Source organism: Pelomonas sp. Root1444 (assembly GCF_001426885.1).
In the GTDB taxonomy this organism is placed as follows: Bacteria; Pseudomonadota; Gammaproteobacteria; order Burkholderiales; family Burkholderiaceae_C; genus Pelomonas.
The window spans coordinates 217,445-272,483 of the sequence record NZ_LMFP01000001.1 but is presented as its reverse complement, the minus strand read 5'-3'; the positions used below and the strand labels follow the sequence as shown (position 1 = coordinate 272,483).

The window sequence follows — 55,039 nt, the reverse complement described above, 5'->3', positions numbered from 1 at the left end:
CGCCGGCACTTCCAGCGCCAGCGCGATGAACTCGGCGACCGGCACCTCCTCGGCGCGGCGCTGCAGGTCGAAGTCGCCTTGGTAGCCGCGCTCGGCCAGCCAGCGGCCCAGGCTGTGGCGCAGCAGCTTGCGGCGCTGCGAGAAGGCGCTGGTGACGAGCGCGCCCAGCAGCGCCGGGTCCAGCCCAGGCGGAGCTTGCAGCGGCTGCATGCGCACGATGGCCGAGTCCACGCGGGGCGGCGGATCGAACGCCTCGGGCGGCACGTCCAGCACCGACTCGATGTCGTAGCGCCACTGCAGCATCACCGACAGTCGCCCGTAGTCCTTGCCGCCGGGTGCGGCGGCCATGCGGTCGACGACTTCCTTTTGCAGCATGAAGTGCTGGTCGACGACGTCGTCCACCGCATCCAGCAGGTGGAAGAGGATAGGCGTCGAGATGTTGTAGGGCAGGTTGCCGACGACACGCAGCTTCGCGCCCTTGGCCGCGGCCAGTTCGCGGAAGTCGACCTTGAGCACATCCGACTCGATCACCTCGACGTCGTCCCGCTTGCGCAGCCGCGCCGCCAGGTCGCGGTCCAGCTCGATCACGGTCAGCGGCTTGTGCCTGGCCAGCAGCGGCAGCGTCATCGCGCCCAGGCCGGGGCCGATCTCGACCAGCGTCTGGCCAGGCTGCGGGTCGATCAGGTCGACGATGGCCTCGATCAGCGCCTTGTCGGTCAGGAAATGCTGCCCAAACCGCTTTCTGGGAATGTGCGACTTCACGCAGCGTGGTCCAAGCCAGGCGGCCGCAGCTTCGCCGCCCCTCCAGCGGCTGCCGTGGAACCGGCTTGGCCGGGCCACTCGCAGCGCCCCCGTGGGGGGGCGGCCGAAGGCCGTAGGGGAGGAGTCAATCCAGCCATTCGCGGACTTCGACGAAGGCCTTGGTCCGCAGATCCTTAACCCACTCCTGGTAGGCCTCGTCGTACTTCTGCTCGCGCAGCGCCGCACGGGCCTGGTCGCGCAGCTGCTTCATCTCGACCTCGACGGTGCGGCGCTCCAGCACCTGGATGAGGTGGACGCCGAAGCGCGACATGACGGGCGCGGAGATGCCGTTCAGCGGCAAGGCGTTCATGGCCTCCTCGAACTCCGGCACGAAGCCGCCGGCGCCCATCCAGCCGAGATCGCCGCCGGCTTCGGCGCTGCCGTCCTCGGAATTGGCCTTGGCGATCTGCTCGAACTTGGCCTGGCCGGTCTCGATCTGGCGCTTGTACTCGGCCAGGCGGCGCGCGGCGACCTCGGCGGTGAGCTGGGCCGACGGACGCAGCAGGATGTGGCGGGCATGCGTCTGCATGCTCTGCGTCAGGGATGCGGCGCCCTGGCGCTCGACGACCTTGAGGATGTGGAAGCCCGCGCCGCTGCGCAGCAGCTGCGGTACGACCTGGCCGCTCTTCAGGTCCTTGACGGCCGCGACGAAGATGTCAGGCAGGCGGTCGGCCGGGCGCATGCCGATCTCGCCGCCGCGCGCCTTGTTGCTGTCCTCCGAGACCTCGCGCGCCACCTTGCCGAAGTCCTCGCCGCCCTTGATGCGGGCCAGCGCAGCTTCGGCACGCGCGCGGCGCTCCTCGACGACGCTCGCCGGCGCGCCGTCGGGCACGGGCACCAGCACCTGGGCCAGGTTGATCTGGCCGCCCTGCTCCAGCGCGGCGCGCTTCTTGTCGAGGTAGGCGTCGATCTCGGCATCGGTGATCTTGATGCGGCCCTGCACTTCGCGCTCGCGCACGCGCTCGGTCATCATCTGGTCGCGCAGGTTCTCGCGGAAGCTCTTGTAGTCGGTGCCGTCGGCGCGCAGGCGCTCGCGCAGCTGCGCCATGGTCAGCTTGTTCTGCGCGGCGACGTTGGCGACCACGCGGTCCAGCTCGGCCTCGTCGATCTTGCTGCCGTTCTCGCGCGCATAGGTCACCAGCACACGGTCTTCGATCAGCGCCTCCAGCGCCTGCTTGCGCAGGCCGGCCGTCTCGGGCATGACCTCGCCGCGCTGGCGGGCCTCCTGGCGCAGTTTTTCGGTGCGCTGGACGACCTCGCTGGCAGCGACCACGTCCTGGTTGACGACGGCGGCGATGTAGTCCCCCGGCTGCAGCGTGGGCGTCTGGGCCGAGACGTGAAGGGCGGCAAGGGCCAGAACAAGGGGAACGAAGCGATGCATCATGGTAGGAAGTCTGAACTCGGTGAGCGGTCGGAGCTCAGCCTGCGGTAACCGGGCACATTGTCCTTCAAGACCTTCAGGGCATTGGAGCCCAGCTGTGACAGGCCCACGAGCTCCAGTTGCAGCATGAAACGGGTGTTCGTCTCGGCGCGGCCGGTGGACAGGCGCTCCAGGCCGAAACGCAGCACCCAGCAGCCGGCGTCGTATTCGAACCCGGCGACCGAGTCGGTCAGGCGCTTGTCGCGCAGCGAGTACTGCACGCGGCCGGCGCTGTACCAGGCGCCGCTGCAGGTCGCCCGGCTGTCGGCACCGCGCGAGGTGACCGGCTGGCCGTAGATGGGCCATTGCCAGGCGAGTTCGACCTGCTCGCTCTGCGCCCGCGCGAGCCGGTAGGCGACGCTGACCGTCCGGTAAGGCCCGGGCGAATAGCGCGCCCGCACGACCGAGCGCACCGAGCGACCGGTCTCGGGGTTGAACTCCAGCGTGCTGTCGGCCCACCAGCGCTCGTCCAGGTGGGCGGCCGCAGCCAGCAGGAGGTCGGAGAAGCGCTGCGTGACCGGCTGGCCATCGGGCGTGATGCGCTGGTCGCGGAACAGAAAGCGCTGCACCGCACCGACGCGCAGCATCTCCTCGCCGTTGGCCGCGCTGACCCAGCGGCTGGTCGCGCCGGCGCTGACCGCATGCAGGTCCGACACCCGGTCCACGCCCGAGAAGGGGTTGTCGGTGTAGATGGAGTCGAAGTTGAAATCCTTGCCCGCGGCGTCGAAGTTGGGCAGGTTGGTCTGGTCACGGAACGGCGTGTTGACGTACAGCACGCGCGGCTCCAGGCTCTGGCGCATGGCGCGGCCGAAAAGCTTGGTGTCGCGCTCGAAGACCCAGCCGTGGTCGATGCTGAACGTCGGGATGACGCGGCTCATGCGGCGGCGGCCATCGTCCTGCGGGCGCTCCAGGTCGTAAGCGGCCGCGTTGACCGACAGGCGCGGGATCAGCCACCAGGCCTCGCCGCCCACCGGCGCGGACACATGGCCCAGCGCATGCACGCGTTGGCCGCCGAGCGGCTGGCCGGGCCGGGCCGAACCCGGCAGGTCGAAACGGTTGTATTCCAGCTCCAGCCCGCCCTCCAGCCGCGCCTTGCGGCCCCAGGGGCGGAAGCTGTCCAGCACGGCCTCGTCGGCCGCCGTCGTCACGCGGATGCCGATCTGCGGGCTGCGCTGGTAGGGTGAGTCGAACTGCGCGAGCGGGTCGGTGCCTTGCAGCGTCTGCCAGTGCTGCAACCGGGCATAGGTGTCGATGACGCCCCAGGACAGCTCGCGCTGGCGGTTCAGCGTGAAGTCGCTGGCCAGCAGGCGCGGCGTCTGGCTCTCGACGCGGCGCGACAAGTCCTTCCAGTAGTCGTCGTCGGAGACGCGCTCGCTTTTCAGCCGGTAGCGCCAGTCGCCGAGGTGGCCGTCGTTGTTGAGCTTGAGCGCCCAGCGCGACTGGCCGAAGACGCGGTCGCTGGGCAGCAGGTCGACATTGATGCGGCCGGCGTGGCCGGGCTCCAGGTAGCGGAACTCGCCGTCCACGCCGACGCCGCGCTTGGTCATCACGAACGGCGTCAGCGTCGCATCGCGCTGCGGCGCGATGTTCCAGTAGTAGGGCACGCCGAACTCGAAGCCGCTGCGGTTGTCCAGCGAGATGTTCGGCGGCAGCCAGCCGGATTTGCGCGCCGAGCTCAACGGGAAGCTCAAAGACGGCGCAGCCAGGATGGGCACGCCCAGGAAGCGCAGCACCGCGCCCTCGGCCTCGCCCTCGTTGGCGGCCAGGTCCAGGCGCAGTTCCCTGGCCGTGATCTGCCAGGCCGGCTCGCGGTTGTCGACGACCGGGCAGCTGCTGTAGCTGCCGTCGGTGGCGCTCAGGTGCTCGCTGTCCTGGAACTTGATGACCTGGGCCTTGCCGGCGCCGCCGGTCGCGGCGAGGAAGAAGCTGGGCGTCAGGAACTCACCCTCGAAGCGGCTCACATAGAGCTGCAGCAGCGGACCGGTGAAGACGTTGCCGTTGTGGTTGATGCGCACCTGGCCCTCGGCCCGGGCGAAGTCTTCCGCGATGCGGTAGTTGAGCTTGTCGGCATTCAGCAGCACCTCGCCGTAGCGCAGCTCGACGCCGTCGGTGGCCTCGGCCTGCTGGTCGGCCTGCACCGTCACCTTGGCGCCGCTGATGACCAGGGCCGGCTTGGCGTTCGACTTGGCCGTCGGCCCCAGCACGCGGCTGCTGCGCAGCGGCAGCGTGTCCTCCGGCGCAGCCGGCTGTGCGCAGGCCTGGCCCCAGGCGCACAGGGCCAGGGCGATCAAGGTGGACAGCGGGGCGGGGTGGGGCGGGTGGAGCGAGCGCGGCACGGGCGGCGGGACAAGCGGCGAAGTCAGGGGGATTGCCGGGGCCGGCTTCTTAGAATTTGATTATCCACGAGGGCTTTTTCCCATGACATCCCCCACCGCCGACCTGATCGCCACGCTGCAGGCGGCAACGCCCGCCGAGGCCGACGCGCTGATGCGCAGCGCCTGCGCGGCACTGCGCATGCGCCCCGTCACGCCCGCGCCGCCGGACGCCAGTGCGCTGCGCGCCGGCCTGGCCCGCATCGCCGAGACCGGGCTGGACGGCGTGCTGCAGCGCCTGCTACACGATGCGCCGCAGGGCTCGGCCACCGACGCCCTCGCCGCGCTGCTGCGCCCGGCCGAGCTGGCCTGGGACGAGCCCCAGGAGATCGACTGGGCCGTGCGCCACTGGGAGGCCTGCCGCGCCGAGGGTCAGCTCGACGAGGAACTGGCGGCCGATTTCGGCGAGTACTGGCGCCAACTGGAATGGAGCGCACTGCGCCAGCACCTGGCGCAGCTCGGCGCCGGTCACGCGCAGGAGCGCCGGCTGCTGGCCTATATCGCCAAGACGGCGAGCCGCTATGTCGCGTTCGGGCCGCTGAAGCGGGCCATGGAAGCGCGCTTCCCCGAGCTGTTTGACCTGGGATTCAGTCTCAGGTGATCAGGGGCAGGTGGCGCAGCCCGCAGCCACCAGCCAGGGGTCCTTGTCCTCGCCGCCGAAGATCTCCACCAGGAAGTCGAGGAAGGCCCGCGTGCGCGCCGGCACGTACTTGCGCGTCGGCATGCCGGCCCACAGCGTCGTGCTGAACAGCCGCCACTGCGGCATCACGCGCTCCAGCGCCTGCTCCAGCAGTGCGTCCTCCACCATGAAGCTCGGCAGGCCGGCGATGCCCAGCCCGTGCAGCGCCGCGGCGTAGTTGGTGTCCATGTGGGTCGTCGACAGCGCGGCGCGCGAGGGCACGATGGGCAGCGTGATCTCTTCGCTGCCATCGCCGTGCTGCAGCGTCAGCCCGCGCATCAGCGTCTGCGTCGGCGGCAGCAGCGCATCGTGCTGCTTGAGCTCCTGCGGGTGCTGGGGCCGGCCGCGCTGGTCGAGGTAGTCCGGCGCGGCGCACATGATGAATTCACTGCGCGCCAGGCGCCGGGCGATGAAATCGCCGTCCAGCGCCTCGCGGGCCAGCCAGATCGTCAGGTCGTAGCTGTCGTCCACCGTGTCGACCGGGCCGGGCGACGTGATCTCCAGCGTGACGAGCGGGTACTCGCGGTGGAACTTGGGCAGGTGCTTGGCGAGCTGGTGCACGGCGATGGCCGGCGGGCACAGCACGCGCAGCAGGCCGCGCACCTCCTGCGTGGCCGACGCGGCCAGCGCCGCCGCCTCGTCGACATCGGCCAGGATGCGCCGCGCCCGCTCCAGGTAGGCGTCGCCGATCTCGGTCAGCGCCAGGCGGCGCGTCGTGCGGTTGAGCAGCCGCGTGCCGAGGTGGTCCTCCAGCTCGGCGATCAGCCGGGTGACGACGGCGGGCGCCAGGTCCAGCGCGCGCGCCGCGGCGGCGAAGCTGCCCTCGTCGATGACGCGGACGAAGACCTTGATGGCGCGGAGCTGGTCCATCAGAAGCTGTGAATGGACCCCGCGCGGCCGAGCAGACCGTCACGGCGTCGCCAATCAAGGCGCAAAGCGGAGCAGTAGTGCGGGCTACTGCGAGCATTTGCAACGCCGAGTGGCGGCGTTGTGGCGGGATGAGCGGGCGTGTGGGGTTCGTTCACAGCTTCTCTAGGGGTGAGCCGCCATGACTTGCGCGACCGCGGCCGTCAGCCGCTTGCCGTACGGCACATGCAGGAACTCGTTCGGCCCGTGCGCGTTGCTCTTCGGCCCCAGCACGCCGCAGACCATCATCTGCGCCTTGGGGAAGCCCTTCTGCAGCATGCTCATCAGCGGGATGGTGCCGCCCTGGCCGATGTAGCCCACCGGCGCGCCGAAGTGGGCCTGGCTGGCTTCGTTGAGCGCCTGGCTGAGCCAGGGCGACAGCTCCGGCGTGTTCCAGCCGGTGGCGCCATAGGCGCCGGCACGACCGTCGGGCACGAAAGTGACCTTGGCGTTGTAGGGCGCGTTGTCCTCCAGCAGCGCCTTCAACTCCAGCGCGGCGGCGTTGCCGTCCACCAGCGGCGGCAGGCGCAGGCTGAGCTTGAAGGCCGTGTAGGGGCGCAGCACGTTGCCGGCGTTCTTCAGCTCAGGGAAGCCCTCGGCGCCGACCACCGACAGCGTCGGCCGCCAGGTGCGGTTGAGCAGCACCTCGACCGGGTCGGTCGTCACCGGCAGCACCGGGCCGCCGTCCGCGCCGCAGGCCCAGGGCATGCGCTTGTAGACCTCGTCCTTCAGGATGGCCGCCGTCGCGCGGGCCTGGTCCAGCCGCGCCGCCGGCACTTCGCAGTGGAAGCTCTGCGGCAGCAGGCGGCCGGTGGCGCTGTCTTCCAGCCGGTCCAGCACGTGGCGCAGGACGCGGAAGCTCGACGGCACGCAGCCCGACGCGTCGCCGCTGTGGATGCCTTCGGTCAGCACCTCCACCTTGAGCACACCCGAGACCATGCCGCGCAGCGAGGTCGTCAGCCACAGCTGGTCGTAGTTGCCAGCGCCGGAGTCCAGGCAGACGACCAGCGACACGTTGCCCAGGCGCGGGTTCAGCACGTCCAGATAGGCCGGCAGGTCGAAGCTGCCCGACTCCTCGCAGGTCTCGATCAGCCCGACGCAGCGCGGCCGCGGGATGCCCTGCTTGTCCAGCGCCATGATGGCCGTCAGCGACGCGTAGATCGCATAGCCGTCGTCGGCGCCGCCGCGGCCGTAGAGCAGGCCGTTCTCGTACTTGGGCGTCCAGGGGCCCAGGTCGCTGCGCCAGCCGCTGAACTCCGGCTGCTTGTCCAGGTGGCCGTACAGCACCACGGTGTCGTCGCTGCCGGCCTTGGTGGCCGGCACCTCGAAGAAGATCACCGGCGTGCGGCCGGGGATGCGCACCACCTCCAGCTTCAGGCCGGCCACCTTCTTGCTCTCGACCCAGGCCGCGGCCTGCGTCAGCACCTTCTCGATGTGGCCGTTCTTCGCCCAGTCGGCGTCGAACATGGGGCTCTTGGCGGGGATGGCGATGTAGTCGGTCAGCGCGGGGACGATCTCCTCGTCCCAGACGCGTTCCGCGTAGGTGCTCAGCGCGGCGGCCTCGTCGGCTTGCAGGGGCAGGTTGGGATCACGTGCGTTCATGGCGGACTCCTTCGGCGCGGGTTCGGCGCTTGTGGCGCAGCCAATCAGTTTAGGCCTGCGCGTCAGGCTTCACGCCGCTCCGGAAAACTACGGGCGTCACTTGGATGCGGAGCGCTTAGGCTCCGCGCCACCATGACCCGCCTGCTGCTGACGCTCCTGCTCGCCCTGCTGACCGGCTGCGCTTCCGGGCCGAAGTTCACGGTGGACGACGGGCGCAAGGTCGACGAGACCCTGCTGGCCGGCATGCGCGCCTATGGCGCCGGCGAGCGGCTGATCCGCCCGGCCATCGCCCGCAGCGCCGCGCTGCAGGACCCGGCATGCGACAAGCAATGGGAGCTGCCCTTCGCGGTGGCCACCAGCGCCGGCTGGAGCGCGGACGACCGCGTCGCCTGGGCGCGGGCGCTGCAGGTGGACGAGCGCCTGACCGTCATCGCGGTCACGCAGGACTCGCCGCTGCCCATGGGCACGCGGCTCAACCATGTCGCCGGCCAGGCCAGCGACGACGGCGAGAAGCTGCTCGAGTGGCTGGCCGAGGCGCGCGATGCCGGCAAGCCCTTCCAGGTCGGCACGGCGGCGGGCCAGGCGGTGCAGGTCAAGCCCTTCGAGGTCTGCCGCGGCTACACGCGCTTCGCGCCGCCCAACACGCCGCAGCTGCAGGACTACCACTGGCTGCTCAGCCTGCACCCGCTGGAGGTGACGCAGGCCGAGCCCACGCCGGACGAGGCACTCTGGGCGGTGCTGTGGACGCAGGGCCTGTCCGAGGAAGGCGGCGCCCGCATGAAGACCTATCACTACGCGGTCAAGATCGCCGGCACGCTCTACAACCTCGCCACGCTGGCCTCCGGCGTCAAGGCCGCCGCGCTGGCGGCCGATGCGGCGCTCAGCGCCGCCAAGAGCGCCGCGGCCAACGTGGCCAGCGACTTCCTGAAGCAGCAGCTCATCGAACAGGGCCGCGCGCTGGCTGCGCAGAAGCTGCGCGAGGGCCTGGTGGACGCCGCCCAGCAGCTGACCCGCCAACAGGTCGTCAACGTCATGCAGGCCGCCGCCGCCAACCGCGGCTCGCTGTCCGGCATCTCGCGCATCGGCGCCACCGCCTTCGAGCGCGCCGATGCCTGGGCCTTCACGCGCATGGCGGCCCTGGGCGCGCCGCCGCTGGCCGGCTTCACGCTGCACCAGAAGCTCGTCCAACGCGGCCTGGCGTCGAACGCCTTCCTGTTCGACGCCGACCGCCTCGCCGCACTGAACAAGGTGGCCGCCGCGCGCGGCTTCGAGGCCGAGGTGACGGCGCTGCTCGGCGGCTTCCGTGCCGAGGCGCTGGTGGCCAGCATCGGCGCGATGCCGCTGGCGTCCGCCCAGGGCAGCTTCTCGTTCGACAGCCCCGACGACCCCGGTGCCGGCCGCTTCTCGCGCGGCCTGGTTGACGCGCTGCTGGACATGCCCGCGGAGTCCGGCACCCGGAAGAAATGATGAAGATCGCCACCGCCCTGCTGCTGCTCGCCGCCGCTGCTGCCCAGGCTCAGACCCCGCCCGAACCTGCGGCCTCCGCCCCCGAGCCGCAGCCCGCGCCGGCGCCGCCCCCGCCGAGCTGCGCGCAGCTGACCAGCCGCGCGCTGTCCGCCGACCTCAAGGCCGCCACGGCGCAGTCGCAGAACCAGCCGCTGCAGGCCCAGGTCACGCTCTACGACGAGGCCGTCGCCCAATGGGGGGCGGCCATCGCCGCCTGCGACGGCCGCGCCCGCGAGCGCGCGCAGCGCAACCTGGCCGACAGCCAGAAAGCGCATGACTCGCTGGCCGAGAAGCTGCAGTCCGGCAGCCAGTGCGAGAGCGCCCACCGCGATGCCGGGGCGCTCCAGGAGCTGGCGCGCGGCGCCTTCGGCGAGCGGCGCTTCGCCGAGGCGGCGAGCCTGTACCGCAAGGCCGAGGGCATGTGGGAGCTGGCCGCCGAACAGTGCAACGGCAGCCAGCAGCAGACCGCTCACGCCAAGCGCGAGCAAAGCGAGATCGACGGCCACAACGCCGAGTTCTGCGCCCCGCCCTTCGAGCGGGCGCGCGAGTTCTCCACCAAGCTGCGCAACAGCGCCGCGGCGCTGCCGCTGGCCGATCGCCAGACGCAAAGCCAGATCGGCGAGACGCTGTGGCGCGACACCGCCGGCCTGTGCAAGGGCAGCGCGCAGGAGCTGGCGATGAACAACGCCCAGGCGCTGGCCCGCGAGCGCGGCACGCCGTGGGTGGCCACGCCGCTGCCGGGCGCGCCGCCCACGCCCAAGCCCCCTGCAACGGCTGTCGTCGCCGCGCCGCCCGCGGGCAAGCCAGCCGCGACGCCCACGCCGCCCGCCGCCGCGCCCGCAGCGGCCGCACCGGCCGCCACCACGCCATTGCGGCAGGCGGCTGCCGTGCCGATCACGCCCCTCGCCGCACCGGCCGCCGAAGCCAAGCTCTTCGACCGCAGCGCGGGCGACACGCGCTACGTCGGCCAGTTCGTGCGCAACGAAGACGACACCGTCACCGGCACCGGCCGCGTCGAGTGGAAGAACGGCGATGTCTACGAAGGCCCGCTGGTGCGCAGCCAGCGCCACGGCGTGGGCGAGATCCGCTGGGCCAGCGGGCAGCGCTACAAGGGCGACTGGGTCACCGATCGCGCCAGCGGCCGCGGCCTGATGGTGTTTGCCAACGGCAACCAGTTCGACGGCGCTGTGGTGGACGGCCAGCCCGAGGGCGAGGGCAAGCTCACCTACGCATCGGGCGACGTCTACACCGGCCAGATCCGCAACGGCCTGCCGCATGGCAAGGGCAGCTACGTGTGGATGAGCGGCCAGCGCTACGAGGGCGAATGGGTCCACGACAAGCCGCAGGGCCAGGGCCGGATGCGTTTTGCCAACGGCAACCAATACGAGGGGCAGCTCGCCGCCGGCCTGCCGCAGGGCCGCGGCCGCATGGTGTTCCCAAGCGGCGACATCTACGAAGGCCAATTCGAGGCCGGCAACGCACATGGGGACGGCAAGTACGCCTGGAAGAGCGGCGAGCGCTACGAGGGCGCCTGGTCGCGCGGCTTGAAACATGGCCAGGGCATCTTCCACTGGCCCACCGGCGACCGCTGGGAGGGCGTGTTCAAGGACGACGAGCGCACGGACGGCGGCGTCATGGTCCGCAAAGGCAGCTAACTGCAAGCTCGGTCCGCTACGCTGGCCGCATCCATGTCCCGGAGTCCACGATGAAGACCTTGCTCACCGCCGCCGCCCTCGCCATCGCCTTCGCCGCCCCGGTGGCCGAGGCCCGCACGGCCCAGCATCGCCAAACCAGCCACGTCAGCAGCGGTGTCCAGGCCAAGGCCGGGGCCAAGAAGAAGGCCGGCAAGGCCAAGCACAAGAAGGTCGCGAAGAAGGCGCACGGCAAGAGGGCCTGAGTTCGCAGGCGGAGCCGGTCGAGCTGGTCGAGCGACTGGGGCCTTTCGGGCCGCTCCCAAGCCGGCCCGTCGGGCGATGTGCGAGCGGCTCAACGCCGCGAGCATCGCCGTCCCCTCGGGGGACCGGCCGGTCTCGCCCGCGTCCAGCGCGGCGAGACCGGACGAGGGGCCTCAACTCACTCCCGCTCGAACTTGAACACCGCCACGCTGGCCATCAGGTTGGGCGCGTTGCGCACCACGCCGCCGTTCTGCAGACCGAAGCTGTCGAGGATCTTGAGCCGGTTCTTGCGCGCCAGCACGCCGAAGTCGGCGAAGGTGCCGACGCGGATGTTGGGCGTGTCGTACCACTCGTAGGGCAGCGCGCGCGTCACGGGCATGCGGCCGAACAGCACCTGCAGCCGGTTGGGCCAGTGGGCGAAGTTGGGGAAGCTGACGATGCCCATCTTGCCCACGCGCGCCGTCTCCTTGAGCATCTGCTCGGCATTGCGCAGGTGCTGCAGCGTCTCCAGCTGCAGCACGACGTCGAAGCTCTGGTCCTCGAAGATGGCCAGGCCCTCCTCCAGGTTGCGCTGGATGACGTTGACACCGCGCTTCACGCAGGCCAGCAGGTTGGCGTCGTCCAGCTCCACGCCGTAGCCGGTGCAGCCCTTGTGCTTGATGAGGTGCTCCAGCAGCTCGCCGGTGCCGCAGCCCAGGTCGAGCACGCGCGAGCCCGGCGGCACCAATGCCGCGATGTTGGGATCGAAGCTCATATGGCGACCCCCTTGAACTGCAGGACCGCCGGCCGCTCCTGCTCCGCCGCGACGCGCTCGAAGTACGCCCGCAGCACGCCGTGGTAGCGCGGGTCGTCGAGCAGGAAGGCGTCGTGGCCATGCGGCGCGTCGATCTCGGCGTAGCTGACGTCCAGCCGGTTGTCGAGCAGCGCCTTGACGATCTCGCGCGAGCGCGCCGGCGAGAAGCGCCAGTCGGTCGTGAAGCTGGCGATGAGGAACCTGGCCTTGGCCGACGCGAAGGCGCGGGTCAGGTCGCCGCCATGCTCGGCCGCGGGGTCGAAGTAGTCCAGCGCGCGGGTGATCAGCAGGTAGGTGTTGGCGTCGAAATAGTCGCTGAACTTGTCACCTTGATAGCGCAGGTAGCTCTCGATCTGGAACTCGATCTCCTGCGTGCTGTAGCCCAGCGCCCCGCCCTTGAGCTCGCGGCCGAACTTCTCGGCCATCACGTCGTCGGACAGGTAGGTGATGTGGCCGATCATGCGCGCCACGCGCAGGCCGCGCTTGGGCACCACGCCATGGGCGTAGAAGTGGCCGCCGTGGAAGTCCGGGTCGGTCACGATGGCGCGGCGCGCCACCTCGTTGAAGGCGATGTTCTGCGCCGACAGGTTGGGCGCCGTCGCGATGGCGATGCAGTGCGACAGCCGCTCGGGGTAGCGCAGCGCCCAGTCCAGCGCCTGCATGCCGCCGAGCGACCCGCCCAGCACGGCGGCCAGCTTGGCGATGCCCAGGCGCTCGACCAGGCGGGCCTGCGCGTCCACCCAGTCCTGCACGGTGAAGACGGGGAAGTCCGCGCCCCAGGCTCGGCCGGTCGCCGGGTTGACGTGCATGGGCCCGGTCGAGCCGAAGCAGGAGCCGAGGTTGTTGACGCCGATGACGAAGAACTTCTCGGTGTCCAGTGGCTTGCCCGGGCCGATGAGGTTGTCCCACCAGCCCTCGCTCTTGGGCTGGCCGGCATAGGTGCCGGCCACGTGGTGGCTGGCATTCAGCGCATGGCAGACCAGCACCGCATTGCTGCGCTCGGCGTTGAGCTGGCCGTAGGTCTCGACCGTCAGGTCGTAGGGCCCGAAGCTGGCGCCGCTGCGCAGCCGCAGCGGCTCGTCAAAATGAAAACTCTGCGGCGACACCTCGCCCACACTGCGGCCCGTCATGGCCTTACTCCAGAAACGAAAAAACCGGCGCCACTGTTGCGGGACGCCGGTTGCTCGGAGCCCTGTTTAGCGGCATTTGTAGAGCGCCCGCAATCCGGAACAAATCGGCGCTGAGGGATTGTAGGCCCCTCGTCCAGACTCGCCTGCTGAACGCGGCGAGGCTGGCCGGTCCCCCGAGGGGAGGGCGATGCCCGCGGCGTTGAGCCGCGAGCACCGCCAGACGGGCCGGCTTGGGGCGGCCCGGCGCTCGGCCCCAATGCACGGCGGCCAGGCCGGGTCAGGTCCTGAACTGCGCCACCGCGCCGGTCAGCAGCTGCAGCTGCTGGCGCAGGCTGTCGGCAGCCGCAGCGGATTCCTCCACGAGGGCGGCATTCTGCTGCGTCATGTGGTCGAGCTGGCTGACGGCGCCGTTGATCTGGCCGATGCGCGCGCTCTGGTCGGCCGCGCCGGTCGCGACCTCGCCGATCATGTCGCTGACCTTCTGCACGTTCTCGACGATCTCGTGCATCGTCGTGCCCGCATGCTGCACGAGGCGCGCGCCGGCCTCGGTGCGCTCCACGCTGGCGGCGATCAGCGACTTGATCTCGCGCGCCGCGTCTGCCGAACGCTGGGCCAGCGCCCGCACCTCGCTGGCCACGACCGCGAACCCGCGGCCCTGCTCGCCGGCGCGTGCCGCCTCGACGGCCGCATTCAGCGCCAGGATGTTGGTCTGGAAGGCGATGCTGTCGATGAGGCCCAGGATGTCGCCGATGCGCCGCGAGCTGGCATTGATCTCGTCCATCGTCGTGACGACCTCGGCCACCTCGCGGCCGCCGCGGCGTGCCACATCGGCGGCGCCTTCGGCGAGCTGGCGCGCCTTGCCGGCGGCATCGGCACCATGGCGCACGCCGCTGGTCAGGTCTTCCATCGAACTGGTCGTCTGCTGCAGGCTGGACGCCGCCTGCTCGGTGCGCTGGCTGAGGTCCTGGTTGCCCGAGGCCACCTCGCTGCTGGCCGTCTCGATGCTTTGTGCTGACTCCTTGACCTGGCTGACCAGGCCGCGCAGGCTGGTCTGCATCGAGTCCAGCGCGCGCAGCAGTTCGGCGGCCTCGTCGCGGCCGACGATGCGGATGTCGCAGTTCAGGTTGCCGCCGGCAATCGCCTGGGCCACCGTGCCGGCATAGCGCATGGGGCTGGTGATGGTGGCCGAGTTGATGAGCGTCAGCGGCACGACGAGCACCATGACGATGAGCAGCACGGCCGCCGAGCGCCAGGCGATGCGGCGCATTTCGTTGGCGAACTCGGCCTCGCTGGCCTTGGCCTGCTCACCGATGAGGGCGCCAATGCGCTCGACACGCTGCTCGATCTCGCGCATGGCCGCCTTGGGGCGGTTGAGCATGCGGTCGGCCACCTTGGCGGTGTCGAAGCCGCCCGCCTCGATCTGGCTCAGCACCGGCTGGGCGGCAGCGCGGTAGTCCTGCAGGAACTTCAGCGCCTCCGCGCCGACGGCCTTGTTGGCTTCCTGCCGGCCCTGCTGCAAGTCCTGCAGCGCCACCAGGAGCCGCTGCGCCGCCGCTTCCCAGCGCTGGCGGAACTGCTTGACCTGCTCCGGATCCTCGTAGGCGATCACCATCTGCTTTTCCTCCAGCCGCACCTCGGCCAGGGCCTGGCGGATGGTGCCGAGCTGCTGCACGTCGTGCATGGCATGCGTCGTGACGTCGACATTGAGCGCCATCAGCGCGCGGCCGCCGAGCAGGCCCGTCAGGCCGAGCGCGGCGAACATCAACAGCACCAGTGCGATGGCGCCCTGCATGCGGGTGCGGATGGTGAAGCTACGCATCCAGGTAGCGAGGTTCATGGGATCTCCTTGGCGGCCGCCGAGCGGCCGGGTCACGGTCTTGCATGCTAGTGAAGCAGTCATCGATGGCAAGAGACGTTTTGCCGCAACTTGTAGTTACTGAACACTTGACCAATAATTATCGACATGCCCCGCCCCAGCCAGGACCAGGATCAGGCCTTGCTCGCCGCCGGCGCCGCGCTCTACCCGGCGTTGGGCTGCGCGGGCCTGTCGGTGCGCCGCGTGGCCGACGCGGCGGGTGTGAATCCGGGCATGGTCCATTACCACTTCGGCAGCAAGGACGGCTTCCTGCGCGCGCTGCTGCAGCGCCACTACGAGGAGATGTTCAGCGCGCTGTCGCTGAACATCCAGGGCGATGCCGACGTGATGCAGCGCCTGGCCGCCGCCCTGCTGACCGTCGCGCGCTTCGTGCGCGAGCACCGGCCGCTGATCTCGCGCGTCTGGGCCGACGCCCAGGGCGGCCAGACGGTGGCGCAGCAGTTCCTGCGCGCCAACGCGCCGCGGCACCTGGGTGTGCTGCTGGCGCTGATGCAGGAGGCTGAGAACACCGGCCGCCTGCCGCCCCAGCCGCTGCTGACGCGCTTCACGTTCCTGATGGGTGCGGTCGTCGCGCCCATCCTGCTGGTGGGCGGCATGCAGTCCATCGACGCCGTGCCGCCGGCGCTGCTGGCCGGGGTGGGCGAGGAGGTGCTGTCCGATGCCGCGCTGCAGCAGCGCATCGAATGGGCCCTGCTGGGCCTGGCAAGCGGTGTGTGATGAAGCCCCTCGTCCAAGGAGTACCTTGGCCGCTCCCCCGGGGGGGACGGTGATGCTTGCGGCATTGAGCCCCAAGCACATCGCCAGTGCGGGCCGGCGCTCGGCCCGCAAGCGGCGATGAGAAACGGATAACCGGTATGAAAGCCATGAAGACTGTGGTGCTGCTGATCGCCGTGCTTGCCGGCTGCAGCGACAAACCCAACGCCGGCTGGACGGGCTATGCCGAGGCCGAGCTGGTCTACATCGCGCCGCCGGTGGCCGGGCGGCTGACGACGCTGGCGGTGCGCTCCGGCGAGGCGGTGACCGCGGGCCAGGCGCTGTTCGAGCTGGACGCCACGCCCGAACTGGCGGCCGACGCCGAGGCGCAGGCCCGCGCCCGGAGCGCCCGCGCCCAGGCGCAGGACGCCGACAAGGGCCGGCGCGCGCCCGAGCTGGCCGTCACACGCGCGCAGCTGGACCAGGCACGTGCCGCCGAACGCCTGGCCAGCATCGACCACACCCGCCAGCAGGAGCTGCTGGCGCAAGGCTTCGTGGCCAAGGCCCGCGTGGACGACGCCGCGACGGCGCTGGCCCAGGCGCGGGCCCGCGTCGTCGAGCTGGATGCCGCCATGCAGGTGGGCCGGCTGCCGGCGCGTGATGACGAGCGCAGCGCCGCCCGCGCGCTGGCCGATGCCGCGCAGAGCGGCCGCGCGCAAACGGCCTGGCGCGTGGAGCAAAAGCGCCAGAGCGCGCCCATGCCGGCACGCGTGCAGGACGTCTTCATGCGCCCCGGCGAATGGGTGGGCGCCGGCCAGCCGGTGCTGGCGCTGCTGCCACCGGCCAACCGCAAAGCCCGGTTCTACGTGCCGCAGTCGGCGGTGGGCGGCCTGAAGCTGGACGCGCCGGTGCAACTGCGCTGCGACGGCTGCGGCACCGCCATCCCGGCGCGCATCAGCTTCATCGCCGCTGGCCCCGAGTACACACCGCCGGTCATCTACGCCAATGGGCAGCGCGACAAGCTGGTCTTCCTCGTCGAGGCGCGACCTGTCAACGCAGCCGACGCCGAACGCCTGCATCCAGGGCAGCCGCTGGACGTCACGAGATGAAGAGCCCCTCGCCCAGTCTCGCCTCGCTGAACGCGGGCGCGCGCGATCGGTCCCCCGAGGGGACGGCGATGCTTGCCGGATCGACCGGCAAGCACATCGCCCGGGCCGGCTTGGGGCGGCCCGGCGCTCGACCCGAACACCAAACCGAAAGAGCGACGCTTGCCGTCGACGTGAAGGCGCTGAGCAAGTCCTACGCCGGCCGCAAGGTCGTCGCCGAGGTCGATCTGCAGATCGCCACCGGCCGCATCGTCGGCTTCCTGGGTCCCAACGGCAGCGGCAAGACGACCTCGCTGCGCATGCTTTGCGGCCTGCTGACGCCGGACGCTGGCGAAGGTCGCGTGCTCGGGCTGGACTTCCGCCGCCAGGCCGCCGAGGTGAAGCGCCGGGTGGGCTACATGACGCAGAAGTTCGGCCTCTACGAAGACCTGTCGATTCGCGAGAACCTGGACTTCGTCGCCCGGCTGTTCTCGATGCCCGATCGCCGCGCGGCCGTCGACGGCGCGCTGGAGCGCCTGGGCCTGGCCACGCGCCAGAAGCAGCTGGCCGGCACGCTGTCCGGCGGCTGGAAGCAGCGCCTGGCGCTGGCCGCCTGCCTGTTGCACCAGCCGATGCTGCTGCTGCTGGATGAGCCCACCGCGGGCGTCGACCCCAAGGCGCGCCGCGAGTTCTGGGACCAGATCCACCAGCTTGCCCGGGAGGGCATCACGGTGCTCGTGTCGACGCACTACATGGACGAGGCCGAGCGCTGCGACGAGCTGGTCTACATCGCCTACGGCCACGTGCTGGCGCGCGGCACCGCGGCGGCCATCGTGCGGGAGGCGGGCGCGCGCGATCTCGAAGACGCCTTCGTCCGGCTCGTCGACCAGGCCACCGACAACTTCGCCGCGACCTGACACCGATGCAAGCCCTGGCCCGCACATTCGCCATCGCGCTCAAGGAGGTGCAGCAGATGCTGCGCGACCGCCTGACCTTCGCGATGGCCGCCGGCGTGCCCATCCTGCAGCTGGTGCTGTTCGGCTACGCGATCAACACCGACCCCAAGGGCCTGCCCACGGCGGTGGTGTCGCAGGACAGCAGCCCCATGGCGCGCAGCCTGGTCGCGGCCCTGCAGACGAGCGGTTATTTTCGCGTCGTCGAAAGCGGCATCGGGGAAGCGCGCGGCGACGCTCTGCTGCAAAGCGGGGAGATCCAGTTCCTCGTCGTCGTGCCGGGCGAGTTCGGCGCCCGCATCGTGCGCGGCGAAAGGCCCGCCGTGCTGATCGCCGCCGATGCGACCGACCCCGCGGCGGGCGGCAACGCCATCGCCGCCTTGAGCCAGCTGGGCAACACCGCGCTGAATCGCGACCTGCGCGGCGCGCTGGCCTCCCGCGCGCCACAGCCGCTGCCGTCCGAGGTGCGCGTGCAGCGCCGCTACAACCCCGAAGGCCTGTCGCGCTACAACATCGTGCCGGGGTTGGTGGGCACCATCCTGACGATGACCATGGTCATGCTGACGGCGCTGGCGATGACGCGGGAACGCGAGCGCGGCACGATGGAGAACCTGCTGGCCACGCCGGTGCGGCCCATCGAGGTCATGGCCGGCAAGATCCTGCCCTACGTCGTGCTGGGCTACGTGCAGCTGGGCGTCATCCTCTGTGCGGCCTTCCTGCTGTTCGACGTGCCGATGGTGGGCAGCGCCACGCTGCTGCTGGCGCTGATCGGCGTCTTCATGCTGGCCAACCTGGGCGTGGGCTTCACGTTCTCGACGCTGGCGCGCAACCAGCTGCAGGCGCTTCAGCTGACGTTCTTCTTCTTCCTGCCGTCCATGCTGCTGTCGGGCTTCATGTTCCCGTTCCGCGGCATGCCGCCGTGGGCGCAGGCGCTGGGCGAATTGCTGCCGCTGACGCATTTCCTGCGCATCGTGCGCGGCGTCATGTTGAAGGGCGCCGGCGCCGCGGAGCTGTTGCCGGAGCTGTGGCCCATGCTGGCCTTCCTGGCCGCTGCCGGCGGCGTGGCCCTGTTGCGCTATCGGCAGACGGTCGATTGAGCCTCAGCGCCCTGCACCGCCTCGCGGCCGCAGATAAGGCAATGCGAACAAGTACAGACCAGAGAACAGCTGCAGGAACAGCGGCGGCAACGGCGAATAGGTGATCCACGGCGGCGGCTCGCCGGGCTGCAGGGCACGGGCGGCGAAATTGAGGAGGACGGCCGCCGTGAAGACGAGGGACAGCCAGCGGTGGCTCTGCCGCGTCCAGCGCTCGACGCGTGCCGCGAAGCAGCCGGCCTGGCGGGTGGCCGGCCCGACTTGGGCATGGGGAAGGCTCATGGGTTTCTCCGGGTGGGGGAGAAGCCATTGGACCCATCCGCCGCTTGCGGCGCTTCTTGAAAACTGATCGATTGACGGCAGTCAGGGCCAATGCCGCCGCAGGACCGGCGCGACGTCCGGATGCTGCTCCACCCGCAGCAACTGCGCATGGAAGGACGGCCGCTCGGCCTGCAGCATCGCCCGCGCGCCGGACCATTTGGAGACGACGGTCGCCAGCAGCTCCAAGGCGCCCGGCGAGCCGGCATCGAAGCCGATGCCGAACTCGTCGGCGAACACCCGCCAGTGCTCGTGCAACCGGGCCCGCGTGCCCGCGCGGATCTGCACCTTGATCGCCTCGTCGCAGGGCTCGCACCAGCGCTCGGGATAGTCGATGACGCTGATGGCCGCATAGCAGTTGGCCGTGATGAAGACCAGGCCGCGCAGCACGCGCGCCCGCGCACCGGCGTCCGCCGGCAGCAGCAGGCCGGGCGGGGCCGCCAGCCCCAGGTGGATGAGGATGGCCGCGCTCTCCGTCATCACGGTGCCGTCGGGCAGGACCAGCGTCGGGATCTGGCCCAGCGGGTTCACACGCAGCAGCGCATCGAAGCCGGGCCCGGGGTTCCAGGATGCGGCATCCACGCTGGTGTAGGCGATGCCGGCGCGGGCCAGTGCGGCCTCGACGGCGGCAGCCCCCGAACCCTTGGTGCCGTACAAAGTCAACATGGGTCAAACTCCTTCATCGAGCGGTGCAAAATCGTTTCACCGAGCCATCATGAATCCGAATCCCAGCCTTCCTCCATCCCGACGATCGATGGCCAAGCCCAGCTTCGGCCGCGTCAGCATCGGCGTGCACGGTCGCGTGATGGTGTCTTTCGCCGAGGGGCCCTTCGATGCCGAGCTGATGGCCGCCACGCAACGCGCCATCGCGCTGGCCGGCAAGCGCCTGCCCGCGGACCGCCGCTTCGGCGACCTGCTGGAGATCCGCGGCAGCCTGCAGATGGATGCCGACGCGATGGCCCAGCTGCGCGCCAGCATCGACAGCTTCGCCTCGCGCGGGCTGGTCGCGCTGTCCACCGTCTTCCTCGTGCGCCCGGGCATCCCCGGCATCGAGCGCCTGCCCGCGTTGATGGACATCTGGCGCGCCAGCCGCCCGGTGCGGCGGGCCGACAACTTCGACGCCGCCTGGGCGCTGGTCAACGCCGACCTGACGGCCGCCGGCCTGTCGCCGCAGGACCCGCCGCCGCGGCCCTGACGGCCACAAGGCAGCCCGCCTGAGCGTCAGCAGCCCATCTGCCGCTGGCTCGTGCCGAGCCGCTTGAGCGTCAGCGTCGGCAGGCCAGCGCCGCTGGTGGGCGCCAGCTCGATGCTGTCGTTGCTCAGGAAGCGCCCGTTGTAGCCGGCGGCAATCGGCGCGGCGACGCTGCCGGCGTGCAACGAGAGCGTGAATGTGCAGTTGGCGTAAGTGCCGTCATAGAGGATGGACGGCGCGCCGTTGATGCTCACGTTGACGCCGCTGAAGCTGCCGCTGGATGAGGTGGGGGTGTCGGGCACGAAGAACATATCCACCTTCGTGGCCCCGGTGGTGCCGGAGAAGCCGAACTCGAAGAGCGGAATGATCAGCGCTTCCGCCCCGCCGCCGCAGGACGACAGCAGGGACAGCGCGAGCAGCGCAGCGCCGGCCTGGGCACGGCCGGGGTGGTGGGAGTGGCGGTGATTGGACGTGGACATGGTTCAAGGCTCCTTGGCCAAAAGGCGCAGGAATTGCGCGGTGTCTTGCTCCAGGCGCTGCAGCTCGGGTGCGCGCTCGGCGAGCTGGGCGCGCAGCTCGGGGCTGGTGCGCTGGGCGGTGTAGATGGCGGCCATCTGCGAGTCGATGCGCCAGAAATGCAGGTGCACGGACCACAGCTGCTCGCGCAACGCCCGCCAGGCGGGCAGCACGGGTTGCGGCCAGTGGCGCGCGAGGCTGCCGTCGTGGGCCTCGCGGGCGCGCAGGAAGCGGCGCAGCGCCACGTTGTAGCGCGCGACGTAGTCGGTCAGCGTCGGCCGTGCCACGGTGGGCTGCTGCAGCAGCATCCAGACGTTGTTCAGCACCAGCAGATAGCCGTTCAGCGTCTCGGCCAGGTCCACCTGCGTGGCCTGCGGGTCACCGGGCGGGATGTTGCGCGTCGGCTCCAGCTGCCACAGCGCGCCGGCAGTCGCCTGCACGCGTTGATGCACGTCGGCGATGTCGTGCACCGTCGTCGTCAGGTCCTCGGCCGACTTCATCAGGCCGACGACGCCGCGCCCGCTCAGCACCGGCCCGCCGGAACTGCCACCGCGCACGCCGGCGAAGTCGATGCGCAGGTCGTGGTTGTCGTCTGCCGACGCGCGCACCTGGCCGCGGGCGGGCACCAGGCTGCACTCGTCGTTGCTGCCCAGCAGCCACACCGGCTCGCCGACGCCGGCCGGCTGCGCGGCCAGCGCGCGCAGGTCCAGCTGCAGTTGCGCGGGCCGTGGCACCGTCAACAGCGCGAGGTCGGTGCCCCGCGGGTCCCAAGCCGGCCAGGCGTGGGCCTGCAGCGTCGCGGCACCCGCGCCGCACAGGCGCAACCGGATGTGGGCGCTGGGCTGCTCGACCTCGCCGCTGCCGCGCATGCCGGTACGCACGACGACATGGCGCGCGGTCACGATCCACAGGCGCTGTGCATCCGCGCCCACAATGAGGCCGAAACCGTGCTCCCCCACGTCGTCGGCCGCGATCCACACCAGCAGGCCGCGCAGCCGTTCACCCAGCTCCTCGCCGCTCAGGAACGTCGTCTCCTGCGCCGCAGCCCGGCCGCCCGCCAGCGCGGCCAACAGCAGCGCGGCTTTCAGGAGGCGTCGCCGAACTGCTTGCGCAACCATGTGCTGATGCCCCACAGCAGGCCGGCTGCGCTCCACAGCAGGCCCAGGGTGTGGTTGTGGGCGGCGTACGCCAGCCAGCTGGGCTCCAGCCGTTGCTCGAAGTCGCCGGTCTGCACGCCGATGTGGCCGGCCGAGCCGCTGAGCTGGATACGCACCGCGTCGCCCACCGTCACCTCGCACCGGTCGACGCGCAGGCCGTCCAGCACCAGGCCGCTGCCAGCGTCCAGCTTGAGTACACGCTCGGTGGCGGGCAGGTTCAGCGTGGCCTGGCGCAGCGATGAGGCCAGCCGCACCTGGCCGTCGGCGCCTGCCTGCCGTTCGACGAGCCGCAACGCGGACGGTCGCAATCCGCGCCACTGCAGGCCCGCACCGCCCACCCGCTGCAGCCACAGCGATGTCGCGGCCTTGCCGGCCCCCAGCTTGATCCACTCGGCCACCGCGTAGTGGCTCTGCTGGGCAGGCGCGCCGCCAAAGCTGGCCGACACCGCGCCGCCCAGCGTCAGCTCGGCGGCATGTGGCGCGCCCTCCAGCCCGAGCCGCACGGCGGGCGATCCGCCCTCGAAGAGCAGCTCGGCGCCGGCCGCGTGGCTGACCCGGCCCAGCGCCAGGCGCTCCGCCCGCAACGCCATCGCGCCGGCCCCGTCGTCCCGGGCACGCTTTACCCATGTCGCATCGGCCGATGCCACCGACGTGAAGCCTTCGGCACGCACCTCGCCGCCGACCGCCTGGCCGCCCAAGACGCCGGCTTCGGGCAGCCGCAGCTGCACGGTGCCCGCCTCGAGCTCTAGCGAGAACGGCACGCGCGGCACGCGCACCCAGGCGGCCAGCGACACCAGCGCCGCCACGACCAGCAGCGCGATGCCCTGGCGCCGGAACGCACGGCTGCGGCCGGCCCCGCGGCCTAGCGTGTCCAGGAGCGCATCGACGAGCTGCAGCCGCGCCTGCAGCTCCTGCAGCGTGGCCAGCGGCGCCTCGTCGCGCAGGCCCTGCGACAGGCGCCCGGCCAGCGCCTCGCGCCGCGCCAGCAACGCGTCGCGCTCAGGGTGGGGTGTCATCGTCGGCAGCAAGCAGAGCGAACTGCAGCAGCGGCAGGGCCTGGCCCTGGCCGTCGAGCGCGCGCACGTCGATGCGCAAGCCACGGCCATCGGCGGGCCACGGGATCGGCAGCGCGACGCGCTCCCAGGCGAACAGCGGTGGGCCGGCGAGCGCCTGCCAGCCGCTGTCCGGCAGCGCGGGGCCGGCCAGGCGGTAGCCGCGCCAAGACATCGCCGACACCGCCACCGATGGCCGCAGCACCGCGTAGACCTTGTCTCCCGGCGGCGTGCCGGCGGCGTGAGTGTCCACCGGCACGAAGGCGGGCGGGTCCGCGCCGCCGGCCAGCGCCAGGAAGCCCAGGTCGCGCAGCGTCAGGCCGGTGGCCTGCAACATCGGCGCGCCGTCCCAGGCCAGGCCGGCATCGCGCGCCAGTTGGGCATCCACCCGGTAGAGCGGGCTGGAGCGCAGCGGCTGGATGAGCAAGTGTGTGTCGCGCCGGCGGCTGGCCCGCAGCGTCAGCCCGGTTGCGTTGCCGGCCGCCCAGCTGCCAGGCACTGCCTGCGTCAGGGACACCAGCTCCACGAACGGCTGGGACACGTTCTTGACGTAAAAGCCCTCGCAGCGCGGCTGTCCGGGCACCGGCCGGTAGGCGGGCTGGCGCGCCGTGCTCGCGACCAGCGCCGGGCATTGGAAGGTTGTGGCTTGCGCCAGCGCCGGGCCACCGGTCAACACCAGCGCCGCAGCGACGCCTAACGCCACCAGTGAATGCATCCTGCAGCGGACGCTGGCGGCGGCCGGTTGGACTCGATACATCGCAGCTTCCTCCCGCGCAGCCAGTCTAGCGACGGGCGCAGGCCACCGCCCTCATCAGACTAGGGGAAGGACGCGCCCGTCAGAACGGCCAAGGGCGCTGAGCTGGCCGCAATCCTTCCCAAGCCGCACCCAGCGCCAGCACGCCAGCATCGTCGAAGCGGCGGCCGATGATCTGCAGGCCGATCGGCAAACCGCCAGCGGCATAGCCCGCATTGATCGCCAGCGCCGGCTGCTCGCTCATGTTGAAAGGCAGCGTGAAGGCGATGTGCTCGAAGGGTCGCGCCGGGTCGTGCAGTGGGCTGGCCTGGTGGGCCGGGTAGGCGGGCATGGGCGCGACCGGCGACAGCACGAAGTCGAAGGGCTCGCACGCGGCGTGAGCCGCCTCGCGCAGCGCCTGCATCTGGCTGTAGCCGTGGAACACGGTGGCGCCGTCGTAGTGCGCCGCGGGCGCTACCCAGTCGAGGATGTAGGGCAGCACCCGCGCGCGGCGCTCGGGTGGCAGTGCCGAGATGTCCAGCCAGGAGCGCATGCGCCAGAAGCGGTCGATGCCGTCGGCCATCTCGCGTGTCGTGAACGCCGGCAGCGGCTCGACGAGGGCACCGTCCTGCTCGAAAGCCCGGGCGACCCCGTGGATGGCAGCCTCGACCTCGGGCTGCACCGCATCGCCCCAGCCCGCGTCCAGCCAGAGGCCGACACGCAAGCCACGCAGGGCCAGCGGCCGGGGCAAGACCTGGCCCGGCGGCAGCTGTGTCGGGTCGCGCGCATCCGGCTGCGCGAGCACCGCCAGCATCAGCGCGGCGTCCTCCACCGTGCGCGTCAGCGGCCCCGCGACGCGGCCGGCATAGCCCGGCTTGATGGGCACGCGGCCATGGCTGGGCTTCAGGCCGACCAGGCCGCACCAGCCGGCGGGCAGGCGGATGGAGCCACCGATGTCCGTGCCCAGGTGCAGCGGCCCGTAGCCGGCGGCCGCCGCTGCAGCGGCGCCGGCACTCGACCCGCCCGGCGTCATGTGCACGTCCCACGGGTTGCGCGCCGGTTCGGCATACAGGCTGGACAGGCCCGAGCTCAGCATGCCGTAGTCGGGCATGGTGGTGCGGGCCCACGCGATGGCGCCGGCCTCGCGCAGGCGCGCCGCGGGCGGGGCTTCGAAATCAGCGGTCGCATCCTCCGCCGTCGCGGCCGTGCCGAGTCGGTAGGGAGCGCCGGGCACGGCGATGTTCTCCTTCAGCGTGACGGGCACGCCGTCCAGCGGCAAGGCGGTGCCGGCGCGCCAGCGGGCTTCGCTGGCGCGGGCGGCCGCCAGCGCCCCTTCGGCGTCGATGCCGCACAGCGCATGCAGCTCGCCCTCGCGGGCCGCCGCCTGGGCCAGCACCGCCTGCATGACCTCGACGGGCGACAGTTCGCCGCGCCGATAGGCGGCCAGCAGCGCCGCCGTACCGAGGCCGGCGATCACTTCTTGAGCTTCTCGGCGGCCTTCAGCATCGCGTCGATGTGGCCGTCGGGGTTCATGCTGGCATGCACGGCGGCGATCTTGCCGTCGGTGCCGATCAGGTAGGAGACGCGGTCGGCCATGCTGCCGGGCACCATCTTCAGCGCTGCGTCGTAGTCCTTGATGACCTTGCCGCCCGCGTCCGCCGCGACGGCGAACTTGTTGCGGCAGGCCTCGACGCTGAACTTCTTCAGCGTGTCGATGTCATCGTTGGACATGCCGATGACGGTGGCGCCCACGGCCTTGAACTTGTCGGTCGCCTCGGCGAACTGGTGCGCCTCGACGGTGCAGCCGCTGGTGAAGGCCTTGGGATAGAAGTACAGCACCACGGGGCCCTGCTTGAGCGCCTCGGCGAGCTTGAACTTGAAGGCCTGGCCACCGACCGCCGCGTCGGCGCTGAAGTCGGGCGCCGGCGCGCCGACTTTGAGGGCGGCTTGCGACGCGGTGCAGATCAGACCAACGGCCAGGGCGGCCAGCAGGCGACGGGGCATGTGAGGTTCTCCAAGCAGACGAAGCGCCGAGGATAGCCAGATGGCGATGCCCCGGCGGCGTGCCGGGTCAGCGAGGCTGGCGCAGCAGCCCGTCGGCCAGCCAGCGCTGCAGCGCACCGATGACGGCCGGTGCGGCCGCTTCGGCGTCATCGAGTTCCGCCGCGGCGCGCTCGCACAGCACGGCAAAGGGCAGGCCGTCGGCCACGCTTTGCAGCAGCGCAGCCTCCAGCGGCTCCAGCGAACGCCAGCGGGTTTCGCCATCCAGCCGCCAGGCCAGCAGCGTGTGGGCGTGCGGCACGGGCTCGTCGAGCTCGGGCTGCGCGGCGCCGGATTCGGGCTCCCATTCACGCAGCACGCGCCAGGCCGGCTCGATGGCGTGCGCGAGCACCACGCGCTGCACGCTGGGGTGCAGGTGCAGCACCAGGCTGGCCCAATCGTCCGGGCCCAGCGCGGCCAGCGTGGCGGGGTCGAGCGGCGGCGCCTCGGCCGCGTCGAACGCGCCGCGCAGCGCCCAGTCCATGCGGGCGAAGTCGGCAAGGCTCGCATGCGGCACGAGGTCGTCGCCGGCCGCGGCCATGAAGCTTGCGAGCTCGCCGCCGAACCAGCGGATGGACGGATGCCGGCTGGGCCGCGCGGCGATGTAGGCCTGGGCCAGCGCGTCGAAGGCCTCGTCGCCCAGCGCGCGGGCCAGCACCGTGTAGTTGTCGGCCAGCGCCTCGGCCAGGCGGGCGTGGTAGGCGTGGCGATAGACGGCCAGGCCGGTCGTGAAGTCGCCGGCCAGCAGGCCGTCTGGCTCGACGCCGTCGCGGATGGCGGCGGCCAGCCGCCGCTGTTGCTGGATGACGCTCATGATCCGGCGGCCAGGCGCCGCGCCACGGCCAGCTCGGCCAGCAGCGATGGCAGCGGCGGGATGTGGTCGTCGCGCTCGATCATGGTCGGCACGGCGCCGAAGCGCCTCACGACGTGCTGGTACAGCGCCCAGACCTCGTCGCGCACCGGGTGGTCGTGGGTGTCGATGACGATGTCGCCGCGGTCCTCGTGGCCGGCGAGGTGGATCTGGCGCACCGGCTCGACCGGAATGGCGTCAAGGTAGGCGACCGGGTCGAAGCCGTGGTTGCGGCCGGAGACGTAGACGTTGTTCACGTCCAGCAGCAGCTGCGCGCCCGTGGCCTTGAGCAGCTGCGCGATGAAGTCCCATTCGGTCATCTCGTCGGCCGCGAAGCGCACGTAGCTGGACACGTTCTCCAGCACCAGCGGCCGGCCGAGGATGTCCTGCGCCTGCGCGATGCGGCCGCCGACATGATCCAGCGCCGCGCGCGTGAGCGGCACCGGCAGCAGGTCGTGCAACTGGCTGTGCGCGTCGGCGCTCCAGCACAGGTGGTCGGACACCCAGCCGGGTTGCAGCCGGTCGGCCAGTGCCTTCAGTTCGCGCAGGTGGGCCAGGTCCAGCGGCGCCGGCCCGGCAATGGACAGCGACACGCCATGCATGACCAGCGGATAGTCCGCGCGGATGCGGTCCAGATGCGCCAGCGGCGGCCCGCCCGGCACGAGGTAGTTCTCGGCAATGATCTCCAGCCAGTCGGGCCGCGTGGCGGCATCGACACCGGCCTCGAAGGCGGCGTAATGCTCGACGCGCAAACCGAGGCCGAAGCCTTGGATCTGAGTCATATCGACAGAAGGAATCGACGCGGGGCCGAAGGCTCCCGCGCCATCAAGCAGCAGCCGTGGAACTGGCTCTGCCAGGCCACTGGCTGCCCCCCCCTTGAGGGGGAGCGCGTGAGCGCTCCGGGGGTGGGCTTATTTCTCTACCTTGCCGCCCGCCTTGGTGCATTCGTCGGCCGACTTCTTGCTGACCCAGCCCTGCCCCTTGCAGCCGTTCTGGCCCTTGCAGCCGCTCTTGGCGGTCTTGCATTCCGAGGTGCCCTTGCAGCCGTTGACGCCGGAACACTTGACCATGCCGTCGTCAGCCGCCGCAGCGGTCGTGGGCACGGCGGTGGCGAACAGGGCCGCAGCGGCGGCAGCGATACCGAGGCCGGTCTTCAGGGATGCGTTCATGGAGGTCTCCAGAAAAAGATGAGTGGTTGAGATCGGGGTCACCACAGGTCGGTACTGAACTGACTGAACCGACTTGCCTGCCTGCGTCGAAATGACTCGTCGAGTCCTTACAGCCAGCGGCAGAAGTCAGTGTGCCCCCAAGGCCGGGCATTGCCCAGCCCCTGGGGTGCGCAAGGCCCTCTGGCCCGGCGCGGCCCTGATTACCTGCCGTTATGGCCGCAATGGCGCGTGGCATTCGTCATGCCGCAGTGCCAGCGGCTAGAGTCCGGCAGCTTTGCCGCCGCACCCCATGCTGAACACCGAGACACCGAGCACCCGTCATCCCGACCTGGACACCTACGCCACGCCGGCGCTGCTGGATGCGTTCATCGACGACCAGACCGCCGCCGTGGCCGCCGTCAAGGCCGCGGCAGCGCAACTGGCCGCAGCGGTGGACGCCGCGCTGCCGCGCATCCGCGCCGGCGGGCGGCTGCTGTACGCGGGCGCGGGCACGTCGGGCCGCCTGGGCGTGCTGGACAGCGTGGAGCTCTACCCCACCTTCTCCTGGCCGCGCGAGCGTGCCGTCGCGGTGATCGCCGGCGGCCGCGGCGCGATGTTCGTCGCCGTCGAGGGCGCCGAGGACGACCGTGCGCAGGGCGCCGCAGACCTTGCCGCGCTCCACCCGGGCCCCAACGACGTGGCCCTGCTGCTGGCGGCAAGCGGCGGCACCCCCTATGTGCTGGGCGCCATCGAAGCCGCGCGTGCGGCAGGCAGCCTGACCATCGGCCTGGCCAACAACCCCGGCGCGCCGGTCGCGCAACAGGCCGAGATCGGCATCGTGCTGGACACCGGGCCGGAGGTGATCTCCGGTAGCACGCGGCTGAAGGCCGGCACGGCGCAGAAGATCGCGCTGAACACGTTCTCGTCGGCGCTGATGGTGCGGCTCAACAAGGTCTACGGCAACCTGATGGTGGACCTGAAGGCGACCAACGCCAAGCTCGTGAAGCGGGCCCTCGCGCTGACCGTGCGCGCCAGCGGCGCGAGCGAGGCGGATGCGCAGGCGGCGCTGGCGCAATGCGACCACCATGTGAAGACGGCGCTGGTCATGCTCAAGCGCGGCGTGGGCGTCAGCCAGGCCCAAGCCTTGCTCGAGCGGGCCGATGGCAACGTGGGCAAGGCCTTGGCCGCGTGAACACGGCCGAGCGCTCGCCCTGGGCGTGGATCCCCACGCTGTATTTCGCCCAGGGCATCCCGTATGTCGTCGTCATGACGCTGTCAGTGGTGCTCTACAAGAACCTCGGCATCTCCAACACCGACATCGCGCTCTACACCAGCTGGCTCTACCTGCCCTGGGTGATCAAGCCGCTGTGGTCACCGCTGGCGGAGTTGTTCGGCACCAAGCGCTCCTGGGTGACGGTGCTGCAGTTCCTCGTCGGCGCGGCGCTGGCGGGCGTTGCGCTGACCATCCCGACGGAGAAGGTCTTCCAGCTCTCGCTCGCGGTCTTCTGGCTGATGGCCTTTGCGTCCGCCTCGCACGACATCGCCGCCGACGGCTACTACATGCTGGCCCTGCCCCAGCACAGCCAGGCCGCCTTCGTCGGCGTGCGCTCGACGTTCTACCGGCTGGCCAACATCGGCGGCCAGGGCGGGCTGGTCTACTTGGCGGGTGAACTGACCGAGCGCACCGGCAGCGTCGTCGAGGCGTGGACGGCCGTGTTCTGGGTGCTCGGCGGGCTGTTCGTCGTGCTGGCGGCCTGGCACGCGCTGGTGCTGCCCACCCCCGCGGCCGACGTGCGCGGCCCCGGCCGCAGCGCGGCGCGCGGCCTCGCCAGCGAGTTCTTCGCCGTCTTCGCCAGCTTCTTCAGGAAGCCCGGCATCGCCGTCGTGCTGGGCTTCCTGCTGCTGTACCGCTTCCCCGAGGCGCAGCTGCTCAAGCTCGCCAGCCCCTTTCTGCTGGACCCGATCGAGCAAGGGGGCCTGGGGCTGTCGACCAAGGCGGTGGGCATCGCCTACGGCACGGTGGGCCTGACGGCGCTGACATTGGGCGGCCTGGCCGGCGGCTGGGTGATCTCCCGCATCGGCCTGAAGCGCGCGCTGTGGCCGCTGGTGCTGGCCATGCACGTGCCCAACGTCGCCTTCCTGCTGCTGGCGCTGACGCACCCGACCAGCCTGGCCGTGATCAGCGCGGCGCTCGCCGTCGAACAGTTCGGTTATGGCCTGGGCTTCACGGCCTATTTGATGTACATGATCCATGTGGCGGACGGCCCGCAGAAGACGGCCCACTACGCGATCTGCACGGGCTTCATGGCGCTTGGGATGATGATCCCCGGCATGTGGAGCGGCTGGCTGCAGGACCACATCGGCTACGTGCCCTTCTTCGCCTGGGTGTTGGTGGCCACCGTGCCCAGCTTCGTCATGGCCGCGCTGATCAAGGTCCCGGAAGGCTTCGGGAAGAAGGCCGAGTGAACAAGCGGGTGCTCAGCCTCGACGCCTTTCGCGGCTTCGCGATCGCGGCCATGCTGCTGGTCAACAACCCCGGCGACTGGGGCCATGTGTACGCGCCGCTGCTGCACGCCAAGTGGCATGGCTGGACCTTCACCGACTGGGTCTTTCCCTTCTTCGTCTTCATCTCCGGCATGGCGATGACGATCAGCTTCGCGCGCCGCGCACAAGGCGGTGCCGACAAGGCCGCGCTGCTGCTCGGCACCTGGCGCCGCGCCGTCGTCATCATCGGCATCGGCCTGCTGCTCAACCTCATTCCGGGCTTCGACTTCAGCAGCGTGCGCATCCCGGGCGTGCTGCAGCGGCTGGGCCTGTGCACACTGGCCGCGGCGCCCATCGTCATCTGGTGCGGCGTGCGCGGCGTGGCGCTGTGGGCCGTGCTGCTGATGGCGGTCTATTCACTCGCGCAGCTGTGCCTGCCGGTGCCCGACGCCGAGGGCGTCATCCACACGGGGCTGCTGGAGCCGGGCAAGGACGCCGCCTCCTGGCTGGACCGCCTGCTGATGGACGGCCACCTGTGGAAGCAGGCCAGGACCTGGGACCCGGAGGGCCTGCTGTCGACGCTGCCCGCCGTGTCCACGCAACTGCTGGGCGTGCTGGCCGGCTATGTGCTGGCGTCGAGGAAGCAGCCTGCGGAGAAGACCATGACCTGGGTCATGGCCGGCCTGGCGTCGCTGTGGCTGGGCCAGGTGCTGGATGCCTGGCTGATGCCGATCAACAAGTCGCTGTGGACGCCGTCGTTCGTCTTCGCCATGGCCGGCTGGGCGCTGCTCGTGTTCGCCGCCTTCCACTGGCTGCTGGATGCCATGCCGCAGCCGCTGGCCCGCGCGCGCTGGGAGAAAGCCCTGCACCCGCTCGTCGTGTTCGGCATGAACGCGCTGTTCCTGTTCGTGCTGTCGGGCTTCGTCGCCAAGATGCTCTACGTCATCAGGCTCGCCGACGGCCGCACGCTCGGCGGCACGCTGTATGCGCCGCTGCGAGGCAGTGGCCTTGCGCCCGTCAACGCTTCGCTGCTGCACGCCATCGCCTTTGTGCTTGTGATGTACGGCGTCGCCTGGCTCATGTACCGCAAGCACTGGTTCATCAAGGTCTAGCGCCGCGCGCGACCCTTTTGACTACAACCCGTTGGGAAGGCTCCACCATGAAACGTCGCGAACTCCTGAGCTTGGCCAGCGTCCCGCTGCTCACCGCCTGCGCCACGCCGCCTGCGCCGGCCCCGTTGACCCCGGGCGAGGCAGCGCTGGCCGCCACGCCGGCGGCGCCGGCCGCGTCGAGCGCCCTGCCGCCGGCCCCGCCGCGCGAATGGCGCGCCGCGTGGATCGCCACCGTCGCCAACATCGACTGGCCCAGCAAGCCGGGCCTGCCGGCCGAGCAGCAGCAGGCCGAGATCAAGACCTTGTGCGACACCGCCCAGCGCATCGGCCTGAATGCGCTGATCCTGCAGGTGCGCACCAGCGCCGACGCGCTGTACGAGTCCAAGCTGGAGCCGTGGAGCGAGTACCTCACCGGCACCCAGGGCAGGCATCCGGGCTACGACCCGCTGGCCGTCTGGCTGGCCGAATGCCGCGCCCGTGGCCTGGAGCTGCATGCCTGGATCAACCCCTACCGTGCGCGCCACAGCTCGGCCAAGTCCGCGCTGGCCGAGAGCCACGTGGGCCGCAGCCACGACTGGGTCAAGCGCTACGGCGACCAGCTCTGGATGGACCCGGGCGACCCGGCCGCTGCCGAGCAGACGCTGGCCGTCGTGCGCGACATCCTGAGCCGCTATGCCGTCGACGGCATCCACATCGACGATTATTTCTACCCCTACCCGATCACCGACCCCGCCACCAAGCAGGAGGTCGATTTCCCCGACGAACCGAGCTGGCAGCGCTATGTCGCCAAGGGCGGGTCGCTGGGCCGCCACGACTGGCGACGCTACAGCGTCAACGGCCTGGTGCAACGCATGTACGCGCTGGCCCACGAGGTGCGTCCCGGCACACGCGTCGGCGTCAGCCCCTTCGGCATTCCCAAGCCGGCGATGCGCCCCGCGGGCATCGCGGGGTTCAGCCAGTACGACAAGCTGTATGCCGACGTCGAGCTGTGGCTGCGCGAGGGCTGGATGGATTACCTCGCGCCGCAGCTCTACTGGCCGCGTGCGCAGGCGCCCCAGGCGTTCGAGGCCTTGCTGCAAGCCTGGCGCGCGCTGAACCCGCTGGGCCGGCCCATCCACCCCGGCCTGTTCACCAGCCGCATCAACGACACGCCGCAGAGCTGGCAGCCCGACGAGGTGCTGGCCCAGATCGACGCCATCCGGCGCCTGTCGCCCGGCAGCGGCCACATCCACTTCAGCATGGTCGCGCTGCAGCAGAACCGGCGCGGCCTGGCCGACGCGTTGCGCGCCGGACCCTACGCCGCGCCGTGAGCCGGCGGCGCGTGCCGGCCGCCCCCTAACTTCCAGATGCGAGGCCCGTTGTCACACGGGCATCATGCGGCCTGCCTAGCGTGCCGCCTGCCCATCCACTGGAGACTCCATGCGCCACCTCTTCACCCGCCTTGCGCTGCTGGCCCTGGCCGCGGCCAGCCTGCCCGCCTGCGCCCACGACTTCGACGCCGACCGCCGCGGCGGCCCGAACAGCAACGCCATCGGCAGCGTGCAGCTCGGCCCGCGCCCGTTCTTCCTCGCCGGCGACATGGCCGACAGCAACCTCAAGCGCCGCCTGCAGCATTGCGCCGCCACGCGCGAGCACTTCAAGCCGACGCTGTTCTCCATCGGCCACCGCGGCGCGGCGCTGCAATTCCCCGAGCACACCAAGGAGAGCTATGAAGCCGCGGCGCGCATGGGCGCCGGCATCGTCGAGTGCGACGTGACCTTCACGAAGGACAAGGAACTCGTCTGCCGCCATGCGCAGAACGACCTGCACACGACGACCAACATCCTCGCCACGCCGCTGGCGAGCAAGTGCGTCAAGCCCTTCACGCCCGCCGTGTTCGACGCCGCTGGCACGCTGGTCGCGCCGGCCGCGGCCGAGTGCCGTACCAGCGAGCTGACGCTGGCCGAGTTCAAGACCCTGCGCGGCAAGATGGACGCCGCCAACCCGCGCGGCCGCACGGTGGCCGAGTACATGGCCGGCACGCCCAACTTCCGCACCGACATCAACGCCGGCCCGACCAGCGGCACGCTGCTGACGCTGAAGGAAGCCATCGCCCTGTTCAAGCAGCTGGGCGTGAAGATGACGCCAGAGCTCAAGTCGCCCAGCGTGCCCATGCCCTTCGACGGCTTCACGCAGGCCGCGCTGGCGCAGAAGATGATCGACGAGCACAGGGCGGCAGGCGTGCCGGCGCGCGACGTCTGGGCGCAGAGCTTCGACATCAACGACGTGCTGTACTGGGTGCGCAACGAACCCGCCTTCGGCCGCCAGGCGGTCTACCTGGACGACGCCAACGTGGTGGCCGACCTGCCCACCTTCGAGCAGCTCAAGGCCTACCGCGCCGCCGGCATCCGCATCGTCGCGCCGCCGCTGTTCGCGCTGCTGACGGCCGACACCAGCGGCAACATCCTGCCCTCGCAGTACGCGCGCAACGCCCGCGCCGCCGGCCTGGACATCATCACGTGGACGCTGGAGCGCAGCGGCATCCTGGCCGACGGCGACAACGGCTTCTACTTCCAGACGTTTGATGCCGCCGTCAAGCGCGAAGGCGACGTGTACCGCGTGCTGGACGTGCTGGCCGAACAGATCGGCGTGCTGGGCGTGTTCTCGGACTGGCCCGCCACGACGTCGTTCTACGCCAACTGCACGGGGCAAAAGTAGGCCGTCCGGCATCGGACTCGGGCGCCCCCTGCATCCGTGGGGCGCCCCCAAGTCTTTGGGGTGGGCGCCGGGTAGGGTCGGGTCGCCCAATGGCGCACCTGTCTTCAGGAGAACGCCATGCAACGCCCCCTCATCGCTGCCACCCTGCTCGGGCTGGCCGCCCTCGGCACGGCGCAGGCCGCCACCGTGTCCGTCTACAACAGCCTGGCCGCCTGGCAGGGCGCCGTCAGCGGCTCGGTGCAGACGCAGGACTTCTCAGGCTACGCCGTCGGCACCGACCTGACCGGCGTGCCGGTGCTGCCGGGCGTCACGCTCACCAGCAACCTCGGCCCCATGGAGGTGTTCGGTGGCGACCACACCGCCATGGCCTTCGGCCCGCGCAACCTCGGCAATGCCTACTACCAGGCGCAGTACGCGCTGCCCTTCCTGGCCACGGCGCTGGACATCGTGGCCTTCGAATCCATCCCGGGCAACGGCTCCACCGGCGTGGACCAGGGCCTGCTGTCCTTCATGTTCAGCGACGGCACCAGCCAGGACCTGGCCATCTCCGGCGGCGACGGCTCGCCGATCTTCATCGGCGTGGTGTCGGACGTGGCCATCACATCCTTGCGCTGGACCGAGCCTCACGAGGCCAGCGGCGGCAACGAGGAGACCTCGCTGGACAACCTGCGCGTGGCCATGCGCGCACCCACCGAGCTGCCGCTGCCGGGGTCGCTGCCGCTGGCGATGCTGGCCTTGGGCGCCGTGCCGCTGGCACGGCGCCGCCGCTAGGCCCGCTCAGAAGAACCCGAGCGCGTTCGGCGAGTAGCTGACCAGCAGGTTCTTGGTCTGCTGGTAGTGGTCCAGCATGTCCTTGTGCGTCTCGCGGCCGATGCCGGACTCCTTGTAGCCGCCGAAGGCCGCATGCGCCGGGTAGGCGTGGTAGCAGTTGGTCCACACGCGGCCGGCCTGGATGCCGCGGCCCAGGCGGTAGGCGCGGCTGCCGTCGCGCGTCCACACGCCGGCGCCCAGGCCGTAGGGCGTGTCGTTGGCGATCTGCAGCGCCTCGGCCTCGGTCTTGAAGGTCGTCACCGCCAGCACCGGGCCGAAGATCTCCTCGCGGAAGATGCGCATCTGGTTGTGGCCCTGGAACAGCGTCGGCTGGATGTAGTAGCCGCCCGCCAGGTCGCCGCCCAGCTGCGCGCGCTCGCCGCCGATCAGCACCTTGGCGCCCTCCTCCTTGCCCAGCGCCAGGTAGGTCTGGATCTTGTCCATCTGCATGGCCGAGGCCTGCGCGCCCATCATCGTGTCGGTGTCCAGCGGGTTGCCCTGCTTGATGGCCGCCACGCGCTTGAGCGCCCGCTCCATGAAGCGGTCGTAGATGCCTTCCTGGATCAGCGCGCGGCTCGGGCAGGTGCAGACCTCGCCCTGGTTGAACGCGAACAGCACCAGGCCCTCGATGGCCTTGTCGAGGAAGGCGTCGTCCTCGGCCATCACGTCGTCGAAGAACAGGTTGGGGCTCTTGCCGCCCAGCTCCAGCGTGGCCGGGATCAGATTGGCCGCCGCGGCCTGCGCGATGTGCCGGCCGGTGGCCGTGCTGCCGGTGAAGGCGATCTTGGCGATGCGCTTGCTGGTTGCCAGCGGCGTGCCGGCTTCCTTGCCGAAGCCGTTGACGATGTTCAGCACGCCCGCGGGCAGCAGGTCGGCGATCAGCTCGGCCAGCACCAGGATGCTGATGGGCGTGCTCTCGGCCGGCTTGAGCACGACGCAGTTGCCCGCGCCCAGCGCCGGCGCCAGCTTCCAGGCCGCCATCAGGATGGGGAAGTTCCACGGGATGATCTGGCCGACGACGCCCAGCGGCTCGTGGAAGTGGTAGGCGATGGTGTGGCCGTCGATCTCGCTGAGCGAGCCTTCCTGCGCGCGCACGCAACCGGCGAAGTAGCGGAAGTGATCTGCCGTCAGCGGGATGTCGGCGTTCAGCGTCTCGCGGATGGGCTTGCCGTTGTCCACCGTCTCGGCGTAGGCCAGCAGCTCCAGGTTCTGCTCGATGCGGTCGGCGATCTTCAGCAGGATGTTGGCGCGCTCGGCCGGCGCCGTGGCGGCCCATTGCGCGGCGGCGGCATGGGCGGCGTCCAGCGCGTTCTCGATGTCCTGGGCGCCGGAGCGCGCGGCCTGCGTGTAGACCTTGCCGTTGATCGGCGAGAGCACGTCGAAGTACTGGCCCTCGACCGGCGGCACGAACTTGCCGCCGATGAAGTTGTCGTAGCGGGGCTTGTAGGCGATCTTGGCGCCGGCGGCGCCGGGTGCGGCGTAAACAGTCATGGGGTGTCTCCTGCGGTGGGGTGTTGGCAGGCCCTTCAACGCAGAACCCGTGCCAGGCCCGCACAGCCGCGCCCGGCCCCGCCGCGGGGGCCGCGGCCGCGGGAAAGCCCCCATCCCCTGTTGCAGTCTGGAGCAGCATGGCACAGCGCGCCGCCTGCCCACGGGCCGCGCGACGCGGCCCATTGCTCCATCTCGCCGCGATTTCCCGTGGCATGGATGTTGCGCCGTTGCCGGCCATCCGCGCCGCGACGAATGGCCGCGGAAGCCCATCAACACAGGAGACATCACCATGCAACTCAAGCCTCTCGCCGCCCTGCTGTGCACGGCATCCAGCCTGCTGGCCGCCGGCAGCGCGCCAGCCGCCGTGACGCAGCAGATGATCGACGAGTCGCCCAAGGCCGGCCGGGAAGTGCTGTCCTGGGGCCTGGGCACGCAAGGCCAGCGCCACTCGACGCTCAAGCAGGTCAACGCCGGCAATGCGGCCAGGCTCGTGCCCGCCTGGGCCTTCTCCTTCGGCGGCGAGAAGCAGCGCGGCCAGGAGTCGCAGCCGCTGGTCCACAACGGCAAGATGTTCGTGACGGCCTCGTACTCGCGCATCTTCGCGCTCGACGCCGCCAACGGCGCCAAGCTCTGGAAGTACGAGCACCGCCTGCCCGACGGCATCATGCCCTGCTGCGACGTGGTCAACCGCGGCGCGGCGCTGTACGACAACCTCGTCATCTTCGCGACGCTGGACGCGCAGCTCGTCGCACTGGACCAGGCCACCGGCGACGTGGTCTGGAAGGAGAAGATCGACGACTACCGCGCCGGCTACTCGGCCACCGCGGCGCCGCTCGTCGTCGACGGCATGATCCTGACCGGCGTGTCGGGCGGCGAGTTCGGCGTGGTCGGCCGCGTCGAGGCGCGCGATGCCAAGACCGGCAGGATGGTGTGGATGCGCCCGACCGTCGAAGGCCACATGGGCTATGCCTGGGACAAGGACGGCAGCAAGCGCGAGAACGGCGTCTCCGGCACGCCCGGCCAGAGCTGGCCCGGCGACCTCTGGAAGACCGGCGGCGCGGCCACCTGGCTGGGCGGCACCTACGACGCCAAGACGGGCCTGGCCTACTTCGGCACCGGCAACCCGGCGCCGTGGAACAGCCACCTGCGCCAGGGCGACAACCTGTTCAGCTGCGCCACCGTCGCCATCGACGTGAAGACCGGCCAGATCAAGTGGCACTACCAGGGCACACCCAACGACGGCTGGGACTTCGACGGCGTCAACGAGTTCGTCACCTTCGACATGAACGGCAAGCGCATGGGCGCCAAGGCCGACCGCAACGGCTTCTTCTACGTGCTCGATGCGAACAACGGCCAGCTCGCCAACGCCTTCCCCTTCGTCAAGAAGATCACCTGGGCGTCGGGTGTCGACCTGAAGACCGGCCGCCCGAACTTCGTGCCCGAGAACCGCCCCGGCGACCCGACGGCCGTGGCCGACGGCAAGAAGGGCAGCTTGGTGTTCTCGGCGCCCTCCTTCCTGGGCGGCAAGAACCAGATGCCGATGGCCTACAGCCCCGACACCCAGCTGTTCTACGTGCCGGCCAACGAATGGGGCATGGAGATCTGGAACGAGCCCATCGCCTACAAGAAGGGCGCGGCCTACCTGGGCGCCGGCTTCACGATCAAGACGCTGAACGACGACTACATCGGCGCGCTGCGCGCGATGGACCCCAAGACCGGCAAGATCGTCTGGGAGGTCAAGAACGGCGCGCCGCTGTGGGGCGGCGTGCTGACCACGGCCGGCAACCTCGTCTTCTGGGGCACGCCGGAGGGCTGGCTCAAGGCGGCGGACGCCAGGACCGGCAAGGTGGTCTGGCAGTTCCAGACCGGCTCCGGCGTCGTGGCACCCCCGATCGCCTGGCAGCAGGGCGGCGAGCAGTACATCGGCGTCGTGTCGGGCTGGGGCGGCGCCGTGCCGCTGTGGGGTGGCGACGTGGCCAAGAAGGTCAACTACCTCGAGCAGGGCGGCATGGTCTGGGCCTTCAAGCTCGCCAAGTAAACCGGAGGACGCGATGCAAACCCTTCATCCCACGCGCCGCGTCTTCATGCTGCAGGCCACCGTGGCCTGCCTGGCATGCCCGGCGGTGCCGGCCCAGGCCAACCCCGTCGACGAGGCCAGCGAAACCGCCGTCGCCCTGGGCTACAAGCACGACACCACCAAGGTCGACGCCGCCAAGTTTCCCAAGCACCAGGCCAGCCAGCACTGCGCCAACTGCCAGTTCTGGCAGGCCAAGCCGACCGAGGCATGGAGCAGCTGCGCGATGTTCGGCCGCAAGGCGCAGGTGGCCAAGAACGGCTGGTGCAACGCCTGGGTCAAGGCGCCGGGCTGAGCGCCCTATCGGTCAGGCCGGATGCAGCCGCATACGGCCGAGCGCCTCGGGCCCGGCGGGTTGGGCACCGGGGCGCAGCAGCGCGCGGGCCGTGGCGTCGTTGCGCAGGTGGGCGTCGAAAAAGGCCGCCTCCCAGCCGCGCGTCTCGACGTTGGCCGCTTCGCTGAAGCCGTGGGTCTGGCCCTTCATCTCCACCACCCAGGCCGGGCCGCCCATGGCGCGCGCGGCCGCCAGCACGTCGGCGGCCGGCACGTTGCGATCCAGCTCGCCGCTGACGGCGAACCAGGGCCGCTTGACGGCGGCGAGGCCGGCGAAGTCAAAGCCGAAATTCCAGAGCGGCAGGGACAGCCCCGGCGGCAGACCTCGGTCCCGCGCCTCGGCCATGCCCATGCCGGCCCAAGGCACGGCCCCGAAGCCGGCCTTGATGCGCTCATCGGCCAGGGACAGGCCGGACTTTGCGGGATTCAAGCCGCCCATCAGCGTCAGCACGGCCAGCCCGCCGGCGCTCGTTCCCGTGGCGCCGATGCGCTCGGCGTCGATATGGTCCGCGTAATGCGGATGGGCCAGCACGTGGTCCAGTGCCGCGCGCACGGCCAGGCTGCGCAGGGCGAACACCTCGAAGCCGCCCGGCGTGCGTCCGTCACCGTGGTAGATGTCGACCACGATGTAGCCCTGCGAAGCCAGGTGTCCGAGCTTGCCGATATGCCACAACCCATGCGTGCCACTTCCACCGGAGTGGACGATCAGCGGATAGCGCGCCCGCTCGTCCGCGAACAGCGGCACCTCGCCGGGCCGCTGCATGCGCGGTAGCCGATACCAGCCTGTCTCCTCCGGGAAGGTGTAGTCGGGCCGGGGGTTGTCGGCCGGCGTCGGGTAGAACACCGTGAGCACCGTCGGCAAGCTGCGCCCGGCCAGGCGCCCGGCGTACGGAAAGTCCTTGGGCACCTTCACGTCGATCACCAGCGTGGCCTGGCGGTCGCTGATCAGCTGGTCCAGGTAGAGCGAGCCCTGCGGTCCCGAGCTGCCGACGAGGTAGTCCGCCATCGGCGCCGCCGTCGGCCCGGCCTGCATGCAACTGCTGCCCACCGCATGGGGACCGTTGCCAGGCATCCAGCCGGCGGCGCCGGCCGCACCTGCAAAGGGGGCGAGCAGCATCCCGCCCAGGAAACGTCGGCGCCCCCAGCGGGCAGCCGTCACACGCGAAACATCCACCACCTGTTTTTCTCCCTCGGCCGTCAGGGCCGGGGCGCAGTGTGCAGTGGCTGAAGCCTCAGTGGGTTACAGCTCGATCACCATGCCGTCGTGCGCCACCTCGATGCCGTGCTCGATCAACTCGCGCCGCTGCGCCCCGCCGCGGTCGAGGATGGGGTTGCTGTGGTGGATGTGCGTGAGCACCTTGCGCGGCGCGCCGCTGGCGCGCAGTGCGTCGATCATGCCGGCGCGCTCGCCGTGGCGGCGCTGCGGCAGGTGACCCTTGTCGCTGGCGCTCAGCGTGCCGATGCCGGCCTCCTGCATGCCGTGCTCGGTCCAGAAGCTGCCGTCGACGACGACGCAGTCGGCCTCGCGCATGCAGGCCAGCTCGGCCTCGCCCACGTCGGCCAGCGCCGGCGACAGGAACAGGCGCCGGCCGCTGCGCCGGTCCTGCACCTGCAGCGCGATGCATTCGCCGGCGGTCTCGCCGCGCAGCCGCGCGTGCCGCGGCGTGCGCGCCGGCACGGCCACGGCGGCGAAGCTCAGCGCCGGGAAGCCCGGGATCTCGAAGGCCGCGCTGCGCCGCTCGCCGGCGATGGGCAGCATGCGCCAGCGCACCCGGCAATAGCTCTCCAGCACGTGCAGCAGCGGCAGGTCGGCCGTCAGGTCCTCGAAGACCAGCGGCGTGGCGTAGACCTCCAGCTCGCGGCTCTCGCGCAGGCTCAACAGGCCCGCGACATGGTGCAGCCGAGAGTCCAGCAGCACGACGGCGCGGATGGGCACGTCGCCCGCGTGGCCCGGCTGCAGGGCCGGCGTGGCGCGCAGCTGCTGGGGCAGGTCGGGCGAGGCGTTGACGAGCAGCCAGCCGTCGCCTGGCCGGCCGTCCTGGGAGATGGCGATGGAACTTTGCGTGCGCGCGCTGGCGTCGAGGTCGCCGCGGCGCCAGGCGCTGCACTGCCGGCAGTGGCAGTTCCACAGCGGGAAACCGCCGCCCGCGCCGGAGCCGAGCACAAGGAGCTTCATGGGGAGCAAGGTCAACTGGACGATGTCCCCGGGGGTGCAAGACCCGTGCCTTGCCGGCCGTGGTCGTCAATCGGGGGTTTTGCTCCAGATCGGCACAGCGCGGCGCAGCCACTCCCCCGGGAAAGTCCGGGGCCCTTGCTGAGGCCCCGGCACAACGTTCGGGCGCTCAGGCCTCGGGCTCGGGCTCGGGCTCGGCCGCGTGCCAGCGCAGCTTGCGGTAGATGGTGTTGCGGCTGATGCCCAGCTGCTTGGACGCCAGCGAGATGTTGCCGCCCACCGCGTCCAGCGTGGCGCGGATCATGTCGATCTCGGCCTGCCCCAGCGTGCGTGCGGCCGCCGGCTCGGCGGCGGCCGGCGCAGCGGGCAGCCGGGCCGGCGAGGCATCGAAAGCCGGCGCTGCCATGCTCTCTTGCGCCGGCCAGGGCATGGCCAGGGCGGGCGGTGGCGGGGGCGGTGTGAGGCTGCCCGCCAGGCTGCGGATTTCTTCGAGGAAGTCGTCCGACAGGTGCGCCGTCGTGACGACGCCTTCGCCGGCCGACATCACCGCCGCCGTGCGCAACACGTTGGCCAGCTGACGGATGTTGCCGGGCCAGGGGTAGCGGCGGAACATGGCCAGCACCTGGGGGCTGAGGTCGGGCGGGTCCTGCGGGCGTTCGGCCTGCAGGATGCGGCGCACGATGGCCTCCAGGTCGGTGCGCTCGCGCAGCGCCGGCAGCCGCAGCGCCAGGCCGTTGAGGCGGTAGTAGAGGTCCTCGCGGAAGGCCTGCTGCTCGATCATCTCGCGCAGGTTGCGGTGCGTGGCGCCGATGACGGCGATGTCCACCGCGATGGACTTGGTGCTGCCCAGCGGCGTCACGCTGCGCTCCTGCAGCGCGCGCAGCAGCCGCGCCTGCAGGGCCAGCGGCATGTCGCCGATCTCGTCCAGGAACAGCGTGCCGCCGTTGGCCTGCACCAGCCGCCCCGGGGCGCCCTTGCGCCGCGCGCCGGTGAAGGCGCCCTCCTCGTAGCCGAACAGCTCGGCCTCGATCAGGCTCTCGGGGATGGAGGCGCAGTTGACGGCCACGAAGGGCTGGCGAGCGCGGGCCGAGTCGTGATGCACGGCGCGCGCCAGCAACTCCTTGCCGGTGCCGGTTTCGCCGAGGATGAGCAGCGGGATGCCCTTGTCCAGCACGCGCTTGACCTTCTGGATGACGCTCTCCAGCTGCGGGTCGCCGGTGCGCAGGTATTGCAGGCCCGAGAAGCGCTGGGCGCCGCTGGCATAGCCGGCGCCCGGCGCGGCGACGGCCTCGGTGGCGGGCGCCGTCGCGCGCATCTCCACCACCTCGGCGCCGGCCGTGTGCAGGCCCGCGACGACCGGCCGCGACGGCCAGTCGAAGCGTGCGCTGACGAAGAAGGTCTGGCCGGTCGGCAGGCACAGCTGCATCGGCGGCGACATCGGCATGCGGAAGTGGTCGTACACGGCGGCCGGCGTCGTGCCGAGCAGGCTGGAGAGGCTGCGCGCGCGCAGCTCGGCACCGCTGATGCCCAGCTGGTCCAGCGCGGCGCGGTTGGCGCCCAGCAGCCGGCCCTCGGGCGCGACCACCAGGATGCCCTCGAGCAGCGTGCCGATGAACTCGGGCCGGCTGTGGAAGTGCAGGCGCAGCCGGCTGTTGAAGTCGTCCGAGAGCCAGTGGTTCTCGATCATGCGGGCCGACATGCGCACCAGGCCCATGGTGTGCTGGTGGTAGCCGCGGTGGTCGCCGGTCACGTCCAGCACGCCCAGCATGTTGCCGCGCGGGTCGAAGATGGGCGCGGCCGAGCAGGTCAGGAAGTGGTTGGCCTGCATGAAGTGCTCGCCGCCGTGCACCAGCGTCGGCGCCTCCTCGAACAGCGCCGTGCCGATGGCATTGGTGCCCTTGGCATGCTCGGCCCAGTTCTCGCCCGGCGTCAGCGCCACGCGGTGGGCGCGGGCCAGGAAGCTGTCGTCGCCGACGGCGTGCAGGATGGTGCCCTGGGCGTCGGTCAGCACGATCATGCTTTCGGTGTTGACGATCTGCTCGTAGAGCAGCTGCATGACCGGCGCGGCGTGCGTGTACAGGCGCTGGTTGCGCTCGCGCGCGAGGTTGAGGTCGCTGCGCACCATCGGGTCGAAGACGGACTTCTCGTGGCGCTTGAGCCCCAGGGCCTCGCTGCGTTGGTGGCTGCGTTCGATGAAAGCCTGTCGTGGCGGCGCCAGCGGTGCCGGGCCCGGCGGCCCTTCGGTTTCGATGGACATAGAGGCTTCCTTTGCCTGCCTCCCACAGGCTTGTCTCCGTGGGCCGCGCGATCGGTGCTGCGCTGGTCTGGGTCGGTGGCCATCGTGTCCCAAAGCGCACCGCCTGTCCATTGACGCCGGTCAAGCGCGGGGCCGCGGACTGTGCCAAGTTGGAGCAATGCGGTGCTGGCATGTGGCTTGCAGCAACCTGATCGAGCCCTGACGGGCCCAGACCTCGACAACGACGGAGACAAGCCCCATGAAACTCAGACACCCCCTCGTCCTCGCTGGCGGCCTGTGCCTCGCGGCCGCCCTGGCCACCGTGCAGGCCTGGGCCCATGGCGACGTGACGCCCCAGGCCGTGGACACCGCCAGCCTGCCGCAGCTCGGCGACGGCTGGCGCGCCGAGAACCCCTACCGCGGCAACGAGGCCGCCATCAAGATCGGCAGCTCCGCCTTCAACCAGAACTGCGCGCGCTGCCACGGGCTGGAGGCCATCTCCGGCGGCATCGCGCCCGACCTGCGCCGGCTGGACAACGACTGCGCCACGCAGAAGGACACCACCAAGAAGGCCGCCTGCGTGAAGGACAACGACGACTACTTCCTGACCACCGTGCGCCAGGGCCGCAGCCGCAACGGCGCCGTCTACATGCCGCCCTTCGAGGGCACGTTCACGCAGGAAGCCATCTGGGCCGTGAAGGCCTACCTCGAAACCCGCCGGGAGAAGCCGCTGTGAAGCGGCGTACCCTGCTCGCCGGCGGCCTCGCCGCGGCCGCCTGGGGCCACGGCGCCGGCGCCGCCACGCTGGCCCAGGTGCGCGAACGCGGCCGCCTCATCGTCGGCCTGTACGAGGACATGCCGCCCTTTCACGTGAAGGGCCGCGGCATCGACGTGGAGCTGGGCCAGGCGCTGGCCGAGGCGCTGGGCGTCAAGTTCGCGCCGCTGCCCTTCCATGCCGACGAGAACATGGCCGACGACCTGCGCAACATGGTCTGGAAGGGCCACTACCTCGGCCACGGCCCGGCCGACGTGCTGCTGCACGTGCCGGTGGACCGCCCGCTGATCGAGGCCACGCCGCAGGCGCACATCTTCGGCCCCTACTACCGTGAGCGCGTCATGCTGGCGCGGCGTGTGGATGAGCTGCCACGGCTGGAGACGCTGTCCCAGCTCGGCACACGCCGCGTCGCGGTGCCCGGCCAGACGCTGGCCGGCTGGCTGCTGATCGGGGCCGACGGCGGCGCCTACCGCGAGCAGTTGCTGACGCAGTGGAAGGACGGCTGCGAGGCCGCCCGCGCGCTGCAGCGCGGCGAGGTGGCGGCTGCCGCCGGCCTGGCCTCGGAGCTGGAGAGCGTGCTGGCCGGCGACGACGCCTACCGCATCGAGCCGCTGCCGTCGCCGCGCGCGCCGCGCGACGGCTGGGCCGCGGGCCTGGCTGTGAAGCGCGACGCCACCGACCTCGCCGAGGCCTTGCAGCAAGCGCTCAACGGCTTGACGCAGGCCGGCCGGCTGGGCGAGATATTTGCCAAGTACAAGGTGGCCTGGCGCCCGGCCTGACCCGGGCGCCCCACTTTCTCGGAGACCTCTCATGCATCCACATTTCGCGCCGCTCGCGCGAAGGACGGCCCTTGCCCTGGCCACCAGCGCCACCGCCGCCGCCCACGCCCAACCCACCGTGCTCGCGCCCGTCGTCGTCACGGCCACGCGCGCCGACGCCACGCCCTTCGAGGTGCCGGCCGCCATCGACCGCATCGACGGCGACGCGCTGCGCGCCGGCCGCGCGCAAGTCAACCTCTCCGAAGGCCTGGGCGCCGTGCCGGGGCTGCTGGCGCGCGACCGCCAGAACTACGCGCAGGACGTGCAGATCTCGGTGCGCGGCTTCGGCGCGCGCGCCAGTTTCGGCATCCGCGGCGTGCGCCTGTACGTGGACGACATCCCCGCCACGCTGCCCGACGGCCAGGGCCAGATCACCAACGTCGATATCGGCACGGTGAGCCGCGTCGAGGTGCTGCGCGGGCCGTTCTCGGCGCTGTACGGCAACTCCTCGGGGGGCGTCATCAGCATCTACTCCGAAGCGCCCGCCGGCCCGCCGCGCGTGGACGCCGGTATCGCCTTCGGCAGCGACGGCCTGCGCCGCGTGGCGGCCAGCAGCAGCGGCAAGACGGGCGGCTTTGCCTACACGCTGGGCGCCAGCCGCTTCGAGACCGACGGCTACCGCCGGCACGGCGCGGCCGAGCGGCGCCTGGCCAACGCGCGCTTGAACTGGAAGCTCGGCACCGACACCCAGCTGACCCTCGTCGCCAACAGCGTCGAGCTGCCCGAGGCGCAGGACCCGCTGGGCCTGACGCGCGCCCAGTGGCAGGCCGACCCGCGCGGCGTCGACCCCGTGGCGATCAGCTTCGACACCCGCAAGACCATGCAGCAGACCCAGGGCGGCCTGGTGCTGGAGCACGGCATCGACGCGGCGAACACGCTGCGCCTGATGGTCTACCGCGGCCACCGCACGACGCTGCAGTTCCAGGCCATCCCAACCACGACGCAGGGCAACGCGCTGCACCCGGGCGGCGTCATCGACCTGGCGCGCGACTACGAAGGCGCCGACCTGCGCTGGCGCTGGAAGGGCGAGTTAGGTGAAGGGACGGCCAGCCTCGTCGCCGGCATCGCCGCGGACACGCTGCGCGAGCACCGCATGGGCACGCAGAACTTCATCGGCACGCAGCTCGGCGTGCAAGGTGCGCTGCGCCGCGACGAGACCAACCGCGTCCGCAACGCCGACCCCTACCTGCAGGCCGAATGGCGGCCCACGCCGGCCTGGCTGCTCAACGCCGGCGTGCGCCGCGCCACCGTCAAGTTCAACTCCGCCGACGCCTACGTCACGCGCACCAACCCCGACGACAGCGGCGCGGCCCGCTACGGCGCCACGCTGCCGGTGCTGGGCGCCAGCTACGCGCTGAGCGAGACGCTGCGCGTCTACGCCACCGCCGGCCGCGGCTTCGAGACGCCCACGCTGAACGAGCTGGCCTACCGCGCGAGCGGCCTCACCGGCATGAACTTCGCGCTGCAGGCCTCGCGCAGCCGCAGCGTCGAGACCGGCATCAAGGCCCGCCCCGGGGCCGGCGCCGAGCTGACGCTGGCGCTGTTCGAGACGCGCACCGACAACGAGATCGTCACGCAGACCAACGCCGGTGGCCGCGCCACCTTCCAGAACGCCGGCGCCACGCGCCGCCGCGGGCTGGAGGCCTCGGGCAGCTGGCAGCTCGCGCCCACGCTGCAGGCACAGGCGGCCGCCACCTGGCTGGACGCCCGCTACCGCGACGGCTTCCTGACCTGCGCCGCCACGCCCTGCGCCGCCGCCAGCACGCCGGTCGCCGCCGGCAACCGCATCCCCGGCATCGCGCGCACGGCGCTGTTCGGCGCCGTCACCTGGCAGCCCGCCGGCGGCTGGCGCTTCGGCGCGGAGGCTCGCGCGCTGGGCAAGGTCGACGTCAACGACCTGAACAGCGACGCCGCCCCGGGCTACGCCACCGTGGCCGCCTATGCGGGCTACCAGCTCAGCCTCGGCGCCTGGGACCTCGGCGCACTGCTGCGCGTGGACAACCTGGCCGACCGCCGCTACGCCGGCTCCGTCATCGTCAACGACGGCAACGGCCGCTTCTTCGAACCCGCGCCCGGCCGCACCTGGCTGGCTTCGGCCAACGCCACTTACCGCTTCTGACCCCGGAGGACCTCGATGCGCCACGCCCTGCCCGCCCTGACCCTGGTTGCCGCGGCCATCGCCCAGGCCGGCCCGCTGGCATATGTGCCCAACGAGGGCTCGGGCACGCTGAGCGTCATCGACACCGCCACCGACGCCGTGCTGTACGAGCTGCCCGCCGGCGCCAAGCCGCGCGGCACCGTCATCAGCCCCGACGGCCGGCGCGCCTACGTCAGCGACCAGCCCGGCAACCGCCTCGTCGTCATCGACCTGGCGGCGCGCCGCCTGGCCGGCGAGATCCCGCTCGGCGAGTCGCCCGAAGGCCTGGGCCAGTCGCCCGACGGGCGCTGGGTGGTGGCCGCCGTCGAGGAGGCCAACGAGGTCGTCTTCGTCGACACGCGCACGCAGGCACGCAGCTTCGCCGTCAAGGTGAAGGGCAAGAACCCCGAGCACGCCGTCTTCAGCCCCGACGGGCGCTGGGTGCTGGTCAGCGCCGAGGAAGGCGGGGCCGTGGACGTCATCGACGTGGACCGGCGCGCGCAGGTCGCGCAGATCCCCGTGGGCACGCGGCCGCGTGGCATCGGCTTCTCGCCGGACGGCCGGCGCGCCTTCGTCGCGGCCGAGATGTCCAGCGAGATCTACGTCATCGACACGCAGAGCTTCACCGTGCGCGACAAGCTCATGGCCGGGCCCAAGAGCAACGGCATCAGCGTGCACCCCGACGGCCGGCGCGTCTTCATCTCCAACGGCGGCGACGCCAGCGTGTCGGTGCTGGACGTGGAGCGCATGGCGCTGGTCGCCACCATCCCGGTCGGGCAGCGGCCGTGGAACATGGCGCTGACGCCGGACGGCCGCAAGCTCTACGTCGCCTGCGGCCGCTCGGGCGCCGTGTCGGTCATCGACACCGAGACGCTGCAGCGCGTGGCCGACGTGGCGGTGGGCAAGCTGCCCTGGGGCGTCGTGGTGCGCTGAGCGTCATGAAGCAGCGCGCCTTTCAGCGGCTCCGCTGGGCCGCGCTGGCCTTGGCCGTGCCTGCGGTCGCCCAGGCACAAGTCCGGCTGGAGCGCGTCGAGGTCGTCGCGCTGTCGCCCGTGCCGGGCGTGGACGTGGCGCGCGACATGATCCCGGCGCATGTGCAAACCGCTCGGTCCGTGGACATCGAGCGCAGCCAGGCGCCGGACCTGGCCAGCTTCCTGAACCGGCGCCTGGGCAGCGTCCACCTCAACGAGGTGCAGGGCAACCCGCTGCAGCCCGACGTCAACTTCCGCGGCTACACCGCCTCGCCGCTGCTGGGCACGCAGCAAGGTCTGTCGCTCTATCTCGACGGCGTGCGGCTGAACCAACCCTTCGGCGACGTCGTCAGCTGGGATCTCATCCCCAAGTCCGCCATCGCGTCGCTGTCGCTCAACCCCGGCTCCAACCCGCTGTTCGGCCTGAACACGCTGGGCGGCGCGCTGGCCGTGCAGACCAAGGACGGCCTCAAGCACCCGGGCACGTCGCTGCAGGCGCTGGCCGGCTCGCACCGCCGTGGCGCCGTCGAGTTCGAGCACGGCGGCAGCGCGGCCGACGGCCGGCACTGGTTCGTCACCGGCCACCAGTTCGACGAGCGCGGCTGGCGGGCCGACTCGCCGTCCCACGCCAGCCAGCTGTTCGCCAAGCTGGGCCAGCGCAGCGGCGACACCGACCTCACGCTGACCGCGGCGCTGGCCCGCACCCGGCTGCACGGCAACGGCCTGCAGGCGCAGCAGCTGCTCGAACGCGACCGCGCCAGCGTCTACACGCGGCCCGACATCACGCGCAACCGCTCGGTGCTGCTCAACCTCGCGCTGTCGCACAGCCTGGACGCGCAGTGGACGCTCGGCGGCCACGCCTACGCGCGGCGCATCACCACCGCCACCTACAACGGCGACCTCAACGACGACGCGCTCGACCAGTCGCTCTACCAGCCCAACGCCGCCGAGCGCGCCGCCCTCGCGGCCGCGGGCTACAGCGGCTTCCCCGCGGCCGGCGAGAGCGCGGCCAACACGCCGTTCCCGAGATGGCGCTGCATCGCCCAGGCCCTGCTGCAGGACGAGCCGGGCGAGAAATGCAACGGCGTCATCCACCAGACCCGCACGCGCCAGCGCAGCCAGGGCTTCACCGTCCAGCTCGGCCACGACGGCCGGCTGTTCGGCCTGAAGAGCCAGTCCCTCGCCGGCCTGGCGCTGGATGCCAGCCACAGCCACTTCACGCAGGGCTCGGAGCTGGGCTACCTGAACCCCGACCGCAGCATCACCGGCGTGGGCGCCTTCGGCGACGGCGCCAGCGGCGGCAGCGTGGACGACGCGCCCTACGACACCCGCGTGGATCTGTCGGGCCGCACGCACACGGTCAGCGTCTTCGCCAGCACCGTGCTCACCGTGGCGCGCGACGCGCACCTGACACTGTCCGGCCGCCACAACCGCAGCAGCGTGCGCAACCGCGACGCCATCACGCCCGGCGGCGGGCCGGGGTCGCTGCACGGCAACCACCGCTTCAGCCGCTTCAACCCGGCGCTGGGCCTGACCTTCGCGCCCGCGGCCGGCCTCAACGCCTGGGCCAGCTGGAGCCAGGGCAGCCGCCATCCGTCGTCCATCGAGCTGGGCTGCGCCGACCCGGCCAACCCCTGCAAGCTGCCCAACGCCTTCGCCGGCGACCCGCCGCTCAAACAGGTCGTCACGACCACCGTCGAAGCCGGCATCCGGTCCAGCGCGGGCCGGGGCCTGGCGTGGAGCCTGGGCGTCTTCCGCGCCGACAACCGCGACGACCTGCTCTTCGTCGCCGACGACGCGGCCGGCTTCGGCTACTTCAAGAACTTCGGCAAGACGCGCCGCCAGGGCGTGGAACTGGGCCTGAGCGCCCAGCCCGCCAAGGGCCTGACGGCGGGCGCGAACCTGACGCTGCTGGACGCCACCTACCGCAGCGCGGAAATGGTCAACGGCGCGTCCAACAGCCGCAACGATGCGGCCCTGGCAGGCTGGCCCGGCGTGGACGGCAACATCGACATCCGGCCCGGTGACCGCATCCCACTGCTGCCACGCCGCATGCTCAAGCTGCATGCCGATCTCGACCTCGGCGATGCGTGGACGCTCGGCGCCGATGCGGTCGCGATGAGCGGCGCCGCAGCGCGCGGCAACGAGAACGGCCAGCACCGGCCCGATGGCACGTACTACCTCGGCGCGGGCCGCAGCGCGGGCTATGCGGTGATCAACATAGACGCGGCCTGGAAGCCGACGCTGGGCCTGAAGCTGTTCGTCCAGTTGAACAACCTGCTCGATCGCGCCTACGCCACAGCCGCGCAGCTCGGCCCCACGGGTTTCGACGCCGCGGGCAACTTCCAGAGCCGCCCTTTCGCGGCCAACGCCCACGGCGACCGGCCGCTGCGCCATGCGACGTTTTATGCGCCGGGCGCACCGCGCAGCGTGGCGGTGGGCGCGAAATACAGCTTCTAGGCGCGAGCCCTCGGCGCCCGGCCCGCGCGGCGCAGCGTCGCTGCAGCAAGGCGCAAGCCACAAACGCGCTGCGCAGGGCTTGGCGCGATGCAGAGCACGCCTTGGACAGAAAAATACCCAATATCCACGGGTACTTAGCAATCTCTTAAGGTTCGGCTAGCAAGCATTTAGCGGCGCGCCGCCGCCCCGATTCCTACAGTGGCTGCACGGTTCGATGCCAGGCGCAGCGAGCCCTTCGACACACCACTCAGGGAATCCGAGATGCACACCTCATTGCAAGAAATCCTCGCCGTCCGCGGCACGGCCATGGCGCCGCGTTTTGACATCTACGCCAGCATCCACAAGGGCCTTCGCCTGATGCTGGCCGACCTGGTCACCAGCGCCGGGCGCGTCGACCCGGGCGACCCGGCGTCGCTGCAGCAGCTGGCCGGCAAGGTCGAGGCGGCGGCGGACTTCTGCGCGTCGCACCTGAAGCACGAGAACGCCTTCGTGCATCCCGCGCTGGAGCGCGCGCAGCCGGGCGCCAGCCAGCGCATCGCGACCGAGCATGTGGGGCATGGGGGCGACATCGAGGCGCTGCGCACCCATGCCCGCGCGCTGGCCGGTTGCCCGGCGCAGGACCGCGCCGCCGCGTGCCGGGCGCTGTACCACGCGGTGAGCCTGTTCGCGGCCGACAACCTGGCGCACATGCACCTGGAGGAGACCGAGCACAACGCGGTGCTCTGGGCGCATCTGGACGATGCCGGGATCATGGCCGTCCACCACCAGATCCTGGCCGCGCTGTCGCCCGCCGAGATGATGGCCTCGCTGCGCTGGATGCTGCCGGCCCTGGCGCCCGCGGAGCGGCTGGGCATGCTGGGCGGCATGCGGGCCAACGCGCCGGCGCCGGTCTTCGGCGCGGTGCTGGCGCTGGCGCGCGAACGGCTCGACGACGACGACTGGGCTGCGCTGGCGCGCGGCCTGGACCTGCCGGTCGCACCTGGCCTGGCGGCCTGACGGAGGCCCGCGATGAACAACAACAAGCGCTATGGCGCCTGGTGGCTGCGCATGGCTGCGGTCTACCTCGTGGTGGGCGTGTCACTGGGCAACTACATGGGTGCGACGCACGACTTCGGGCTGCGCTCGGTGCATGCCCACGTCGACCTGCTGGGCTGGGCCAGCATGCTGGGCTTCGGCCTGGTGGCACAGCAATGGGCCGACACGCTGAGCCCGCGGCTGGTGGCGCTGCAGTTCTGGCTGCACCAGCTGGCGCTGCCGGCGATGCTGTCGGCGCTGGCGGCGCTGATGCGCGGCGTGACGGCGGCCGAGCCGCTGGTGGGGCTGGGCTCGGCGGTGGTGGGGCTGGCGGTGCTGGCCTTTGCCGCCAACGTCTGGCTGGGCACCGGTGCCAAGCTCAGAGCGGCATGAGGGTTTGACGCGGGTCAAACGCGGTGCGCGTGCTTTTTCAACCCCTCACACCTTGGGTCGGAACCGTCATGACACGCTGGCATGCTTGGCGCCTCACCCGTCAGCCGTACGAGACGACCCTCATGTTGCACACCGCCCCTGCCCCTGCCCCCGACCGCGACCAGACCCTTGGCGAAGAGATCGCCAATGCCGTCAGCCACGGCCTGGGCGCGCTGCTGGCCATCGCGGCGCTGCCGATCCTGGTGGTCCGCGCGATGAACCACGGCGGTACGGCCGACGTGGTGGCCGCGGCGATCTTCGCGGCCACGATGATCCTGCTGTACGGCATCTCGACGCTGTATCACGCGCTGCCGAACACCCTGTGGCAGGGCCGCGCCAAGGCCGTCCTGCTGCGGCTGGACCATGCGGCCATCTACGTCTTCATCGCCGGCAGCTACACGCCGTTCACGCTGGGCGTGCTGCACACCGGCCCGGGCGTGACGCTGCTGATCGCCGTCTGGGCGGCGGCCGCGTTCGGCGTGGCGATCAAGCTGCTGAACCGGCTCAAGCACCGTTTCGTGTCCACGGGGCTGTACCTGGCGATGGGCTGGGTGGTGGTGTTCGCCGCCGGGCCGCTGCTGGACCGCCTGCCCGCCGCGGGCCTGGCGCTGCTGGTGGCGGGCGGCCTGAGCTACACGCTGGGCGCCTTCGTTTTCTTGCTGGACAACCGGGTGCGCTATTCGCACTTCGTCTGGCACCTGTTCGTGCTGGGCGGCAGCGTGTGCCACTTCTTCGCGGCGCTCTGGTACGCCTACGGCTGAGCGTTGCGCAGACGGTATTCGTGAGCTAACGCCGCCGCGCGGCGGCTTGGCACGACCAGCGTGCAGCGTTTTTGCCGCGGCGTGATACATTCGGCGCATAGATTCGCGCAAGACCGTTTCCTCAAGGTCTTATCTGCAGCCCCGCCGGCCACCCCCTGGCCCGATCTCGCGAGCGGCTCGCTTCAGCATCAACTCCCGGTGAGTGTTCTTGAGTGTTTCTGTCTCCGCACGGCATGACGCCAGCGGAGTGTTCCTTCAATTCCATATTTCCTAAGGAAACACCATGACTATGCAAACCGGTACCGTGAAATGGTTCGACGACGGCAAGGGCTTCGGCTTCATCACGCCTGACGACGGCGGCAAGGACCTGTTCGCCCACCACAGCGAAATCAAGAACAGCGGCGGCTTCCGCTCGCTGGCCGAAGGCGCCAAGGTCGAGTTCGAAGCCAAGCAAGGCCCCAAGGGCCTGCAGGCTTCCAACATCCGCTCCATGTGAGCGGCGCCGCCTTGCCAGGCCGCCGCAAGGCGCCCGGCAGGCGGTAATCTTTCTCTCGGGCCACCGCGGCCGGCATTTGTCAGCCCGGCGGCCACCACCATAAGAAGAACATGAACAACAACAAGAACAATATCGCGGTGGGTCGCTATCGGGTTTCACCCATGTCCCACGCACGGGACGACGGCGCCTTTCACGCCGTGGTCTCGATCCAGTCGGGCGAGGGTATGGCCAGCGTGGACCGCATCATGCAGTTCACGCCCAGCTTTCACAGCCCGCAAGCGGCGTTGCGCTACGCCAAGGCCGAAGGCCTGGCCTGGGCGCGCCGTCATTGAACCGGGGGGCGGCTTGCCGTCCCACTTCCCGCCGGCACGGCTGCGTGCCCGGCCTCGCGTCTCAACTCTCGCAACACGGAGCCCCACACGTGGCTAAGGAAGAACTGATCGAAATGCAGGGTGTCGTGCACGAAGTGCTGCCCGATTCACGCTTTCGCGTGACGCTGACGAATGGCCATGAGGTCATCGCCTACACCGGCGGCAAGATGCGCAAGCACCACATCCGCATCCTGGCCGGCGACAACGTGTCGCTGGAAATGTCCCCCTACGACCTGAGCAAGGGCCGGATCACGTTCCGGCACCTGGAGCGCCGCGGCCCGCCGACCGGCGGCTCGGGCGGTGGTCAGCGCCGCTGACCCCAACGGGCGGCCTATCCAGCCGCCCGCATGACCGCGGCCCGCCAGGCGGCCAGCGCTTCGCTGTCCGTCCAGCCGTCGGCTGCGTCTCCGATGACGACCTCGACCATGGCGCCGCCCTCCAGCACGTGCGAGGCGACGGCCCGCGCGCCGAGCCAGAAGCGCTCGCACCGCGCGACCTCCAGCAGGGCCTCGCGCAACGCGTCGGGCCCCACGGGCAGGTGCAGTTGGAAGGCGTTCACCTGCGGCGGCTCGGGCGCGATGCGCCAGCCGGGCTCGGCCGTCAGCGCCGCGGCCAGCGCCTGCGCGCGCTCGCGGTAAGCCGCCATGCGCGGCAGGTGCCGCCGCAAGCCTTCGCGCGCGCTGAGCACGAAGGGATAGAGCGTGTGCACATTGCCGGCCAGCCGCGTCTGCCAGGGCGCGATGGCGGCGATGAAGTCCGCCTCGCCCGCCAGCATGCAGCCGGCCAGGCCGCCCAGCCCCTTGTAGAACGACACGTAGACCGAGTCGGCCAGCGCGGCGATGTCGGCCAGCGGCCGGTCGTAGTGGGCGGCGGCCTCCCACAGCCGCGCGCCGTCGAAGTGCAGCGGCACGCCGCGCTCGCGGCACCAGTGGCTGATGGCGCGCAACTCGCTCCACTCGGGCAGCCGGTAGCCGCCACGGCGCAGCGGCAGTTCGACGACGACGGCACCCGGCAGCTGCACGTCGCGCGCGCAGGCGTCCAGCTGCGCCACGTGCAGCGCCGTGTCCACGAAACCCAGCCGGCCGCCCTGCAGCCCCAGCAGCGCCTCGAAGGCGTCCTGCTCGTCCAGCGCGATGTGGCCTTGCTGGTGCAGGGCCACGAAGCGGTTGTCGCGGCGCTCGGTCCAGACCTTCAGCGCCGCCAACTGCGCGGCCACGCCCTTGTGCATGAAGCGCGCGGCGGGCTTGCCCAGCAACGCCGCGACGTCAGCCTCCAGCTGCTGCAGCGCCTGGCCTTGGCCGTACACGTCGGGCGGCAAGGCGGCCTCGGGCAGCTCGGCCAGGGCCAGCAGCGATTCGCGCATGCTGCGCAGCGGCCGGTGGCCATTGAGCCAGCGGGTGCACTGGTTGCGCAGCTCGACATCGGCGACAGCGGCGTTGACGTTGGAGTAGGCGGGAGAGGGCATCGATGGTCTCGTCACGGCATTCTGCGCCGCCATCGGCGGCCCGCGCCCACCGCGCCGCAGCGCCCTTGCCAGCGGGGTTCACTAAACTCTCGCCCTTTTTGTTCGCGCGCCCGCGTGG

51 protein-coding genes, 1 pseudogene and 1 riboswitch (1 of these 53 only partly in view) are annotated in these 55,039 nt (G+C 71.0%); of the genes and pseudogenes, 28 read left to right on the top strand and 24 right to left on the bottom strand.

Translation table 11 applies throughout. The features are described 5' to 3' along the window. The 3 genes from rsmA to ASD35_RS01085 form a co-directional block, all read right to left on the bottom strand. Window positions 1–762, bottom strand: the 5' portion of a protein-coding gene (rsmA, locus tag ASD35_RS01095; RefSeq protein ID WP_056873060.1) for a 16S rRNA (adenine(1518)-N(6)/adenine(1519)-N(6))-dimethyltransferase RsmA. It extends 9 nt beyond the left edge of the window; the window shows 762 of its 771 coding nt (coding positions 1–762); it begins with the start codon at window positions 760–762; the stop codon falls past the left edge of the window. Between the two features lie 124 nt (window positions 763–886). Then, a complete protein-coding gene (locus ASD35_RS01090; RefSeq protein WP_056873059.1) occupies window positions 887–2,185 on the bottom strand; it encodes a peptidylprolyl isomerase in 1,299 nt (432 codons plus the stop codon). Next, window positions 2,182–4,557 carry an LPS-assembly protein LptD gene (locus ASD35_RS01085; RefSeq protein WP_056873058.1) on the bottom strand — a complete coding sequence of 792 codons (2,376 nt, stop codon included), beginning with the start codon at window positions 4,555–4,557 and terminating at the stop codon, window positions 2,182–2,184. The genes ASD35_RS01090 and ASD35_RS01085 overlap by 4 nt, the downstream gene beginning before the upstream one ends. 82 nt (window positions 4,558–4,639) lie before the next feature. Between ASD35_RS01085 and ASD35_RS01080 the strand changes: the two genes are divergently transcribed. Beyond that, window positions 4,640–5,194 (top strand): hypothetical protein, encoded by a 555-nt coding sequence (locus ASD35_RS01080; protein WP_056873057.1) that lies wholly within the window; start codon window positions 4,640–4,642, stop codon window positions 5,192–5,194. On the opposite strand, the gene ASD35_RS01075 is transcribed toward ASD35_RS01080, so the two are convergent. Both ASD35_RS01075 and ASD35_RS01070 read right to left on the bottom strand, forming a co-directional pair. Next, a complete protein-coding gene (locus ASD35_RS01075; protein WP_056873056.1) occupies window positions 5,195–6,142 on the bottom strand; it encodes a LysR family transcriptional regulator in 948 nt (315 codons plus the stop codon). Between the two features lie 162 nt (window positions 6,143–6,304). After that, window positions 6,305–7,780, bottom strand: a complete 1,476-nt coding sequence (locus tag ASD35_RS01070) for a M20 family metallopeptidase (RefSeq protein WP_056873055.1) — start codon at window positions 7,778–7,780, stop codon at window positions 6,305–6,307. A gap of 132 nt (window positions 7,781–7,912) precedes the next feature. Here ASD35_RS01070 and ASD35_RS01065 point away from each other — a divergent pair, with 132 nt between their 5' ends. The 3 genes from ASD35_RS01065 to ASD35_RS01055 are packed head-to-tail and all read left to right on the top strand — an operon-like array spanning window position 7,913 to window position 11,183. Next, on the top strand, window positions 7,913–9,247 hold the full coding sequence (locus ASD35_RS01065) for a hypothetical protein (protein WP_056873054.1): 1,335 nt from the start codon (window positions 7,913–7,915) through the stop codon (window positions 9,245–9,247). Next, complete coding sequence (locus ASD35_RS01060; RefSeq protein WP_056873053.1) at window positions 9,247–10,941, top strand: MORN repeat-containing protein; 1,695 nt, start codon at window positions 9,247–9,249, stop codon at window positions 10,939–10,941. Before ASD35_RS01065 ends, ASD35_RS01060 begins: the two co-directional genes overlap by 1 nt. A 50-nt stretch (window positions 10,942–10,991) precedes the next feature. Beyond that, window positions 10,992–11,183, top strand: a complete 192-nt coding sequence (locus ASD35_RS01055) for a hypothetical protein (RefSeq protein WP_056873052.1) — start codon at window positions 10,992–10,994, stop codon at window positions 11,181–11,183. A gap of 176 nt (window positions 11,184–11,359) precedes the next feature. Here ASD35_RS01055 and metW read toward each other — a convergent pair whose 3' ends face one another. From metW to ASD35_RS01040, 3 genes are all read right to left on the bottom strand, one after another. After that, window positions 11,360–11,935, bottom strand: coding sequence for a methionine biosynthesis protein MetW (gene metW, locus ASD35_RS01050; protein ID WP_056873051.1), 576 nt, complete (start codon window positions 11,933–11,935; stop codon window positions 11,360–11,362). Next, window positions 11,932–13,104 (bottom strand): homoserine O-acetyltransferase, encoded by a 1,173-nt coding sequence (locus tag ASD35_RS01045; RefSeq protein WP_056873050.1) that lies wholly within the window; start codon window positions 13,102–13,104, stop codon window positions 11,932–11,934. The genes metW and ASD35_RS01045 overlap by 4 nt, the downstream gene beginning before the upstream one ends. Window positions 13,105–13,149: 45 nt before the next feature. Beyond that, window positions 13,150–13,225: riboswitch (SAM riboswitch) on the bottom strand. A gap of 156 nt (window positions 13,226–13,381) precedes the next feature. Next, a complete protein-coding gene (locus tag ASD35_RS01040) occupies window positions 13,382–14,941 on the bottom strand; it encodes a methyl-accepting chemotaxis protein (protein WP_056873049.1) in 1,560 nt (519 codons plus the stop codon). A 126-nt stretch (window positions 14,942–15,067) separates the two neighbouring features. Between ASD35_RS01040 and ASD35_RS01035 the strand changes: the two genes are divergently transcribed. The 4 genes and pseudogenes from ASD35_RS01035 to ASD35_RS01020 all read left to right on the top strand — a co-directional run bounded on the left by ASD35_RS01035 (window position 15,068) and on the right by ASD35_RS01020 (window position 18,808). Beyond that, window positions 15,068–15,697 (top strand): TetR/AcrR family transcriptional regulator, encoded by a 630-nt coding sequence (locus ASD35_RS01035; RefSeq protein ID WP_056873048.1) that lies wholly within the window; start codon window positions 15,068–15,070, stop codon window positions 15,695–15,697. A gap of 137 nt (window positions 15,698–15,834) precedes the next feature. Further along, window positions 15,835–16,782 carry an HlyD family secretion protein gene (locus ASD35_RS01030; protein ID WP_056873047.1) on the top strand — a complete coding sequence of 316 codons (948 nt, stop codon included), beginning with the start codon at window positions 15,835–15,837 and terminating at the stop codon, window positions 16,780–16,782. Between the two features lie 68 nt (window positions 16,783–16,850). Beyond that, window positions 16,851–17,594, top strand: a pseudogene (gene ccmA, locus ASD35_RS01025) (heme ABC exporter ATP-binding protein CcmA); the annotation flags it as partial. 86 nt (window positions 17,595–17,680) lie between these two features. Beyond that, on the top strand, window positions 17,681–18,808 hold the full coding sequence (locus tag ASD35_RS01020) for an ABC transporter permease (RefSeq protein WP_056873046.1): 1,128 nt from the start codon (window positions 17,681–17,683) through the stop codon (window positions 18,806–18,808). 3 nt (window positions 18,809–18,811) lie between these two features. Here ASD35_RS01020 and ASD35_RS01015 read toward each other — a convergent pair whose 3' ends face one another. Both ASD35_RS01015 and ASD35_RS01010 read right to left on the bottom strand, forming a co-directional pair. Then, entirely contained in the window at window positions 18,812–19,087 is a 276-nt protein-coding gene (locus tag ASD35_RS01015; protein ID WP_235538198.1) for a hypothetical protein, read from the bottom strand. Window positions 19,088–19,168: 81 nt separating this feature from the next. After that, on the bottom strand, window positions 19,169–19,789 hold the full coding sequence (locus ASD35_RS01010) for a glutathione S-transferase family protein (RefSeq protein ID WP_056873045.1): 621 nt from the start codon (window positions 19,787–19,789) through the stop codon (window positions 19,169–19,171). Window positions 19,790–19,877: 88 nt separating this feature from the next. Between ASD35_RS01010 and ASD35_RS01005 the strand changes: the two genes are divergently transcribed. Continuing rightward, window positions 19,878–20,318, top strand: a complete 441-nt coding sequence (locus ASD35_RS01005) for a hypothetical protein (protein WP_056873044.1) — start codon at window positions 19,878–19,880, stop codon at window positions 20,316–20,318. A 26-nt stretch (window positions 20,319–20,344) separates the two neighbouring features. Here ASD35_RS01005 and ASD35_RS01000 read toward each other — a convergent pair whose 3' ends face one another. The 9 genes from ASD35_RS01000 to ASD35_RS00960 form a co-directional block, all read right to left on the bottom strand. Next, on the bottom strand, window positions 20,345–20,794 hold the full coding sequence (locus ASD35_RS01000) for a hypothetical protein (protein ID WP_056873043.1): 450 nt from the start codon (window positions 20,792–20,794) through the stop codon (window positions 20,345–20,347). A 3-nt stretch (window positions 20,795–20,797) separates the two neighbouring features. Further along, complete coding sequence (locus ASD35_RS27495; protein WP_056873042.1) at window positions 20,798–21,949, bottom strand: serine protease; 1,152 nt, start codon at window positions 21,947–21,949, stop codon at window positions 20,798–20,800. Further along, window positions 21,916–23,004 (bottom strand): hypothetical protein, encoded by a 1,089-nt coding sequence (locus ASD35_RS27490; RefSeq protein WP_162254404.1) that lies wholly within the window; start codon window positions 23,002–23,004, stop codon window positions 21,916–21,918. The genes ASD35_RS27495 and ASD35_RS27490 overlap by 34 nt, the downstream gene beginning before the upstream one ends. Continuing rightward, window positions 22,988–23,797 (bottom strand): hypothetical protein, encoded by an 810-nt coding sequence (locus ASD35_RS00985; protein ID WP_157275292.1) that lies wholly within the window; start codon window positions 23,795–23,797, stop codon window positions 22,988–22,990. The genes ASD35_RS27490 and ASD35_RS00985 overlap by 17 nt, the downstream gene beginning before the upstream one ends. 79 nt (window positions 23,798–23,876) lie before the next feature. After that, a complete protein-coding gene (locus ASD35_RS00980) occupies window positions 23,877–25,247 on the bottom strand; it encodes an amidase (protein WP_200955999.1) in 1,371 nt (456 codons plus the stop codon). Next, window positions 25,247–25,777 carry a peroxiredoxin gene (locus tag ASD35_RS00975; protein WP_056873038.1) on the bottom strand — a complete coding sequence of 177 codons (531 nt, stop codon included), beginning with the start codon at window positions 25,775–25,777 and terminating at the stop codon, window positions 25,247–25,249. Before ASD35_RS00975 ends, ASD35_RS00980 begins: the two co-directional genes overlap by 1 nt. Window positions 25,778–25,844: 67 nt before the next feature. Further along, window positions 25,845–26,627 carry a DNA-binding domain-containing protein gene (locus ASD35_RS00970; protein ID WP_056873037.1) on the bottom strand — a complete coding sequence of 261 codons (783 nt, stop codon included), beginning with the start codon at window positions 26,625–26,627 and terminating at the stop codon, window positions 25,845–25,847. Further along, window positions 26,624–27,445, bottom strand: coding sequence for a DUF692 domain-containing protein (locus ASD35_RS00965; RefSeq protein ID WP_056873036.1), 822 nt, complete (start codon window positions 27,443–27,445; stop codon window positions 26,624–26,626). The genes ASD35_RS00970 and ASD35_RS00965 overlap by 4 nt, the downstream gene beginning before the upstream one ends. Before the next feature lie 129 nt (window positions 27,446–27,574). After that, a complete protein-coding gene (locus ASD35_RS00960) occupies window positions 27,575–27,832 on the bottom strand; it encodes a hypothetical protein (protein WP_056873035.1) in 258 nt (85 codons plus the stop codon). 289 nt (window positions 27,833–28,121) lie between these two features. Between ASD35_RS00960 and ASD35_RS00955 the strand changes: the two genes are divergently transcribed. From ASD35_RS00955 to ASD35_RS00930, 6 genes are all read left to right on the top strand, one after another. Next, window positions 28,122–29,003, top strand: a complete 882-nt coding sequence (locus ASD35_RS00955; protein WP_056873034.1) for an N-acetylmuramic acid 6-phosphate etherase — start codon at window positions 28,122–28,124, stop codon at window positions 29,001–29,003. Further along, the gene (locus ASD35_RS00950; protein ID WP_056873033.1) at window positions 29,000–30,277 is read left to right on the top strand and encodes an MFS transporter; all 1,278 of its coding nucleotides are present in this window, start codon (window positions 29,000–29,002) and stop codon (window positions 30,275–30,277) included. Before ASD35_RS00955 ends, ASD35_RS00950 begins: the two co-directional genes overlap by 4 nt. After that, window positions 30,274–31,407 (top strand): acyltransferase family protein, encoded by a 1,134-nt coding sequence (locus ASD35_RS00945; protein ID WP_056873032.1) that lies wholly within the window; start codon window positions 30,274–30,276, stop codon window positions 31,405–31,407. The genes ASD35_RS00950 and ASD35_RS00945 overlap by 4 nt, the downstream gene beginning before the upstream one ends. 47 nt (window positions 31,408–31,454) lie before the next feature. After that, complete coding sequence (locus ASD35_RS00940) at window positions 31,455–32,717, top strand: glycoside hydrolase family 10 protein (protein ID WP_056873031.1); 1,263 nt, start codon at window positions 31,455–31,457, stop codon at window positions 32,715–32,717. 109 nt (window positions 32,718–32,826) lie between these two features. Next, window positions 32,827–34,104, top strand: coding sequence for a glycerophosphodiester phosphodiesterase family protein (locus ASD35_RS00935; RefSeq protein ID WP_056873030.1), 1,278 nt, complete (start codon window positions 32,827–32,829; stop codon window positions 34,102–34,104). Between the two features lie 117 nt (window positions 34,105–34,221). Continuing rightward, complete coding sequence (locus ASD35_RS00930) at window positions 34,222–34,875, top strand: hypothetical protein (RefSeq protein ID WP_056873029.1); 654 nt, start codon at window positions 34,222–34,224, stop codon at window positions 34,873–34,875. A 6-nt stretch (window positions 34,876–34,881) separates the two neighbouring features. Here the strand turns inward: ASD35_RS00930 and ASD35_RS00925 are convergent, their stop codons facing one another. Then, window positions 34,882–36,405, bottom strand: a complete 1,524-nt coding sequence (locus ASD35_RS00925) for an aldehyde dehydrogenase family protein (protein ID WP_056873028.1) — start codon at window positions 36,403–36,405, stop codon at window positions 34,882–34,884. Window positions 36,406–36,694: 289 nt separating this feature from the next. Between ASD35_RS00925 and ASD35_RS00920 the strand changes: the two genes are divergently transcribed. Further along, a complete protein-coding gene (locus ASD35_RS00920) occupies window positions 36,695–38,443 on the top strand; it encodes a PQQ-dependent methanol/ethanol family dehydrogenase (protein ID WP_056873027.1) in 1,749 nt (582 codons plus the stop codon). A gap of 13 nt (window positions 38,444–38,456) precedes the next feature. Then, window positions 38,457–38,774: a high-potential iron-sulfur protein gene (locus ASD35_RS00915; RefSeq protein WP_056873026.1), complete on the top strand. Its 318-nt coding sequence runs from the start codon at window positions 38,457–38,459 to the stop codon at window positions 38,772–38,774. 12 nt (window positions 38,775–38,786) lie between these two features. Here ASD35_RS00915 and ASD35_RS00910 read toward each other — a convergent pair whose 3' ends face one another. The 3 genes from ASD35_RS00910 to ASD35_RS00900 form a co-directional block, all read right to left on the bottom strand. Beyond that, complete coding sequence (locus tag ASD35_RS00910) at window positions 38,787–39,929, bottom strand: hypothetical protein (protein WP_056873025.1); 1,143 nt, start codon at window positions 39,927–39,929, stop codon at window positions 38,787–38,789. 123 nt (window positions 39,930–40,052) lie between these two features. Beyond that, a complete protein-coding gene (locus tag ASD35_RS00905; RefSeq protein ID WP_056873024.1) occupies window positions 40,053–40,988 on the bottom strand; it encodes a pyrroloquinoline quinone biosynthesis protein PqqB in 936 nt (311 codons plus the stop codon). 166 nt (window positions 40,989–41,154) lie between these two features. Further along, on the bottom strand, window positions 41,155–43,242 hold the full coding sequence (locus ASD35_RS00900; RefSeq protein WP_056873023.1) for a sigma-54-dependent Fis family transcriptional regulator: 2,088 nt from the start codon (window positions 43,240–43,242) through the stop codon (window positions 41,155–41,157). Window positions 43,243–43,480: 238 nt separating this feature from the next. Between ASD35_RS00900 and pedF the strand changes: the two genes are divergently transcribed. The 11 genes from pedF to infA all read left to right on the top strand — a co-directional run bounded on the left by pedF (window position 43,481) and on the right by infA (window position 53,773). Further along, on the top strand, window positions 43,481–43,957 hold the full coding sequence (gene pedF / locus ASD35_RS00895; protein WP_056873022.1) for a cytochrome c-550 PedF: 477 nt from the start codon (window positions 43,481–43,483) through the stop codon (window positions 43,955–43,957). Further along, entirely contained in the window at window positions 43,954–44,775 is an 822-nt protein-coding gene (locus ASD35_RS00890) for an ABC transporter substrate-binding protein (protein ID WP_056873021.1), read from the top strand. Before pedF ends, ASD35_RS00890 begins: the two co-directional genes overlap by 4 nt. Window positions 44,776–44,806: 31 nt before the next feature. Then, the gene (locus tag ASD35_RS00885; protein ID WP_082579798.1) at window positions 44,807–46,933 is read left to right on the top strand and encodes a TonB-dependent receptor; all 2,127 of its coding nucleotides are present in this window, start codon (window positions 44,807–44,809) and stop codon (window positions 46,931–46,933) included. 15 nt (window positions 46,934–46,948) lie between these two features. Further along, window positions 46,949–47,884: a beta-propeller fold lactonase family protein gene (locus ASD35_RS00880; protein ID WP_056873020.1), complete on the top strand. Its 936-nt coding sequence runs from the start codon at window positions 46,949–46,951 to the stop codon at window positions 47,882–47,884. Between the two features lie 5 nt (window positions 47,885–47,889). Further along, a complete protein-coding gene (locus ASD35_RS00875; protein WP_056873019.1) occupies window positions 47,890–50,382 on the top strand; it encodes a TonB-dependent receptor in 2,493 nt (830 codons plus the stop codon). A gap of 261 nt (window positions 50,383–50,643) precedes the next feature. Further along, window positions 50,644–51,378 carry a hemerythrin domain-containing protein gene (locus ASD35_RS00870; protein ID WP_056873018.1) on the top strand — a complete coding sequence of 245 codons (735 nt, stop codon included), beginning with the start codon at window positions 50,644–50,646 and terminating at the stop codon, window positions 51,376–51,378. Window positions 51,379–51,390: 12 nt separating this feature from the next. Further along, window positions 51,391–51,789 (top strand): hypothetical protein, encoded by a 399-nt coding sequence (locus tag ASD35_RS00865; protein ID WP_056873017.1) that lies wholly within the window; start codon window positions 51,391–51,393, stop codon window positions 51,787–51,789. A gap of 122 nt (window positions 51,790–51,911) precedes the next feature. Next, window positions 51,912–52,589 carry a hemolysin III family protein gene (locus ASD35_RS00860; protein ID WP_056873392.1) on the top strand — a complete coding sequence of 226 codons (678 nt, stop codon included), beginning with the start codon at window positions 51,912–51,914 and terminating at the stop codon, window positions 52,587–52,589. A 289-nt stretch (window positions 52,590–52,878) separates the two neighbouring features. After that, entirely contained in the window at window positions 52,879–53,085 is a 207-nt protein-coding gene (locus ASD35_RS00855) for a cold-shock protein (protein ID WP_056873016.1), read from the top strand. Window positions 53,086–53,195: 110 nt separating this feature from the next. Then, the gene (locus tag ASD35_RS00850; protein ID WP_056873015.1) at window positions 53,196–53,417 is read left to right on the top strand and encodes a hypothetical protein; all 222 of its coding nucleotides are present in this window, start codon (window positions 53,196–53,198) and stop codon (window positions 53,415–53,417) included. Window positions 53,418–53,506: 89 nt separating this feature from the next. After that, window positions 53,507–53,773, top strand: coding sequence for a translation initiation factor IF-1 (infA, locus tag ASD35_RS00845; protein ID WP_056873014.1), 267 nt, complete (start codon window positions 53,507–53,509; stop codon window positions 53,771–53,773). Between the two features lie 14 nt (window positions 53,774–53,787). Here infA and ASD35_RS00840 read toward each other — a convergent pair whose 3' ends face one another. Beyond that, window positions 53,788–54,921 (bottom strand): low specificity L-threonine aldolase, encoded by a 1,134-nt coding sequence (locus ASD35_RS00840; protein WP_056873013.1) that lies wholly within the window; start codon window positions 54,919–54,921, stop codon window positions 53,788–53,790. Window positions 54,922–55,039 lie beyond the last annotated feature (118 nt).

What these genes read in the sequence shown, in the direction of transcription:
- ASD35_RS01090 (WP_056873059.1), bottom strand. Translation starts at nt 2,185, where the DNA reads ATGATGCATCGCTTCGTTCCCCTTGTTCTGGCCCTTGCCGCCCTTCAC.
- ASD35_RS01080 (WP_056873057.1), top strand. Translation starts at nt 4,640, where the DNA reads ATGACATCCCCCACCGCCGACCTGATCGCCACGCTGCAGGCGGCAACG.
- ASD35_RS01075 (WP_056873056.1), bottom strand. Translation starts at nt 6,142, where the DNA reads ATGGACCAGCTCCGCGCCATCAAGGTCTTCGTCCGCGTCATCGACGAG.
- ASD35_RS01070 (WP_056873055.1), bottom strand. Translation starts at nt 7,780, where the DNA reads ATGAACGCACGTGATCCCAACCTGCCCCTGCAAGCCGACGAGGCCGCC.
- ASD35_RS01065 (WP_056873054.1), top strand. Translation starts at nt 7,913, where the DNA reads ATGACCCGCCTGCTGCTGACGCTCCTGCTCGCCCTGCTGACCGGCTGC.
- ASD35_RS01060 (WP_056873053.1), top strand. Translation starts at nt 9,247, where the DNA reads ATGAAGATCGCCACCGCCCTGCTGCTGCTCGCCGCCGCTGCTGCCCAG.
- ASD35_RS01055 (WP_056873052.1), top strand. Translation starts at nt 10,992, where the DNA reads ATGAAGACCTTGCTCACCGCCGCCGCCCTCGCCATCGCCTTCGCCGCC.
- metW (WP_056873051.1), bottom strand. Translation starts at nt 11,935, where the DNA reads ATGAGCTTCGATCCCAACATCGCGGCATTGGTGCCGCCGGGCTCGCGC.
- ASD35_RS01045 (WP_056873050.1), bottom strand. Translation starts at nt 13,104, where the DNA reads ATGACGGGCCGCAGTGTGGGCGAGGTGTCGCCGCAGAGTTTTCATTTT.
- ASD35_RS01040 (WP_056873049.1), bottom strand. Translation starts at nt 14,941, where the DNA reads ATGAACCTCGCTACCTGGATGCGTAGCTTCACCATCCGCACCCGCATG.
- ASD35_RS01035 (WP_056873048.1), top strand. Translation starts at nt 15,068, where the DNA reads ATGCCCCGCCCCAGCCAGGACCAGGATCAGGCCTTGCTCGCCGCCGGC.
- ASD35_RS01030 (WP_056873047.1), top strand. Translation starts at nt 15,835, where the DNA reads ATGAAAGCCATGAAGACTGTGGTGCTGCTGATCGCCGTGCTTGCCGGC.
- ASD35_RS01020 (WP_056873046.1), top strand. Translation starts at nt 17,681, where the DNA reads ATGCAAGCCCTGGCCCGCACATTCGCCATCGCGCTCAAGGAGGTGCAG.
- ASD35_RS01015 (WP_235538198.1), bottom strand. Translation starts at nt 19,087, where the DNA reads ATGAGCCTTCCCCATGCCCAAGTCGGGCCGGCCACCCGCCAGGCCGGC.
- ASD35_RS01010 (WP_056873045.1), bottom strand. Translation starts at nt 19,789, where the DNA reads ATGTTGACTTTGTACGGCACCAAGGGTTCGGGGGCTGCCGCCGTCGAG.
- ASD35_RS01005 (WP_056873044.1), top strand. Translation starts at nt 19,878, where the DNA reads ATGGCCAAGCCCAGCTTCGGCCGCGTCAGCATCGGCGTGCACGGTCGC.
- ASD35_RS01000 (WP_056873043.1), bottom strand. Translation starts at nt 20,794, where the DNA reads ATGTCCACGTCCAATCACCGCCACTCCCACCACCCCGGCCGTGCCCAG.
- ASD35_RS27495 (WP_056873042.1), bottom strand. Translation starts at nt 21,949, where the DNA reads ATGGTTGCGCAAGCAGTTCGGCGACGCCTCCTGAAAGCCGCGCTGCTG.
- ASD35_RS27490 (WP_162254404.1), bottom strand. Translation starts at nt 23,004, where the DNA reads ATGACACCCCACCCTGAGCGCGACGCGTTGCTGGCGCGGCGCGAGGCG.
- ASD35_RS00985 (WP_157275292.1), bottom strand. Translation starts at nt 23,797, where the DNA reads ATGTATCGAGTCCAACCGGCCGCCGCCAGCGTCCGCTGCAGGATGCAT.
- ASD35_RS00975 (WP_056873038.1), bottom strand. Translation starts at nt 25,777, where the DNA reads ATGCCCCGTCGCCTGCTGGCCGCCCTGGCCGTTGGTCTGATCTGCACC.
- ASD35_RS00970 (WP_056873037.1), bottom strand. Translation starts at nt 26,627, where the DNA reads ATGAGCGTCATCCAGCAACAGCGGCGGCTGGCCGCCGCCATCCGCGAC.
- ASD35_RS00965 (WP_056873036.1), bottom strand. Translation starts at nt 27,445, where the DNA reads ATGACTCAGATCCAAGGCTTCGGCCTCGGTTTGCGCGTCGAGCATTAC.
- ASD35_RS00960 (WP_056873035.1), bottom strand. Translation starts at nt 27,832, where the DNA reads ATGAACGCATCCCTGAAGACCGGCCTCGGTATCGCTGCCGCCGCTGCG.
- ASD35_RS00955 (WP_056873034.1), top strand. Translation starts at nt 28,122, where the DNA reads ATGCTGAACACCGAGACACCGAGCACCCGTCATCCCGACCTGGACACC.
- ASD35_RS00940 (WP_056873031.1), top strand. Translation starts at nt 31,455, where the DNA reads ATGAAACGTCGCGAACTCCTGAGCTTGGCCAGCGTCCCGCTGCTCACC.
- ASD35_RS00935 (WP_056873030.1), top strand. Translation starts at nt 32,827, where the DNA reads ATGCGCCACCTCTTCACCCGCCTTGCGCTGCTGGCCCTGGCCGCGGCC.
- ASD35_RS00930 (WP_056873029.1), top strand. Translation starts at nt 34,222, where the DNA reads ATGCAACGCCCCCTCATCGCTGCCACCCTGCTCGGGCTGGCCGCCCTC.
- ASD35_RS00925 (WP_056873028.1), bottom strand. Translation starts at nt 36,405, where the DNA reads ATGACTGTTTACGCCGCACCCGGCGCCGCCGGCGCCAAGATCGCCTAC.
- ASD35_RS00920 (WP_056873027.1), top strand. Translation starts at nt 36,695, where the DNA reads ATGCAACTCAAGCCTCTCGCCGCCCTGCTGTGCACGGCATCCAGCCTG.
- ASD35_RS00915 (WP_056873026.1), top strand. Translation starts at nt 38,457, where the DNA reads ATGCAAACCCTTCATCCCACGCGCCGCGTCTTCATGCTGCAGGCCACC.
- ASD35_RS00910 (WP_056873025.1), bottom strand. Translation starts at nt 39,929, where the DNA reads ATGCTGCTCGCCCCCTTTGCAGGTGCGGCCGGCGCCGCCGGCTGGATG.
- ASD35_RS00905 (WP_056873024.1), bottom strand. Translation starts at nt 40,988, where the DNA reads ATGAAGCTCCTTGTGCTCGGCTCCGGCGCGGGCGGCGGTTTCCCGCTG.
- ASD35_RS00900 (WP_056873023.1), bottom strand. Translation starts at nt 43,242, where the DNA reads ATGTCCATCGAAACCGAAGGGCCGCCGGGCCCGGCACCGCTGGCGCCG.
- pedF (WP_056873022.1), top strand. Translation starts at nt 43,481, where the DNA reads ATGAAACTCAGACACCCCCTCGTCCTCGCTGGCGGCCTGTGCCTCGCG.
- ASD35_RS00885 (WP_082579798.1), top strand. Translation starts at nt 44,807, where the DNA reads ATGCATCCACATTTCGCGCCGCTCGCGCGAAGGACGGCCCTTGCCCTG.
- ASD35_RS00880 (WP_056873020.1), top strand. Translation starts at nt 46,949, where the DNA reads ATGCGCCACGCCCTGCCCGCCCTGACCCTGGTTGCCGCGGCCATCGCC.
- ASD35_RS00875 (WP_056873019.1), top strand. Translation starts at nt 47,890, where the DNA reads ATGAAGCAGCGCGCCTTTCAGCGGCTCCGCTGGGCCGCGCTGGCCTTG.
- ASD35_RS00870 (WP_056873018.1), top strand. Translation starts at nt 50,644, where the DNA reads ATGCACACCTCATTGCAAGAAATCCTCGCCGTCCGCGGCACGGCCATG.
- ASD35_RS00865 (WP_056873017.1), top strand. Translation starts at nt 51,391, where the DNA reads ATGAACAACAACAAGCGCTATGGCGCCTGGTGGCTGCGCATGGCTGCG.
- ASD35_RS00860 (WP_056873392.1), top strand. Translation starts at nt 51,912, where the DNA reads ATGTTGCACACCGCCCCTGCCCCTGCCCCCGACCGCGACCAGACCCTT.
- ASD35_RS00855 (WP_056873016.1), top strand. Translation starts at nt 52,879, where the DNA reads ATGCAAACCGGTACCGTGAAATGGTTCGACGACGGCAAGGGCTTCGGC.
- ASD35_RS00850 (WP_056873015.1), top strand. Translation starts at nt 53,196, where the DNA reads ATGAACAACAACAAGAACAATATCGCGGTGGGTCGCTATCGGGTTTCA.
- ASD35_RS00840 (WP_056873013.1), bottom strand. Translation starts at nt 54,921, where the DNA reads ATGCCCTCTCCCGCCTACTCCAACGTCAACGCCGCTGTCGCCGATGTC.